Genomic DNA, 57,404 nt, shown 5'->3' with positions numbered 1-57,404 from the left:
TAGCGTGATGCGCGTGGTGGCGAACAGCTCACTGAGCTTTCGCTCGGACGGCAACTGCCCGCCCGGCTGCAGCAAGCCATGGCGGATCTGCTCCTGTAGCGAGCTGCAGATCGCCGTCACCGTCCGCGGGACTTCATCGCGCATCGTCTTTTCTCACTGGACTATACCAAGGACCAAAGCGGGGCACGGGCTGCCGTCTTTTCCCGGTTGATGGCGGGTAACGCTAGAGCGTAACGATGACTGTCGCATGACAATGCAGCGGCAAAAACAGCCCGCGGACCGTATAGATAACGCGGTGCACTACGGACAAAAAACTGTGCAGGCCTTTTCAGGCAGGGTTTTGCGCGTGCGCTAGGCTTGTTACGGCACTCCTGTCGCAGTGTCGCCCGTTCCGGCGATGGCGGAGGCAACGACATCAAACTGTCACTTGCACCCCATAGTTTGGTTGCATCGAACTGATCTAGACCAACCGACCTGCGAAAGGAGCTTCGAATGAAACGACTGCTGCTGGCTTCACTACTGGGATCAGCGATCGCCCTGGCGACATCGGCGAACGCTGCACAAACGGATCTGAAAGCGCTCGAAGAGGCGGCTCGCGCGGAAGGTGAGGTCAATAGCGTCGGCATGCCGGACAGCTGGGCCAACTGGAAGGATACCTGGCAGGACCTTGAGCAAAAGTACGGTCTCAAGCATATGGACACCGACATGAGTTCGGCCCAGGAGATCGCCAAGTTCGCAGCCGAAAAAGACAACGCCACGGCCGACATCGGTGACGTCGGCGCGGCCTTCGGGCCGATCGCCGTTCAGCAAGGTGTTACCCAGCCATATAAGCCCACTACATGGGACCAGATTCCCGAGTGGGCCAAGGACAAGGACGGGCACTGGATGCTGGCCTATACCGGCTCCATCGCCTTTATCGTCAATAAACAGCTGGTCAAGGATGTGCCGACCTCCTGGGCCGAGCTGAAGGATGGTCAGTACAAAGTCGCCATCGGCGATGTCAGCGCTGCTGCACAAGCGGTTAATGGCGTACTGGCCGCGGCCATCGCCAATGGTGGGGACGAGACGAATATCCAGCCGGGCCTGGATTATTTCGCCGACATCGCCAAGCAGGGCCGCTTGTCGCTGTCGAACCCGACGATCCAGACACTGGAGCGCGGCGAAGTGGAAGTGGGTGTCGTCTGGGACTTCAATGGCCTGTCGTACCGCGACCAGATCGACCCCAGCCGCTTCGAGGTCGTGATTCCGTCAGATGGCTCGGTGATTTCCGGCTACACGACGATCATCAACAAGTGGGCCAAACACCCCAACGCCGCCAAGCTCGCCCGCGAATACATCCTCTCCGATGCCGGGCAGATCAACCTGGCCAAGGGCAACGCCCGGCCGATCCGCGCCGAGCACCTGACACTGCCCGCCGAGGTCCAGGCCAAGCTGCTGCCGAACGAGCAGTACGTCAAGGTCAAGCCGATCGAGAACGCCGAGGCCTGGGAAGCAACTTCCAAGGCTCTGCCGCAGCAGTGGCAGGAAAACGTGATCATCGAAATGGAGTGATCGGCTGCCAACCGACAGGGTCGTAAGGTGGTGAGCGGCGCCCCACTTCAGCCTGCCAGCACGCAGGCGGTGGGCTGAAGCCCACCCTACGACGCGCACCAGGTGTGCCGGAAGACGGGTTGGGTCGGGTTTTTGTAGGGTGGGCTTTAGCCCACCAGAGAAAGTCCCGCAGAAGAAACGGTGGGCTGAAGTGGAGCGCCGGCCGGCCCACCCTACGGCCCACTGCTGATAAGGAAAAGTCCCATGGGCAAAGCCATCCTCGTTGTGCTCGACGGCCTCAGCTATCAGGTCGCGGAGCACGCGCTCGGTCATCTGCAGGCCTATTGCGTGGCCGGCCGGGGAGCGCTGTACCGCTTGGAATGTGAATTACCCGCGCTGTCTCGCCCCCTTTATGAATGCATCCTGACCGGCGTGACACCAATCGACAGTGGCGTAGTGCATAACGACGTGGTGCGGCTATCCACCGAGCGCAGCATCTTCCATTACGCCCGCGACGCTGGTTTGAGTACAGCGGCTGCGGCCTATCACTGGGTCAGCGAGCTCTACAACCGCGCGCCCTTCGTGGCAGCACGTGATCGTCATAGCGAAACGCCCGAATTGCCGATCCAGCATGGTCACTTCTATTACGAGGATCACTACCCGGACTCGCATCTGTTTGCTGACGCGGAAAGCCTGCGGCTGCGGCTCAGTCCCGACTTCCTGCTGGTGCATCCGATGAACATCGACGACGCCGGCCACAAGCACGGTCTGGACTCGTCCCAGTACCGCAACGCCGCGCGCCGCGCCGATATCCTCCTCGCCGACCACCTGCAGCGCTGGCTGGACGATGGTTACCAAGTGTTGGTGACGGCCGATCACGGCATGAATAACGACCGCTCCCACAACGGCCTATTGTCCGAAGAGCGCGAGGTGCCACTGTTCGTTCTGGGTTCAGCATTCAGCCTCGACCCAGGCGCACGGCCGAACCAGACCGAGTTGTGCGGCACACTATGCGAGTTGCTCGGCGTGGCCCATGACAAACCACTGTGCCAGGACCTGCTGAAATGAGCGCGCCGCTTGAAGACAATCTCAAGACCGCCGCCATTCGAGACGGTGCTGTGCCTAGAGTCGCAAACCGCCGCGCGCCGCGCGGCAAATGGCTGGCGCTGCTCTGCCTGCTGCCGTTTGCCGTATTCTTTTTCGCCTTTCAAATTGCTCCGCTGCTGTGGGTCACGCTCAACAGCCTGAACACGGCGGACGGCTGGAGCCTGGCCAATTTCGAGAAAGTCTTCGGCTCCAAGTTCTATCTACAGGCTATTAAGCACAGCCTGCAGATCGCCTTCTGGTCCAGCCTGTTTGGCATCGTCATCGCCATCCTTGGCAGCTACTCGCTGCGCCAGGTCGATTCGAAGTTGCGCGACTTCGTCATGGCCTTTTCCAACATGACCAGCAACTTCGCCGGGGTACCGCTCGCGTTCGCCTTCGTCATTCTGCTCGGCTTCAACGGGGCGCTGACGATCCTGCTCAAGCAGGCCGGCATCATCGAGGACTTCAATCTCTACTCCAAGACCGGCCTGATCGTGCTCTATACCTATTTTCAGATCCCGCTGGGCGTGCTGCTGCTCTACCCCGCCTTCGATGCACTGCGCGAGGATTGGCGCGAGTCAGCCTCGTTGCTGGGTGCGGGCACTTGGAGCTACTGGCGTTATATCGGCCTACCAGTACTGACGCCGGCGCTGCTGGGCACCTTCGTCATCCTGCTGGCCAATGCGCTGGGAGCCTATGCCACGGTTTACTACCTCACCACCGGCAACTTCAACGTGTTGCCAATCCGCATCGCGGCGATGATTTCCGGCGACATTTCCCTCGATCCGAACATGGCCAGCGCATTGGCGATGGTGTTGGTTGGGTTGATGGGCGTCATCACCGTGGCGCATCAGCTGCTGCTCAGGAGGAGCTACCATGCGGGCCGCTGAAGCCAAACGCGGTGCGCTGTACCACCGCATGGTGGTCTGGCTGCTTTTTCTCATCCTGCTGCTTCCCCTAGCAGCGACCTTTCTCTACTCGATCTCCAGCAGCTGGTCGGCGACCATCCTGCCGGACGGACTGACGATTGACTGGTATCTGCAGCTCTGGAGTGAAGAGCGCTTCCTACGCGCATTCGCCCAGTCCTTGCTGGTCTGCCTCGGGGCATTGGCCCTGGCGGTGGTGCTGATCCTGCCGCTGCTGTTCGTGGTGCATTACCACTTTCCCAAGCTCGACGGGCTGATGAACATCCTGATCCTGCTGCCGTTTGCCGTGCCGCCGGTGGTGTCTTCGGTCGGCCTGCTGCAACTCTACGGCTCGGGGCCGCTGGCGATGGTCGGCACGCCCTGGATCCTCATTGGCGCCTACTTCACCATTGCGCTGCCGTTCATGTATCGCGCAATCAGCAATAACCTCCAGGCGATCAACCTGCGCGATCTGATGGATGCGGCCCACCTGCTCGGCGCCAGCACCTGGAAAGCGGCGTTTCTGGTGGTGCTGCCGAACCTGCGCAAGGGGCTGATGGTGTCGCTGTTCCTGTCGTTTTCGTTTCTGTTCGGCGAGTTCGTCTTTGCCAACCTGCTGGTCGGCACCCGCTACGAAACCTTGCAGGTCTATCTGAACAACATGAAAAACAGCAGCGGCCATTTCAACAGTGCGCTGGTGATCTCCTACTTCTTCTTCGTACTGGTATTCACCTGGGCGGCGACCCGGTTGAATCGGGAAAAGCCCTGAGGGGAAGTGTTTGCAAGAGGGCCTGGCTAGTTTGCTCGGTGGGCTGAAGCCCACCCTAGTGACTCACCGGGCGTACCGGAAGGCGTGCTCAGCGGGTTTTGTAGGGTGGGCTTTAGCCCACCAGAGAGAGCCCCGCCGAAGGACCGGCGGGCTGAAGCCCATCTTACGGAATAGCAGCGTGGCGCTGAAACGGAGCACCGCCTGGCCAACCCTTTTTTACGACAGGCCCCGGCCACCGCTGCGGCTATTCGAGACAGGAACACTCCATGAGCTACCTTTGCGTTCGCAACCTGCACAAAACCTTTGGCGACACCCAGGTCTTCAGCGATATCGATTGCGAGATCGCCAAGGGTGAGCTGATTACATTGCTCGGCCCCTCAGGGTGTGGCAAGTCCACGCTGCTACGCTGCATCGCCGGTCTGACCGAGGTCGACGGTGGTCAGATCCTGCTGGATGGCGAGGATCTAGTGCCAATCTCACCGCAAAAGCGCCAGATCGGCATGGTCTTTCAGAGTTACGCACTGTTTCCCAACATGACGGTGGAACAGAACGTCTCCTTCGGCCTGCGTATGCAGAAGATTGACAGAGATGAAAGCGCCAGTCGGGTGGCCGAGGTGCTGGAAATGGTCGAGCTAGGCGACTTCGCCCGCCGCTACCCGAGCCAGCTCTCCGGCGGGCAATGCCAGCGGGTGGCTCTGGCGCGTTCACTGGTCACCCGCCCTCGCCTGCTGCTGCTGGACGAACCCCTGTCGGCCCTGGATGCGCGCATCCGCAAGCACTTGCGTGAACAGATCCGTGCGATTCAGCAGGAATTGGGGCTGACCACCATCTTCGTCACCCATGATCAGGAAGAAGCACTGACGCTGTCTGATCGCATCCTGCTGATGAACGCCGGACGGATCGTCCAGAGCGCCGATGCCGAGACCCTGTACACCGCGCCCGTGAGTGCCTTCGCCGCTGGCTTTATCGGCAACTACAACCTGCTCGCCGCCGATGTCGCCTCACGACTGTTGCAACGTCCTGTCCATTCGAAAGTGGCGATCCGACCGGAAGCTATTGCCCTGGTCAATTCATCAGGAAGCAACGAGGGGATCGCGGCGGTCATCAAGAGCCATAGCCTGCTGGGCAATGTGATCCGCTACCGCGTCGAAGCGCGCGACGTCGACCTGATGGTGGACGTGCTCAACCGCTCTGCCGCCGATCTCTATCCCCACGGCCGCCAGGTAAGCCTTACCATCGACGCTTCGGCAATTCACGAGGTGGCTTGATGGCACTGGCAATTTTTGACCTGGACGAAACCTTGATCGATGGTGATTGCGCCAGCCTATGGGCGCACGAGATGGCCAAGATCGGCTGGGTGGACGGGGAATCCTTTCTACGCAGGGACGCCGAGCTGATGGCCGAGTACGCCTTCGGCACGCTGGCGATGGAAGACTACATGGCCTTCAGCCTCACGCCGCTGGTGGGCCGTACGGCTGAAGAAGTGGCTCATGTTGTCGAGCCCTTCGTTGAAGATGTGATCGAGCCGCTGATCTACAGCGACGCCATGCGCCAGGTCGCTCAGCACCGCAAGGCAGGTGACCGCATCCTGGTGATCTCCGCTTCGGCAGCCTTTCTGGTCGAAGCAGTGGCCAGCCGACTCGGCATCGGGGATGTGCTGGCGATTCAGTTGGAAGAACAGCACGGTTTCTACAGTGGCAACACCCGTGGGGTACTCACCTACCGAGAAGGCAAAGTCAGCCGGTTGCGCGAGTGGGCTGAGGCTGAGGGTGAATCGCTGGAAGGGGCGTATTTCTACTCCGACTCGATCAACGATCTGCCGCTGCTCGAGCAAGTGGCGCACCCACACGTGGTGAATCCTGATCCACTGTTGCGCGAGCAAGCGGAGGCCAAGGGCTGGCCGCAACTGAGCTGGGCCTGAGTTTCGCCCGGGGCTGCCTCAGGCTCCGGCGTTCAGCGGCAGCAGGACACGGAACAGCGCACCCTTTCCCTCTTCGCTCTCGACCTGAATGAGACCGCTGTGCGCCTTGATGATCTGCTCGGCGATGAACAACCCGAGCCCAAGTCCGGCGCTACTCTCGCTACCTTCAGCTCGCTCGAACTGACAGAAGATTCGCTCCAGACTCTTCTGGCTGATACCGATGCCGTGATCGCGCACCTCGATGCAGGCGCCCGCTGCGGTAGTACTGACATTCACCTGCACCGGTTGGCCGGCGCCGTAACGCATGGCATTGGTCAACAGGTTCGCCAACACCTGCTCGATACGAAACTCGTCCCAAAGGCCGATCACCGGCTCCGGACGCTGGAACAGCAGTGTGCAACCACTCGCTTCCATCTGCGGGGCGAAGTTCTCCACCACGCTGGCTACGAGCTTTCCCAGATCCACCTGCGTCGGCCGAATCGACAGTTTGCCGGTACGGATCCGCGAGACATCGAGCATGTCATCGATCAGCCGGATCAGGCTCTGGATCTGCCGTTCATCCTTGTCGACCATCTGTTGCAGCTTGTCCTCGCTGAACGCAGCAAAGTTCTTGCGGCCCAGCTGCAGCTTGCGCAACTGCACTTCGAGGATGAGGGTGTTGAGCGGCGTCTTCAGCTCATGGGAAACGATGGACATGAAGTCATCGCGCATACGCACCGCATTCTCTAGCTCGACCTTGGTGCTGCGCAGCTCGTCGAGCAACACTTCCTGCTCGCGGCGACTGCGCTCCAGCTCTTCAAGCTGACGCGCCAGACGCTTGCGATTGCGATACAGGTCGACGAACACGCTGACCTTGCTGCGCACTGCATGGGTATCCAGCGGCTTCTGCATGAAGTCGACGGCGCCGCTCTCGTAGCCCTTGAATGCGTAGTTGAGCTCGCGTCCGGCAGCGCTGACGAAGACGATCGGAATCTGCTTGGTGCGCTCGGTGCTGCGCATCAGTTCGGCCAACTGAAAGCCGTCCATGCCAGGCATCTGTACGTCGAGTATGGCCAGCGCGAACTCATGGCGTAGCAGCAACTCGAGCGCCTGCTCAGCCGACTCAGCCTGATGCACGTGGATGCCTGGGCCTTTCAGCAGCGCATCCAACGCCAGCAGGTTCTCAGGTAGATCATCGACTATCAGCAGTTTCGCTTCATCGGTGTGTTCGAGCATGGGTCACTCCAGTTCACGCAACAGTCGATGGATATCGCGCAAGGGCAAAATGTAATCCGGCGCGAAGCGCTGGAGTGCTGCACGTGGCATGGTCGGGACCTCGGCTTCGCCAGGGTCCTGAACAATAGTGAGGCCGCCGGCCTGCTTGATCGCCTCGAGACCGGCGGCGCCGTCCTCGTTGGCACCTGTCAGAAGAATCCCGGCGACACGCTCGCCCCAGGCATCAGCCGCCGACTCGAAGAGCACGTCGATTGAGGGCCTGGAGAAATGCATCGCATCATCCTGGCTAAGCGACAGGCTCATGTCCGCCTCGACCAACAGGTGATAACCCGGCGCTGCGAAGTAGAGCGTGCCGCCGCAAATGGGCTCCTTGTCGCCCGCTTCCTTTACCGCCAGATCGGTTTTGCGTTGGAAGATTTCTACCAGCTGCGTCGGCCCGGTTGCCGGCACGTGCTGAACCATCAGCAGCGGCAAGCGATAGGTTCGAGGCAACCCGGTCACCAACGCGCTGAGCGCAGCCAACCCGCCGGCGGACGCACCGATCACCACGGCATCCACGGGTCGGTCGAGCGGTTGAGAAAAGGCTTCGGCGGCAGTGAGCGTCATAGTTTGCGGAACACCCTTTCCGGCTTGTCGAACGCCTCGAACTGCTCGGCATAGCCGGAAAACTCAACGGTTTCCTTGCTGCCAAGACCGAGAAATCCCCGGTGGCAGAGCGAGTCGTAGAACAGGCCGAAGGCACGGTTCTGCAGCGGCTTGTTGAAGTAGATCAGCACGTTGCGGCAGGAAATCAACTGGGTCTCGGCGAAAACGCTATCGGTCGCCAAACTGTGATCGGCGAACGTTATGTTTTCTTTCAAGGACTTATCCATGATTGCCGAGTCATAGGCCGCCGTATAGTAATCGCTCAGGCTGTGCTTGCCACCGGCACCTTGATAGTTACTGGTGTACTGGCGCATGTTGTCGATGTTGAAGATGCCCTGGCGAGCACGTTCGAGTGACCTTGGATTGATGTCGGTCGCATACAAGATGGTGCGATCAAGCAATCCTTCTTCTTTGAGCAAGATGGCCATCGAGTAGACCTCTTCGCCCGTGCTGCAGCCGGCAATCCAGATCTTCAATGACGGATAGGTGCGCAACACCGGTATCACTTGCTCGCGCAACGCCAGGTAATAGCTGGGGTCGCGGAACATCTCGCTCACCGGAATGGTGAGAAACTGCAGCAGCTCCATGAACGCCTGCGGATCGTAGAGAATCCGGCGCTGGAGCTGCGAGATGTTCTCGCAGTGCATCTGCTTGAGCGCCAGCAGCACGCGGCGCTTGAGCGAAGCACTGGAGTAGTCGCGAAAATCGTAGCTGTAGCGCAGGTAGATCGCTTCGATCAGCAGCTTCAGCTCGATAGCCTGGTTGCGGTCCGGCATGTCACAGCAGCTCCACTTTCGGCAGCCAGACACGGATCAGCGAGAACAGGCGATCCAGATCGATGGGCTTGGCCAGGTAATCGTTGGCACCCGACCGCAGGCAGCGATCCTGATCGTCTTTCATCGCCTTGGCGGTCACCGCGATGATCGGCAGTTTGGCGAAGCGCGGATCCTTGCGTATCTCCTGCATGGCGGTGAATCCGTCCATCTCCGGCATCATGATGTCCATCAGCACCAGATCGATGTCGCCGACATTCTGCAACTGAGCGATGGCTTCGTGACCGTTGCGGGCGATCTCGATCAGCGCGCCCTTCTGCTCCAGTGCGCTGGTCAAGGCGAAAACGTTACGCACGTCATCGTCGACCACTAGGATCTTGCGGCCCTCGAAAGCTTTTTCTCGGCTGCGCACGCTTTTGAGCATCTTCTGCCGCTCCGGCGGCATATCGGATTCGACCTTGTGCAGGAACAACGTGACTTCGTCGAGCAGGCGCTCCGGCGACCGTGCGCCCTTGATGATGATCGAGCGCGAGTATTTCAGCAGCGCACCCTCTTCATCGCGGGTCAGGTTGCGTCCGGTATAAACGATGACCGGTGGGAAGGAGCAGATGTCTTCACGCGCCATGCGTTCGAGCAGCTCGTGGCCGTCCATGTCCGGTAGCTTGAGGTCGATGATCATGCAGTCGAACACAGTGGAACGCAGCAGCTCCAGGGCCTGCTCGCCGAACTCCACGGCGGTGATCTCGATGTCGACGTCCTCGATCAGCCGCGACACGCTTTCACGCTGACGCGCGTCATCTTCGACCAGCAGGATACGTTTGACCTTCTGCTCCAGCTTGGCTTCGAAGAGGCCGAACACGGCCTTGAGATCCTCACGGGTTGTCGGCTTGGTGGCGTAGCCGATGGCTCCCATCTGCAACGCAGCTTCCTTGCGGTCTTCCACCGACACGATATGCACTGGAATGTGCCGTGTGATGGGGTTTTCCTTGAGCCGTTCGAGCACCGTAAGACCGGAATGGTCCGGCAGCCGCATGTCCAGCAGGATCGCATCGGGACGGTACTGCACAGCCGTGTCGAAACCGCGATCAGCGTTCTGTGCGATCAGACAGCTGTACTTCAGTTCGTGGGCCAGATCGCGAAGGATGCCGGCAAATTGCGGCTCGTCTTCGATCACCAGCACCGAACGCTCGAACGGGAAGCGCTCGCGGTCGTCCGTAAGCGTCGCCACGCCCTGCTCCTGCACCGGTCTCGGCGCCGCGGCAATCGGCGTCGCAACCGGTGCCGGCGCGTCCGGGATATTGAACGACTTCGGCTCAGGCAAAGGCTCGGGTTCCTGCTCGGCCACCGGGGCGCTGTAGTTCTCCGGAACGATCAATGTGAACACACTGCCGGCCCCCGGTTCGCTGCTGACTTCAATGGTGCCACCGAGCAACTGGGCCAGCTCGCGGGAGATGGACAGACCCAGCCCGGTGCCGCCATAACGCCGGTTAGTGGTGCCATCGGCCTGACGGAAGGCTTCGAAGATGACTTCCTGCTGGTCGGCGGGGATACCGATTCCGGAATCACGCACGGCAAAGGCTATCTGTTGGTCGTCACGGCGCGTCACCCGAAGTTCTACCGAGCCCTTCTCGGTGAACTTGAAGGCATTGGACAACAGGTTCTTGAGAATCTGCTCCAGCCGCTGGCGGTCGGTATAGAGGCTCGGCGGCAAGTCCTCGGCCAGCTCGACATTGAACTGCAGCGACTTTTCCAGCGCCTGGGCGAGAAACAGGCTCTTTAGGCCATCGACCAGTCGGGTGAGAATCAACAGCTCGGGATGGACATCCAGCTTACCGGCTTCGACCTTCGAGATATCCAGAATGTCGTTGATCAGATTGAGCAGATCGTTGCCCGCCGAATAGATCGAGCGCGCGAACTGCACCTGGTCTTCCTGCAAATTGCCGTGCGGATTGTCGGCCAGCAATTTAGACAGAATCAGCGAGCTGTTCAGCGGCGTGCGCAGCTCGTGGGACATGTTGGCGAGGAATTCCGATTTGTAACGACTGGCGCGCTGCAACTCATCGGCGCGCTCTTCGAGCATCAGCTGCACCTCATGCAGGCGATGGTTCTTCAGGTCCATTTCATCGCGCTGCTGCGCCAGCGCCTGGGTCTGTTCGGCGAGCTGCTCGTTGGTCTGCTCCAGCTCGGCCTGCTGCTCTTCCATGTGCGCCTGCGACTCGCGCAAGGCGTTGGATTGCTCCTCGAGCTCTTCGTTGGCCGCGCGCAGCTCTTCTTGCTGGACCTGTAACTCCTCGTTGAGCTGCTGGGTTTCAGCAAGCATGCGCTGCAGCCGCTGGCGATAGCGCGCGGCCTCGATGGCTGAGCCGATATTTTCGCTGACTCGCCGCAGCAACTCATTGTCCTCGTCACGCAGGGGTCGCAAGAAGCCGACTTCCAGCACGGCGTTGAGCATGCCGCTGTCCTCCACCGGGAAGAGCAGTACGGACGAGGCGGCGGCGCTGCCCAGCGCCGAACTCACGTTCAGATAACCCTGCGGCACATTGTCGAGCTGCATTACGCGACGCTCCAACGCCACCTGGCCCACCAATCCCTCGCCCAGCTCAAGAGTGCGGCCGGCATGCAACCGATCCCGATCCCAGCCGAATTCCGCGACCCGCTGCAGTTTGCCTTCCTGGGTGACATACAGCGCCCCGACCGCAACGCCGAGATAGCGCGCCAGGAAACCAAGCACGTTCTGGCCCAGCGTCGGCAAGGCCTGCTCGCCGATCATCGACTCGCTGAGCTGGGTCTGACCGTTTCGATACCAGGCCTGCTTTTCCAGTGCCGCGGCATGCGCCTGTTGCTGTTGGAGCGACTCCGAATAGCTGTCCGACAAACTGATCAGGTCGCGCCGCCCGAAATAGACCAGCAGGCCGCTGAAAATCAGACTGAACAGCAGAAACCCGCCGATCAACGCGGTGGTGATCGTTTCAGACGTATCGGTACGTTCGGCTCGGATTTGTCGTTCGTAGGCAATGAACTCGTTGAGCAGCCGACGCTGTTCTTCCTTCAGCTTCAACCCTTCCTGACTGCGCACATACTCAACAACGGATTCGTTCCGAGTCCTGCGGGCGATCGCCTCCTCGGAAAACGCGATCCATTGCTCATGCAGCCGACCAAGGCGCTCGACACGATTCAGCTGTACCGGATCATCGGCGGCGTAATCGGCAATCAGGTCGAACTGGCTTTCGAATACGGGCAGTTCGTTTCGGTAGGGTTCGAGAAAAGCATCGTCCCCGGCAATCAGATAGCCTCGCATCGAGGCTTCCAGGTCACCCATCACTTTCAGCATGTCGTGAGCGTAAGCAACGCCCACCACGGAGCGCTCGACCCAGTGACTGACGTTGAGCAGGAAGTAGACGATGGCGCTGAAGAAAAACGCGCTGAGGAAACCGAAACCGAGGGGCACCGCCACGTTGCGGTTGAGGATTCGCTTGAAGTGATTCTGATCGATGAAAGAGTCGCCCATCTGGTTCCTTCCTGGGTACTGTGCGAGCAACAGTGACCCACGGCCACGCGGGCGGCTGCGTCGCCACCAGCGAACGCCTCCGATCCCGACAAGTTCTTGGTGATTCGCGCGAGATGCCACAACGCGCGCAGTCGACCGCGGACTCTACACCGCCTCGCTTGCAAGCACAAAAAAGCCCGGCCGAATGGCCGGGCGCTGTTGCTCGCTGATCAACCCTCAGCGACGGGCGATGATCCAGACTGCGTGGATGATGCCGGGAATGTAGCCCAACAGCGTCAGCAGAATATTCAGCCAGAAGGCGCCACCCAGGCCAACTTGCAGGAACACCCCTAGCGGCGGCAGCAATATAGCGATGATGATGCGAATCAGGTCCATTGTGGTTCCCCCTCAGTCTGGTTTTGGCCAATTGGCTTACTGTGAATCGACCGAATCGCCGGAGAGGGGTTCCTTTCCGGCGGGAATCAGGGGGCTGGCAGGGCCACAGGACCTGGGAGTTCGACGGAACAACCACAACCGAGACGGCAGTGATTTCAAGCATCCGGTAGCGACCGTTTGAGTCGCCAGGGGCACCCAACGGGGTGCACGAGAGAGAGAACGCGGCTGGCCGTGGAATTGGGTCAGCTGAATGCGCAGATGCCGCCTGCCTTGTGAGCCGCGCGCAACGCCGAGCAGTATCGCTTCAGCCAGCGGACTATCGCAGATACATCAAGCCCGTCGCCATACGCGAAAGGTCGAACATGACAACCGGATTCCCGAGCCAGTGCCGCTAACGGTGCCTTGGTGGTTCGGGCCTGTTGCGCTTGCGCCGGATGTTGATCCACGACAGCACGGCCAGCGCCAGCATCAGCCCGGTCATGTTGAAGTTGCCGATCACTGCGTAGCCCAACGCCGCCAGCGAACAGGCTACCAAACCGACCCACCTCACGTAGCCCATCATGGTGCGCACCGCGCCGCCGACGCGATCATCCTCTGGCTGCCCCATCAAACCGACCTCGCCCGCATGCGTTCAAGCTCCTTGGCATCATGACTGCAGAACAGCGTCACCTCGTCCTTGTGCTCCAGCGACAGGGTCCAGAGCCGATGCTGGTTTGCCAGGCGCGCCGTGCGATCGGTCTCCATCATGCGCTGATAAAAGCGCAGCCCCGGTGTGCAGTGACGTTCGGTCTGGCCGACTTCATCGCGGTAGAAATAGGCGTCACCGGCGTGCAGCAGCCAACCGTGGCCGGTATCCAGCGCGACACCGGCGTGGCCATGGGTGTGCCCGGTGAGCGGGATCAGCAGGATCTCCGGCGGAAGGCCACGTAGTTCCCGTACCGCCTGAAAACCGAACCAGGTGTCCCCGCCCGGCTCGTAGAACTGCCAGTGGCGCACCTCATCCCATTGCTGGTGGCGATAGCGGCGGTGGCCGAGGAAGCTGTGAGTCGAGCGTGCCGCGTCCATCTCGCGCTGAAGCACGTGCACCTGGGCATTGGGAAAGTCCGCGAGCCCACCGGCATGGTCGAAATCCAGATGCGTGAGCACGATGTGCTGCACGTCATCCGGGCTGAAACCCAACTGCCGAACCTGCTCCAGCGCCGTGAAGCGACGCTCGAACTTGATGTTGTTGAAGGCAATGAAGAACGAACTGAGTCGCTTGCGTGGCTCCAGCACATCGCAGCTGCCAAAGCCGGTATCGACCAGCACCAGCCCATGCCCATCGGTCTCGATCAACAGGCAATGACAGACCAGGCTGGCAGTGAGCCCACTGCTGAAGCCGTCGAACAGCTTGCCGCCGACCGGGCACATACAGCCGCAATTGAGATGATGAACGCGCATGGAAATCTCCTCAGGAGCGGAGCATCACGCAACGGAGCGCTGCGCCGTCGAGCCCCTTTGTTCAGCCTTGTTAGGTTGTGAGGCTCACCTACCGCGCAGAGTTCATGTGCCAGCACGATTGACCGATGACCTGAGCAAGACCCCGCACGATGGAGAGGAACCTGCGGCCGGCTGGACTATCCTCCGAGGACTGCCTCGATCAATCACCGGTTTGCCGTCGACCTGGGAGTCACAGCTAATGCATCGTCGCTTCACTCATCGATTCGCCTGGCTGCTTGGCGTGCTGCTGGCCTTCGCCAGCGCTGCACATGCGGCCGACCCGGTCATGGTGCTGCGAGTAGACGGGATTATCGGCCCGGCCAGCGCCGACTACGTCATCCGCGGCATCCAAAGGGCGCAGGAGGCTGATGCGCAACTGCTGGTGCTGGAGCTGGACACGCCCGGCGGGCTGGATAGCTCGATGCGCGCCATGATCAAGAAGATCCTCGCCAGCCCGGTGCCTATAGCCACCTATGTCACGCCCAGCGGCTCGCGGGCGGCCAGCGCCGGCACCTACCTGCTCTACGCCAGCCACATCGCCGCCATGACCCCCGGCACCAACCTGGGCGCCGCGACTCCGGTGCAGATCGGAGGCGGTGGGGGCCAACCGGTGCCTTCGCCGGATGCCGAGAAGGGAAATGAAAACAGCGGCGACGCCATGAGCCGCAAACAGGTCAACGACGCAGCAGCGTACATTCGTGGTCTGGCGCAACTGCGCGAGCGCAATGCCGAATGGGCCGAGCGGGCGGTACGAGAGGCCGTCAGCCTCTCGGCAGCCGAGGCGCTGGAGCAGAACGTGGTCGACTACCTGGCCAGCGATCTCGATGACCTGCTGACCCAGCTGAATGGCAAGACGGTCGAGACCCGCGCAGGCACGCGCACGCTGCAGACTGCAGACGCCGCTCTCGAGCGCCATGACCCGGACTGGCGGGTGCGCCTGCTGGCCGTGATCACCAATCCCAGCGTGGCACTGATCCTGATGATGATCGGCATCTATGGACTGGTCTTCGAATTTTCCAACCCGGGCACCGGTGGTGGCGGCGTCATCGGCGGAATCTGCCTGCTGCTGGCGATGTTTTCGCTGCAGATGCTGCCGGTCAACTACGCGGGCGTCGCGCTGATCCTGCTGGGCCTGGCGTTCATGGTCGCCGAGGCCTTCGTTCCCAGCTTCGGCGTGCTCGGCCTCGGCGGCGTGGCCGCCTTCGTCACCGGCGCGGTGATTCTGATCGACACCGAAGTGCCGGGCTTCGGCATCCCGCTAGCGCTGATCGGCACGCTTGCTGTCATCAGCGCGTTGCTGGTCTTTGGCATCGTCAGCATGGCGCTGAAAGCCCGGCGGCGACCGATAGTCAGCGGCGATGCCGACCTGATCGGCACCCTGACTCAGATTACCGGCATCAAGCCAGATGACCCGGGCACCGGTTGGGTGCAGCTGCACGGTGAACACTGGCAGGTGCATGGGACCGGGCCACTGCAGGTGGGCCAGCAGGTCCGCGTGGTGGCGCGGCATGGCTTGCAACTGGATGTGACTGCGGCCGACAGGCCGTCAACCGAGAAGAGGTGAAGCATGGGTCTTGAAATGAGTTTTATCGTCGTCGCGGTGCTGGTGATTGCACTGCTGGCTTCGACGTTCCGCATCTTGCGCGAATACGAGCGCGGCGTGGTGTTTCAGCTGGGCCGCTTCTGGAAGGTCAAGGGGCCGGGGCTGATCCTGATCATTCCCGGCATCCAGCAGATGGTCCGGGTCGACCTGCGCACCTTGGTCCTGGACGTTCCAACCCAGGACGTAATCTCGCGCGACAACGTCTCGGTGAAGGTCAATGCGGTGGTCTACTACCGCGTACTGGACGCTGAAAAGGCGATCATCCAGGTCGAGGACTACCACTCGGCCACCAGCCAGCTGGCGCAGACGACGCTGCGTGCGGTGCTCGGCAAGCACGATCTGGACGACATGCTGGCCGAACGCGAGCAGCTCAATAACGACATTCAGCAAGTGCTCGACGCGCAGACAGACGCCTGGGGCATCAAGGTCGCCAACGTCGAAATCAAGCATGTGGACCTCGACGAATCGATGATCCGCGCCATCGCCCGGCAGGCCGAGGCGGAACGCGAGCGTCGCGCCAAGGTCATTCATGCAGAAGGCGAGCTGCAGGCCTCGGAAAAACTCATGCAGGCCGCCGAAATGCTCGGGCGCCAACCCGGCGCCATGCAACTGCGCTACATGCAGACGCTGAGCAACATCGCTGGCGACAAGAATTCGACCATCGTCTTCCCGCTGCCTATGGAGCTGCTCCAAGGCCTGGGCAACCTCACCAAGAAAAATGAGTAGAGACCTTATATGCCCCTGCGCTCAGCCGTACCCGTTGTTCGCCTGCTGTCGGTCTGCCTGCTGGCACTGACGCTCACTGCCTGCGCGGCTTTCTTCGACCACGACCCGCTCAACGTACAGGTGGCCGGCATCCAACCGCTGCCCGGGGAAGGGCTGGAGCTGCGCATGGCGGTGAAACTACGGGTGCAGAATCCCAACGACCGCCCGCTGGATTACGACGGCGTAGCGCTGGAGCTGGAAATCAACGGACGCAACCTGGCCAGCGGCGTCAGCGACGCAAGCGGCACCATCCCACGCTTCGGCGAAACCGTATTGAGCGTGCCGATGACCATCTCGGCATTCTCTGCCGCGCGGCAAGCGCTGGGTCTGGCTGAGCACATCGGCATGGATGAAGTGCCCTATGTGCTGCGCGGGAAACTAGCGGGCGGGAGGACGTTCGGCACTCAGCGGTTCATCGAAAAAGGCACCCTGAATCTGGAAGGCGCGTTGCCAAGCCCGTATCGGCGATGAATCGCTAACTTTCGCAGCTGGCAGACGCACTCTGGCAAGCGGATAACTAAGCCAGCGGTATCTCCGAACGCCTCACGAGCAAGCTCGCTCCTACAAAAGGCATCTACCGCCTCGCCGAGTAGAGCGCGCGCTTGCTCGCAAATGGCAGGCCTGCCGGCCCGCCACAGTCGCAGCAGCTGTCCGGCCTGCTCACTCCACCCGGCAGCGGCCGGCTCGGCAACGGTGGGCTTCATGGGACGGGTCGGCCTGCATCAGTTTACGGGTCACGCCATTGGTCCAGCCGAAGCCATCCTGCAATGGATACTCACCGCCGCCGGCGTGCTCGGTGCAGGGCCGCAGCACGTACTTCTCCACCAGCTTGCTCTCGCTTTCAAACAGCAGCGAGACGATCTTCAGCCAGCGCTCTTCGATCTGCAGTGCCAGTGCATCGTGACCATAGTGTTGCAGCCCACGGATGCCCATCCATTGCAGCGGCGCCCAGCCGTTCGGGCGGTCCCACTGCTCACCACTGCCGCCGACCTCGGTGGTGGACAGTCCGCCGGGGGCGAGCAGCCGTTCGCGAACCACTTCAGCCACCCGGGCCGCCTGCTCGGCACTGGCAAGCTTGACGAACAGCGGCGTCAGGGTGGCAGCGGTAAGGTTGTCCCTAGGTTTTGCCAGGCACCAGTCGTAGTCGAAATAGGCGCCGTGCTGCTCGCTCCACAGGTAATGATCGATCGCAGCCAGACGCTTTTCGGCACGCAGACGGAACGCCTCGGCACAGTCATGCTGGCCCTTGGCGTGGCTGAGACGGGCGATCTGTCGCTCAAGGTTGTAGAGAAAGCTGTTCAGGTCCACCGGAATGATCTGCGTGGTGCGAATGCTCGACAGGCGCTGAGGGTCACCCAGCCAGCGCGAACTGAAATCCCAGCCGGACTCGGCACCGGCTCGCAGGTCACGATAGACCTCATGCGCGGGCCGGCTGGATGAACGCGCCGTTTCGACGTCTTCGAGATAGGACTCCTCGCGCGGCGTGTCTCGCTCATCCCAATAGCGATTGAGTACGCTGCCATCGGCCAGACAAACGCAGCGACGATGGGATTCTCCGGGCCGCAACTGATCGTCCCCATCGGTCCAGAACGCGTGCTCCTTGCGCAACTGCGGGAGGTAATCGTTGGCGCGATGCACGCCGGACTCCTCGAACAGGTCGGTCATCAACGCGAAAACCGGCGGCTGCGAGCGGCTCAGGTAATAGGAGCGGTTGCCATTGGGCACATGCCCGTAGGTATCGATCAGGTAGGCGAAATTGTCCGCCATTGATCGCAGCAACTCGCAATGCCCACTCTCATCCAGGCCGAGCATGGTGAAGTAGGAGTCCCAGTAGTACAGCTCGGTAAAACGACCGCCCGGCACCACGTAGTCGTGGGGCAGCGGCAGCAGCGAGGAGAATTCCGGGTGCTGGCGCGGGTGGCGGGTCAGCACTGGCCAGAGCCGGTCGATGTGCTCAGCCAGGGTATCGTCGGGGTTGGCGACGAACTCGGTTGGCTGTCGCTGGTAGACCTCGAAGTGCTCCAGCACGAATCCACGTAGATCGAAGCCGGGCTGGCTATTCTGCGCCCGATAGGCTTCGAGAATGCGCTCCGGATGCTGTCGCGGGGCGCAGTCGACGAAGGTCTTGCTGTCAGCAAACACCCGCTGCATCTGCACCGCCACGAACAGTTCCTGGTACCGGTCCGCGGGGGTCAGGGTATCGGCGGCCGAAACCGCACGAGTGTCGTAATCGAAGTCGCTCGAAGGGATATCGGTCATTGCTCGCTGTAATTCCATAGCAGTCCACCATCTATCACCAGTGTAGTGCCGGTGACGTAGTCGGCGTCGTCCGAGGCGAGAAAGGCCACTGCACCCGCCACATCGTGCGGCTGCCCCAAACGCTTGGCCGGGATGTTCTCAAGCAGCCCGGCGAGTTTTTCCGGTTCGTTCATCAGCGTCTGATTGATTGGCGTCTCGATCGCGCCGGGCGCGACGTTGTTGACGGTGATCCCCAGCGGTGCCAGTTCGATCGCCAGGTTGCGCGTCAGCATCTTCAGACCGCCCTTGCTGGAGCAGTAGGCACTGAAATTGGGAAATGGCAGCTCCTCGTGAACCGAGCTGTTGTTGATGATCCGCCCGCCTCGCCCGGTGTCGCGCAGGTGGCGGGCAAACGCTTGGGACAGGAAGAACGGGCCGCGCAGATTGACGTTCAGCACCTGGTTGTAGTCCGCCTCGCTCACATCGAGAAAGGCGTCGTGTTTCTGCACCCCAGCGTTATTGACCAGAATGTCCAGGCGGCCCATCTGCTCGACGGCCTGCTCAACCAGCCGATAGCAATTGGCAGGTTCTGAAACATCCGCGGCGATAAAACAGACCCGATGCCCTTGGGCCCGCACCTGCTCGAGTGTTTCGCGCGCCTGGTCGTCGTCATGTCGTCCATTGATAACCAGGTCGGCGCCTTCCTTCGCCAGGCGTATGGCTATGCCGCGGCCGATGCCCTGGGTGCTGCCGGTAACCAGGGCGACCTTGTTCTGCAGTTTCATCGAACACCTCGTGTGGCTGTCGAGTCGCAGCGGCGACCCCGAGTCGTCCACTTTGAGACGGGCTGCAGGCGGGCGCGTTCAACCTCGGGTGTTTGCGAATGCTTCCGGAACGCACCCGGGACGGTCTGCGCAGCAGACAAATGCCTGCACCAGAGCGCAAAATGGCCGGCTCTCCGCCGCCCCGCTTTCAGGACAGCCATGGCCACCGCCGATCTGCGCAAGGGTTACCTACTGGGTCTGATGACCTTTTCCATCTGGGGCCTGTTCCCGCTCTACTTCAAGTCCATCGAGCAGTACGCCGCGCTGGAAATCGTCACTCAGCGGGCCATCTGGTCGGCGCTGTTCGGCACGCTGGTGCTGAGCCTCTGGCGCCACGCGGGCTGGTGGCAGGAGTTGCTTGCCCATCCGCGGCGGATCGGTGTGCTGATGATTTCCAGCGTGCTGATCGCCAGCAACTGGCTGATCTACGTCTGGGCGGTGAACCACGATCACATGCTCGAGGCAAGCCTGGGTTACTACATCAATCCGCTGGTCAATGTGCTGCTGGGGCTGATCGTGTTGCGCGAGCGCCTGCGCCCGCTGCAATGGTTGGCCGTGGCGATGGCGGCTGTCGGCGTGCTGCTGCAGTTGATCACCCTCGGCGACTTTCCCTGGGTGTCGATCGCGCTGGCGTTGAGCTTTGGCAGCTATGGCCTGTTGCGCAAGCAGGCGCCGGTCGCCGCCCTGCCGGGCTTGGTGGTGGAAACCTGGCTGCTGTTGCCGATCGCGCTGGGCTGGCTGTTTTTCTTCGGCACTGGCCCAAGCACTGAATGGTCGTTCTGGACCGAGCCGCAGGCGCTGTGGCTGGTGGCTGCCGGGCCGGTCACGCTGCTTCCGCTGCTGTGCTTCAACGCAGCGGCCAGGCATCTGCCCTACTCGACCCTGGGCTTCCTGCAGTACATCACGCCCACGTTGCTGCTGCTGCTCGCGGTATGGGTGTTCGATGAGCCCTTCCCGGCCGATCGCCAGCTGGCCTTTGTCTGCATATGGGCGGGACTCGCCGTGTACAGCTACGACGCCTGGCGCGTGATGCGTAAAGGCGCCATGCGCTAACGGCAAGTCAATCGGCAGGCTGCAGTTTCAACTCCACCATCAGGTCGTCGGCCAGCGTTTCCAGGTGCTCCTGCAGCTCGTCCAGAGACAGCTCGCTCGGCACTGCCAACCGTGCCTCGGCCCGGAACAACAGCTCGCTGGACATCGGTGCTGGCAGCACGTCGGTGTCCAGGCTTTCCAGATTGACGCCGTGGCGGGCAAGCAACTGGGTGATATCACGGACGATGCCCGCGCGGTCGTTGCCCACCAGTTGCAGCTGAATCATCTGCCAGCGCCGTTCTGGCTCCGCGCCGCTTTGCGCAACGAGTACCCGGATACCATGTTGCTCAAGCTGCTGCAGGGCCTCGCTGAGATCAGCGTGAGCCTGAGCCGGCACCGCGACCCGCAGAATTCCGGCGAACTGGCCCGCCATACGCGACATGCGGCTCTCCAGCCAGTTGCCCCCATGTTCGGCGATGCACTTGGCCAGGCATTCGACCAGCCCCGGCTGGTCCTCGGCAATCACGGTAAGAACGAGATGATCCATCTGTGGCTCCTTTAATAGAGAACTACGGCAAGCGGCGTTGGCCGTACGACTGCTGAGAGTAATGGACCGCTCCCGTGGCGTGCGACTCCATAGGTATAGAACAAACGTCGCCAACGCCGTATTAAAGAGGCCGGTACGCAGCGTGCCGACTGCCGGATGAGCGACATCCAGGGCCTTGAGCTTGCGCCGTGTGGCGGACTGATTTTCCGAACGGCTTCATGTAGTATCCGTCGACCCGGACTACAAGAAGAAACTGTCCGACGGATTTGAAGAAGAACCAAGTGAGGCGAGTAATGACTGAGCGCGTTCAAGTCGGTGGCCTGCAGGTCGCCAAAGTCCTGTACGACTTCGTGAACAACGAAGCGATTCCTGGTACCGGCGTTGATGCCGATGCCTTCTGGGCCGGCGCTTCCAGCGTCATCCATGACCTGGCGCCAAAGAATCGCGCGCTGCTAGCCAAGCGTGACGACCTGCAAGCCCAGATCGACGCCTGGCACCAGGCGCGTGCCGGTCAGGCCCACGATGCCGCGGCCTACAAAGCCTTCCTGCAGGAAATCGGCTACCTGCTGCCGGAAGCCGAAGACTTCCAGGCCACTACCCAGAACGTTGACGAAGAAATCGCCAGCATGGCCGGCCCGCAGCTGGTGGTGCCGATCATGAATGCGCGCTTCGCCCTTAACGCCGCCAATGCGCGCTGGGGCTCGCTGTATGACGCGCTCTACGGCACCGATGTGATCCCCGAAGAAGACGGCGCCAGCAAAGGCCCCGGCTACAACGAAGTCCGCGGCAACAAGGTCATCGCCTATGCCCGCGCCTTCCTCGACGAAGCCGCTCCGTTGGAAACGGGCTCGCATGCCGACTCCACTGGTTACCGCATCGATGCTGGCAAACTGGTCGTCTCGTTGAAGGATGGCAGCACCACCGGCCTGCAGAACCCAGCGCAACTGCGCGGCTTCCAGGGCGACGCCAACGCACCGATCGCCGTGCTGCTCAAGCACAACGGCATCCACTTCGAAATCCAGATCGATCCGTCCAGCCCCATCGGCCAGACCGATGCAGCCGGCGTGAAGGACGTTCTGATGGAGTCGGCACTGACGACCATCATGGACTGCGAAGACTCGATTGCTGCGGTCGATGCCGATGACAAGACCATCGTCTACCGCAACTGGCTCGGCCTGATGAAGGGCGATCTGGCCGAGGAACTGGACAAGGGCGGCAAGCGCATCACCCGCGCCATGAACCCGGACCGCGTCTACACCCAGGCCGACGGCAACGGTGAGCTGACCCTGCACGGCCGCTCGCTGCTGTTCATCCGCAACGTCGGTCACCTGATGACCAACGACGCCATCCTCGACAAGGACGGCAACGAAGTCCCCGAAGGCATCATGGACGGTCTGTTCACCAGCCTGGCCGCGATTCATAACCTCAAGGGCGACACCAGCCGCAAGAACACCCGCACCGGATCGATGTACATCGTCAAGCCGAAGATGCACGGCCCGGAAGAAGTGGCCTTCGCCACCGAACTGTTCGGCCGCGTCGAGGACGTCCTCGGTCTGCCGCGCAACACCCTGAAAGTCGGCATCATGGACGAGGAGCGTCGCACCACGATCAACCTCAAGGCTTGCATCAAGGAAGCGCGTGAGCGTGTGGTGTTCATCAACACCGGCTTCCTCGACCGCACCGGCGACGAGATCCACACCTCCATGGAAGCCGGCCCGGTAGTACGCAAGGCCGCCATGAAATCCGAGAAGTGGATCAGCGCCTACGAGAACAATAACGTCGACGTGGGCCTCGCCTGCGGCCTGCAGGGCAAGGCGCAGATCGGCAAGGGCATGTGGGCCATGCCTGACCTGATGGCCGCGATGCTCGAGCAGAAGATCGGTCACCCCATGGCTGGCGCCAACACCGCCTGGGTTCCGTCGCCGACCGCTGCCACCCTTCATGCCATGCACTACCACAAGGTCGACGTGCAGGCGCGTCAGGTCGAACTGGCCAAGCGCGAGAAGGCCTCCATCGACGACATCCTCACCATCCCGCTGGCGCAAGACACCAACTGGAGCGAGGAAGAGAAGCGCAACGAGCTGGACAACAACTCGCAGGGCATCCTCGGCTACATGGTTCGCTGGGTCGAACAGGGCGTCGGCTGCTCCAAGGTGCCGGACATCAACGACATCGCGCTGATGGAAGACCGCGCCACCCTGCGCATCTCCAGCCAGCACGTGGCCAACTGGATGCGCCACGGCGTGGTGACCAAAGATCAGGTGGTCGAAAGCCTCAAGCGCATGGCGCCGGTAGTCGACCGCCAGAACCAGGGCGACCCGCTGTACCGCCCAATGGCGCCGGACTTCGACAACAGCGTGGCCTTCCAGGCCGCCCTGGAGCTGGTCCTTGAAGGTACCAAGCAGCCGAACGGCTACACCGAGCCGGTGCTGCATCGCCGCCGCCGCGAGTTCAAGGCCAAAAACGGCCTGTAACCCGCACTGCAGCTGAGACTGAACCGCCCCACGGGGCGGTTTTTTTATGCCTTGTTTCAGCTGAGCGGCGCTCAAGTTCGGTTTGTTACAACCGATAACGTGACTAGAACGCCACTTCTAGTCACAATATTTCAGATAGATGGCACTCCGCTATTAGTCGCCTTCTCGTAGTATCCGCCACCCCGCCGTGGAGTCGTTGCATGTTCAAAAATTTCTCGCTAACCGCGAAGCTGTCGCTGGTTCCTGCCGTCGCCCTGCTCGGGCTGATCCTTTATGTCGGCTATACCTCGCTGCAGCTTTCTGCGACGGATTCACGCCTCGTCAGCATCGAAACTCAGAGCTATCCCACACTGGAAAAAACCGACGCGGTGATCTTCCAGTTTTCCCGTATACCCGGCCTGCTAAACAATGCCGTGGCAGCGGGCGAGCCGGGCATTCTCGACGAAGCACGCCAAGTACTCAGCGAAATCGATTCGCAGCAACAGGCGCTCGCCACGCTCCTGAACGCTCAACCGCAACGGCTACAGGCGCTCAACGAGTGGCGCAATGCAGTCAAGACTTACGCCGACAATGCGCTCGATGCTTCAGCGAAGCTGATCGATGGCAGCGCCTCGTTCGATGACCTACGGCCGAGCCTGGACCGTATGGCCAGCGATCTCGCTCAGGCACAGAAACTCGCATCTGACTTCCGCACCGGTGCCTATCAGGATTTCCAGCAAACCCTGGCCGAAACCCGTGAAGCCAACGAAGCCACCACACGCCTGGGCATCATCCTCAGCGTAGTGCTGATCGTGGTGGTCAGTCTCGGCGCCTGGCTGGTGATACGCAGCGTGATGGCCAACGTGCGCGGCGTGATTGCCTCGCTGCAATCCATTGCACGCGGCGATGGCGACCTGACGCAACGCGTGAACGTCGAATCGAACGACGAAATCGGCGCCATGATCGAGCTGTTCAATGGCTTTCTCGACAAGCTGCAGCGCACGATTCGCCAGATCATCGAGGCGGCCAGCCCGCTCGGCCAGGTATCGAAAGAACTCTACAACCTGACCCAGGGCTCGGAAGAAAACGCCAAATCGCAGCAGCACCACACCGACTCCATCACCCGCGACATCCTCACCATGACCGGCAGCATTCAGGAGGTCGCTCAGCGTTCGCAGCAGGCTTCCAACGAAGCCAACTCCGCTGCGCGCCAGGCCGCCACGGCACGTGAGCATGTCGGCAGCCTGTCCACCGGCATCAGCGATCTGGGTGACAGCGTGATGGGCGCGGTCAAGGCCATGGAACAGCTGGAGGAAGAAACCCAGGAAGTCGGCTCCGTACTCACGGTGATCCGCAGCATCGCCGAGCAGACCAACCTGCTCGCGCTGAACGCCGCCATCGAAGCCGCCCGCGCCGGTGAACAGGGTCGCGGCTTCGCCGTGGTGGCTGACGAGGTGCGTAACCTGGCGCAGAAAACCGCAGCTTCGACGGCAGAGATTCAGCAGATCATCCAGCGTCTGCAAAGCAGCGCCAACACGGTGCTCAACGTGATGAACAGCAATGGCGAGAAATCACGCGCCAGCATCGAGCGCTCGGTGGAAGCGACCCAACTGCTCGAGACCATCGCCCGCACCGTCAACCAGATCGACGAACTCAACGCCGGGATCGCCCAGTTCACTCAAGAGCAGATTGGCCTGTCGAGTTCCATCCAACAAGAAACCCAAGTGTTGCAGCAGGACGCAAAAGCAACCGCAAACGGCGCCGAAGCCACCGCCCGACTGGGCGAGCAACTGGTCAGCACGGGCGATCACCTGCGTGCGGCCACGGCCCAATTCCGCGTTTAAATTGATTTTAGGAGCACCCTGATGACCGCAGTACGTGTTATCGGCCTGGCAGCCGTCTGCCTGGCGACCACTCAAGCCTTCGCCCTCGAGCAAGGCGAGCACCGCTTCAATGGTTTCGGCACCGTCGGTATCACCCATCTGGGTGGTGAAGACGATGGCCGCAGCTATGGTGTGCAAGGCCAAACCAACGACTCCTGGCGCGGCGACCAACTGTCCAAGTTCGGCGCCCAGCTGAGCTACGGCATCACCGACACCGTCGGCGTGACCGTTCAGGCCACCGCCAAGCCGCAGCAGGATGAGTGGAAAGCCAACCTGGAGTGGGCTTACCTCTCGTGGCAGACCACCGATCAGCTGATGCTCCGCGCCGGCCGCCTGCGCAGCCCGGTTTACATGTACTCAGAAAGCCTCGACGTCGGCTACAGCTACCCTTGGCTGCGTCTGCCCGACGAGGTCTACAGCCAGGTCCAGGTGACCAATTACGAAGGCGTTGATGCGGTCTACACCGTGCCGCTTTCCTATGGCTCAGTGACCGTCCAGGTCGCGGGTGGTCAGGCCAAGAATCGTGACTACTACGCCTATGACGAGCAGTTCGATATTGACTACGGCAACCTTTTCGGCGCCAGCGTCAGCCTGGCCACCAATGATTTCGGTACGCTGCGCGTCGGCTATGTCGAAGCGGATATCAAGACGGATATCAACGGTACGGTCACTGTGGCGCCGGGCGTTAGTACTCCGCTGAGCCTGCTCACTCTGGACAAGGAAAAAGGCAAGTTCACCTCGATCGGCTACCAGTACGACAACGGCGTCTGGGTCAGCAGCAACGAATGGACCTCACGCATGATCGAGAACGACGACATGGAGTCGATCGATTCCTTCTACTTGATGGGTGGCCGTCGCTTCGGTGATTTCCTGCCGCACGTGACTTATGCACAGCTGGACGACAACGGCGGTCGTCAGTCCTCCTGGACGCTGGGGCTGAACTACCAGGCCGCCCCGACCGTCGTGGTCAAGGGCGAGTACAAGCGCGTCGACACCAAAAATGGTTATGACGGTGTGTTCACCCGCAACGCCCAGGAAGTCTTCAACAACGCAGTGTATGACCTCAGCGCTGGCACCCGTGGCACCCCTGCCCGCAACTACGACGGCGACATCGTTTCCGTCGGCGTTGATTTCGTATTCTGAGGAGCGTCCAGATGAAAACATCCCTTCGCATTCTCGGCAGCGCAGCCCTGCTCGGCATGGTTTCCATGGCTCAGGCCGAGGTCGCCGTGATCGTCAATCCCGGCGCGGCGAAAGCGCCGTCGCAGTCCGACGTAGCCAACATCTTCCTGGGCAAAGACAAGTCCATGAAAGGCGTCGACCAAGCCGGCTGGACTCCCGCCAAAGAGGCTTTCTATTCAGGCGTCACCAACAAGAACGAGTCGCAGCTCAAGTCGTACTGGTCCGGGCTGATCTTCACCGGCAAGGGCCAGCCACTGCCAAGCGTGGCCGACGACGCAGCGATGGTCGCCAAGGTTGCCGCCGAAGCCGACGCCATCGGTTATGTCGACAGCGCCGCAGTCAACGATTCGGTCAAGGTGCTGTTCACCCTGCCGTAATCGAACGCACCACCAAAACCGCCCTACGGGGCGGTTTTTTTATGCGCGCAAAATCCTGCTACAACCCCGCCCGCTCAGCTGACCCGTGTCAGCCCGATGCTGCCTGCCCGCGACTAGACTTACGTCCAATGTGCCCCACCGGACCCACAGCCCACCATTGGGCGCAAAAATGGAACCGAACCATGAGCAAAGCCGATGCTTTCGCCGAGGCAGGCAAAACCGCCGTACTGCAGAACATCCACGGAACCATGGAGTTTCTGCGCAAGTACCCGCCGTTCAATCAGATGGAACCCGGCCATCTGGCTTATCTGGTTGAGAACTGCCAGCTGCGCTTTTACAGCGAAGGCGATTGCATCATTTCGCCTGATGACGGTGTCGTCGAACACTTCTACATCATCAAGCAAGGCCGGGTTCATGGTCAGCGCCCACACACCAGCAAGCGCGGCACCGACACAACCTTCGAGGTGATCGTCGGCGAATGCTTTCCGATGGCCGCCTTGATGGGCGAGCGTGCCACCCGCACCGGGCACTTCGCCGCCGAAGACACCTTCTGTTTTCTGCTAAACAAGCCCGCCTTCGTCAAACTGGTCTCCAAATCCGCGGCATTTCGTGACTTCGCCATGCGCGGCGTCAGCAGCCTGCTCGACTTGGTCAATCAGCAGGCGCAGATGCGCGCGGTGGAGAGCTTGGGCGAGCAATACTCGCTGGAGACGCGCATCGGCGAGCTCGCTTTGCACCATCCGGTCTCTTGCCTGCCATCGATGCCACTGGCCGATGCGGTGGCCCTGATGCACGAAAACAACACCGGCAGCGTGGTAATTACCGACCTCGAATTTCACCCGCAAGGCATCTTCACCTTGCGCGATCTGCGCCGGGTGATCGGCACCGGTACGACCGACCTCTCTGCCCCGATTGCCGAATTCATGACGCAGGATCCATTCCACCTTCCGCCGGATGCAACCGCCTTCGATGCCGCCATCGCCATGACCGAGCGTCACATCGCTCACGTCTGCGTTGTCGATAAAGGCCTGCTGAGCGGGGTGATTTCCGAGCGCGATCTGTTCTCGCTGCAGCGCGTCGACCTGGTTCATCTGGCGCAGGCGATTTCGCACGCCGACAGCGTCGAGACGCTGGTGATCATCCGCAGCCGGATCTTGCAGTTGGTCGACAATATGCTGGCGCACGGCGCCTCCTCTACGCAGATCACACACATCATCACGCTGCTCAACGACCATACGGTTTGCCGCGTGATCGAACTGGCCATCGAATTGCTCGGCGACCCCGGCATTCCTTTCACCTGGCTGTGCTTCGGCAGTGAAGGGCGCCGCGAGCAGACCCTGCATACCGATCAGGACAACGGCATGCTCTTCGAAGCCGCTGACGCAGCCGAAGCCGCCTCTATCCGGGGCCGCCTGCTGCCGCTTGCAGAGCGCATCAACCACGATCTGGACACCTGTGGCTTCACCCTGTGCAAGGGCAACATCATGGCCAGCAACCCGCAGCTGTGCCTTTCACGACTCGAATGGCAGCGGCGCTTCAGCGCCTTCATTCGGGAATCGACACCGGAAAATCTGCTCAGCAGCACCATTTATTTCGACCTGCGCGCGATCTGGGGTCCCAGCGAGGGGTGCGAGCAGTTGCGTAGCAACATGCTTGAGGAGGTCGGCGACAGTCGGTTGTTCCAGCGCATGATGGCGGAAAATGCGCTACGTCATCGCCCGCCCGTAGGACGTTTTCGCGATTTCGTGGTGACCCGCAAAGGCGACGGCAAGGCGACCCTGGATCTCAAAGTGCAGGGCCTGACCCCCTTCGTAGACGGGGCGCGGCTGCTGGCGCTGGGCCACGGCATCACAGCGTGCAATACGTTGGATCGATTGCGCCAACTGGTCGAAAAAGATGTCATCGACGGAAAGGATGGTGCTGCCTATGAAGAGGCCTACCATTTCATCCAGCAGACCCGCATGCAACAGCACCAGCAGCAAGCACGCGAGGGAAGGCCTTACTCGAACCGGCTCGACCCGGACACCCTCAATCATCTGGATCGGCGTATCCTGCGCGAATCCTTTCGCCAAGCCCAGCGCCTACAGAGCAGTCTGGCGGTCCGCTACCAGTTATGAATATGCCCTGGTTCAAACGTCGCGGCCCTATCCTCGAACTCGAACAACTGCAACGGCGTGATCAGCTTGCGCCGCCTGCTGCCCTGGACCTTTGTCCGCTCGACGTGCAGCGTATGGTGGTGCTTGATCTCGAAACCAGCGGTCTCGACATGCGCCGCGATATCGTCCTTTCCATTGGCGCGGTGGTTATCGAGCGAGGCGGCATCCAACTGGGGGACCAGTACGAGTCGACGCTGTTGCGCCGGGCGCAAAAGGTCAGCGAAAGCGTGCTGATCCACGGGATTGCGCCAAGCGAGCTCGAAGCGGGCGAAGACCCAGCCGAAGCGCTTCTGGATTTGATGGAGTTCATTGGAGACAGCCCGATTCTGGCATTCCACGCCGGTTTCGATCAGCGCATGCTCACCCGCGCGTTAAAACAGACGCTAGGCTACAAGCTGCGCCATCCATTCATCGACATCGCCGAAGTCGCACCCATGCTTTGCCCCGACAACCGACCCAGACAAAACGGTCTGGATGACTGGTGCAGCCATTTCGGACTTCAAGTTCTGCAACGCCATCACGCCAGCGCAGATGCACTGGCCACTGCCGAGCTGGCGTTGATCCTGTTCAGCAAGGCGCGTCGACAGGGCGTGGACAGCCTTGAGGCGATGAGCCAACGATTGGCCAACTGGCGCAAACGGCAGCAGGCTCAATTCATGTAGTGGGGCTTGCCGGGTTCCTGATCGAACGGCGCAACATCCTCGTTGCACCGCTGCCGGCAACTTGCGATCATGTGCGAATAGTTCTCGTTATTGGCCGAGGTGTCGGCCTTGGAGCATTCGCTTGTCGGCTGGGTCGACCCATCAACAGTTCGTGGGCTCGCTGTATCGCGATCATCGCGATTGGCTGTTGAACTGGCTGCGCCGCCAACAAGCGTGTCCTCATCGTGCCGAGGACCTGAGCCAGGACACCTTCCTGCGGCTGCTCAAGCGTAACGATATAGGCGATCTACGTGAGCCACGCACTTTGCTGGCGACGATCGCTCGCGGCCTGTTGATCGATCATTTTCGTCGCAGCGCGCTGGAGCGCACCTATCTGGACGAGCTGGCACTGCAGCCGGAAGACACACAACCCAGCGCCGAGGATCAGCTGCAAGTGCTCCAGGCATTGCGCGAAGTGAACCTCATGCTCGGTGCGCTCTCGGCTAATGCACGTGCAGCCTTCTTCTATAACCGCCTGGACGGCCTGACCCACGCCGAAATTGCGTCGCGCCTCGGCGTCTCCGTTCCACGCGTAAGACAGTACCTCGCCCAGGCTCTGCGCCAGTGTTATATCGCCGTTTACGGTGAGCCTAGATGAGTGTGGACCGGCAGCCGGTATCGGCCCGTGTGCTCGATGAGGCTATCGCCTGGCAGCTGCGTCTTGGCGACGGTGGCGCGAGCCCTCAGGTCCGAGAGGCGCTACAACGCTGGTTGAGTGAAAGTGCCGAGCACGCCAAAGCCTGGGCACAACTGGGCGGCATCGATCAGCAACTCGGCACCATTAATTCCCCAACCGCGCGAAGGGCGTTGCAGATCAGTGCTCACCCCGGACGGCGGACAGCAGGTCGTGCGCTTCTGGGCCTGGCATTGCTGTGCACGCTGGGCATGGGAATCGCACTGCAATCGCAGCCGCTGCCGGTGTGGTTAGCTGACGAACGCACCGGCGCCGGGGAACAGCAGAGCGTTACGCTGGCTGACAATAGCCACATTCAGCTGAACAGCCGCAGCGCACTGGATATTCACTTCGATCAGCAAGAGCGCCGGCTGTTTCTGCACAGCGGTGAGGTGCTTGTTGAAACCGCACCGGGCAATGACCCAAGACCCTTTGTCGTCGAAACCGAACAAGGCGATCTGCGCGCGCTCGGCACGCGATTCATCGTTCGCCGAGAAGGTGATGCGACCCGCCTGGTCGTACTCCGATCCGCTGTGGCCGCGCTTCCCGGCGGCCTACAGGCGGGTCGCACTGTGCAGGCTGGCGAGCAGGTACTGATGCACCTCGATCATCTCGACGACAATCAGGCAGCACCGGTTGCTGCAGACGCCTGGAGCCGGGGCATGCTCGTGGTAGAAGATCTGCCGTTGAGCGAGCTGCTAGCCATACTCGGTGAGTATCGCCGTGGTTACCTCGGCCTCGATCCGAGCCTCGAATCCCTGCGCATCAGCGGCAGCTTCCCGCTGCACGACACCGACCGCGCGCTGGCGGCCCTACCACCCAGCCTACCGGTGCAGATCGAGCAGCACACTGATTGGTGGGTCAAGGTCGTTCCGGCGCAACCTGCCAGCGATTCGCACAAGTAACTGCAGCACCCATCGCAGCGGTCACCCCAGACCCTACAAAAATATTTTCAGCTGCCCCTATCACTTTTCATTTCTCCTCCGGCCTCATGAATAACTGAGACATATTCCTATTCGGGAGTTATTCACAAATGCCATCGCTTTCACTGTTCCGCCCCAGCCTTCTGGCCGTTGCTATTGCCGTCGCGCCGCTGCCACTACTGGCCCAGACGTCCAACGGCGAAACGGCTGCTGGCGAGGTCCGCGAATACTCCCTACCCGCCGCGCCTCTGGCTTCGACGCTGAATCGCATCGCCGCCGAAGCAGGGCTGGTGCTCAGTATTGATCCCGCTCTGACTCGCAACCGCATGGCGGAGCCGGTACAAGGCCGCTTCGATGGCCAGGGGGCGCTGCAGCGAGCCTTGCGCGACACCAGACTCGAACTTCGTCAGGACCCTTCGGGCAGCTTCAGTTTGCAGCAGGCAGCAACCGAGGCGATGGCACTGCCGGATGTCACCGTGACGGCAACCGAGGCGTTGGCTGAGGGCGGCGAAGAAAGCGGCTATCGCGCCAGCGCCGTGCGAAACGTCGGCGCGCTGGGCGGAATGGCACTCCAGGATGCTCCCTATTCGGTGACAGTGATTTCCTCGGAGCTGATGGATAACATCCAGGCCACCTCCAGCGACGACATATTCAAGCTCAGCCCGACCACGCAGTTCACCTCCCCGACCAGCGCGGGTTACGCCAGCGCGGTAGCCATTCGCGGCTTCAGCGGCGTCGGCAACCTTAGCATCGCCAATGACGGCCTGCGATTCAGTAATAGCTACGATGGCGGAAACTTCATCGAGGAAATGGAGCGGCTGGAGATCCTCAGCGGTCTGTCCGGCTTCCTCTATGGTCCGGCCAGCCCCGGCGGACTAGTCAACTACGTGCTCAAGCGCCCCACTACCGAGCGCTACAACAGCGTGACCTACGGCACCCCTGGCGGCGAGAACCAGTACCTGCACGGCGACTTCGGCGGGCCGATCGACAGCGAAGGCCGCTTCGCCTACCGCGTCAACCTGCTCGCCCAGGACGGTGAAACCGCCATTGACGGACAGGTCGAACGCCGTCACATGGCCAGCGTCGCACTGGACTGGAACGTCAGCGACGACTTGCTCATCCAGTTCGACGCCTCGCACAAGCAGAGCGAGACGCGGGGCCTCACCAGCTACTGGTACTTCGCCGATCAAGCATTCCGGCCTGATGCCGACGACTTGGAGAACGACGAGCTCTATAGCCAACGATGGGCCTACAACGACAGCCGCCACGACCGTGTCGGCAGCCGCTTCCAGTGGCGCCTGAGCGACGTGTTCAGTTTGCGCGGTGCGCTCGGCTACAGCCAGTACACGACCGAATACGCCTATACGGGGCCGACCGTGAACTCGGCCGGCGTGTACGTCCAGCCGCTCTACGCCTTCGCCCCGGTGAAAACCGAAGAGACCTCCGGTAACCTTTTCCTCGATGCGGTTTTCGACACCGTGGGCATCGGCCATGAGATGACCTTCGGTTACCAAGGAAACATTGCACGGGTTCGCTACAACACCGACTACATCCCGCTCCCGGGCCCACAATATGTATCGGTCACCCCCCAAGTGCCCTTCAGCGAGCGGCCGCAGGTGGCCAAGCCCGCCTACGATCTCGGCGATGGTGACTACCATCTGGCCAGCCGCAGCCAGTCCGACAGCGTGCTGATCGGCGACGTCATCACCTTCAACGAACAGTGGTCGACAATTCTTGGCGTGACGCACTCACGTATCAAGACCTTCAGCGACAACTTCGTCTGGGTCGAAGCGTTCGGCAGCCCGCCGGCGATCGAGGACTACAGCGAAACTAAAACCTCGCCCAACGTCTCGCTCGTCTACAAGCCAGTCGAGTGGCTGACTACGTACGTGACCTACATCGAAGGTCTGCAGACGGGTGGCGTGGCGCCGAGCGGCACGAACAACGCGGGCCAGGCACTGGCGCCGATCGTCAGCGACCAATACGAAATCGGTGCGAAAGCCGAGCTCGGCGGTGCCCTGTACACCGTCGCGCTGTTCGACATCGAGAAGCCCAACACCTACACCAATGCATCCAACTTCTTCGTTCAGGATGGCATGCAGAACAACAAGGGCCTGGAGTTCAGCGTAACGGGCAACGTTACCCCAGCACTGACGCTGGTGGGCGGCGTCACTTTGCTCGATCCGGTCGTAGAAGGCGCGGCGAACGCTGCCAACGACGGCAACCGCCCGGTCGACGTGGCGCGGCACCTGGCCAAGCTGTACGGCGAATACGCGATATTCGGCGTACCCGGGCTGACACTCACCGGTGGCGCCTTCTATACGGGCAAGCAATACACCGACGAGGCCAACGACCACACCATCCCCTCGTTCACCACTTTCGACCTGGGCGGTCGCTATCGCATGGCCTTGGCGGATGAACGTGCCCTGACCCTGCGCGCCAACCTGAGCAACCTGACCGACGAGGAATACTGGCTGAGCAGCCATTACCTTGGAGCACCACGCACGCTCAAGCTGTCGGCGCAGCTGGAGTTCTGATGCGGGCCACCACCATCCGCCGCTGGTCCTTCGTCCATACCTGGACCAGCCTGATCTGCACGCTGTTTCTACTCTTACTGGCGGTCACCGGATTGCCGTTGATCTTCCATCACGAACTGGAACATCTACTTGGCGAGGCGCCTGAGTTGCGTGAGATGGCACCCGATACGCCGCATCTCGATCTGCAGCAGTTGGTGACAGCCGCCGAGCGGCACCGCGAGGGTGAGGTGGTGCAGTATTTCGGTTGGGAAGCGGACGAGCCTAACGGTGTTGTGGCGATTACCGCTGCAACAGCCGGCACCGAACCCAACTCTTCCTACACCTTCATGCTCGATGCCCGTAGCGGCGAAGCGGTCGAAATGCCGGCGGCTAACGGCGGCCTGATGATGTTTTTCCTGCGCATGCATGTCGACATGTTTGCAGGGCTGCCCGGCAAGCTGTTCCTGGCCTTCATGGGCCTGCTGTTTATCGTGGCAATCATTTCAGGCGTCGTGCTTTATGCGCCCTTCATGCGCCGGCTCGAGTTTGCTCAGGTACGTCACGGTCGCTCCAACCGGACTCGCTGGCTAGATCTGCACAACCTGATCGGTGTGGTAACGCTCAGTTGGGCGCTGGTAGTGGGTATTACCGGAGTGGTCAGCGCCTGCGCTGATCTCGTGATCGAGGCTTGGCGCGCCGACTCGCTCGCGTCAATGCTCGCGCCCTACCGTGATGCGCCAGCACTGACGTCGCGCGCCCCGGCAAGCAACCTTCTGAATATAGCGGCCCAAGCAGCACCGGGTATGCAGCCGGACTTCATCGCCTTTCCGGGCACGCGCTTTTCCAGCGAGCATCACTACACCGTATTCATGAATGGCAGCAGCCATCTGACCTCACACCTGTTTACCCCTGTACTGATCGATGCGAAGACACTGGAGGTCACAGCCGTTGGCGGGCGGCCTTGGTACATGGATGCCTTGGGCCTGTCACAACCACTGCACTTCGGTGACTACGGCGGTCGGCCGATGCAGATTCTGTGGGCCGTGCTCGACGTGCTGACCATCATCGTACTGGGTAGCGGGCTTTATCTATGGTGGGTTCGGCGCCACGGCGGGCGAGTGGCCGCTCGAGATGTGTCGGAGTGAGCTGGCGCAAATCGACCTTCTTGCTGCCGGGATTGATAGCCGTGCTCGGCCTAGCCGGTCTTTTCGCTGCGTTGCTGGGGGATGGCTGGTGGGATGCACTTGCCTGGCTCGGCCTAGGCCTCCCGGCAGCGCTCGGCGCATGGCCGCTGCTGCGCTGTCGGATGGCAGCATCCGCCAGAACTGCGCAGCCTGTAATCAAGGATTGAGTTCCTGAAAGCCTCGGCCGGCCGCCCGGCCTAGACTGGCCAGACGTTGCCTCCAACGCAGCGCTGCGCCCCAGCAACGGGCTCAGCGGCGTGATGGATCCAATCTTCCGCCGAGGCTTAACGCGAATCGGCACCGCAGATGCGTTGAAACAGCGGCGAATCGGCGTCCAACTCGGTCAAGGTTTCGGCTTTGGCCTGACCCGCCTCGTTCAGCCTGAACATGGCCTTTTCCGCGCATATCAGCTGATAACGTCCACTGACTACGGTGGACATCAGGTGCTGTTTATCGAAGCGATACAGGACAAAGCGTGCAATGCGGCCCTGATTCGTATCCTGGATCTGCGCGTTTGCCTGATCGAGCACCGTGTAGCTCAAGGGCATCGGGTACATCATGGTCCAGGGGCGCCACAACATTTCCCCCTCTTCGCTCGAAACAACCACGGTCCCTTCCGGTAAGCGGGCCTGTTTGGTTTCGAACCAGGTGTATTCGTAATGGATGGTGTAACTCAGCATTCCCAGACCTGCACAGACAGGAATGATCCATTTCGGCACTCGCTTGCGCGTCAGTGAGCGCAGCAGCAGCCCGATGCCTGCACCCGCTACACCAGCGACGATTGCCGCGATTAGATGCCAGAACATATAAAACTCCCCTAAAAAAATCGGGCTTCCATATGGAAGCCCGACTTGTACCTCAACCTTGTGCCAGAACAGGTCTGACGTCCGGCTGCATTATCAGTTAGTGATCAAGCGCAACGCCAGCACCCTTAGGAGTACGAACGCTCTCGACCAGATCCTGAATCTCCTGCGGCGGAGCCTCGGTAGCCATCGACACAGCGTAGGCAACAGCGAAGTTCAGCATCGCACCTACCGCACCGAAGGCCTGCGGCGAGATGCCCATCCACCACTGATCAGGCGTGTTGGGGATGCTTGCAGTGCCAGGGATGAAGAACCAGCCCAGGTACAGGAAGATGTAAACGGCGGTGGAAATTACACCAACCAGCATTCCTGCTACAGCGCCCTTGCTGTTCACACGCTTGGAGAAGATGCCCATCATCAGCGCCGGGAACAGACTCGATGCCGCAAGACCGAACGCCAAGGCGACGACTTGAGCTGCAAAGCCCGGAGGATTCAGACCCAGCCAAGTCGCCAGCAGAATCGCTGCCGTCATGGCTAGACGGGCGGCCAGCATTTCGCTCTTCTCACTGATCTTTGGATTGATCAGTGTTTTGATCAGGTCATGACTGATGGCAGAGGAGATCGCCAGCAGCAGACCCGCAGCAGTTGAGAGCGCAGCAGCGATAGCACCGGCAGCGATCAGACCGATGACCCAGCCCGGCAGGTTGGCGATTTCCGGGTTGGCCAGAACAATGATGTCGTTGTTCACGGTCAGCTCGTTGCCATTCCAGCCACGCTCAGTAGCGGTCGGGGTGAAGGCGGCGTTGGTGTCGTTGTACATCTGCACACGACCGTCAGCGTTCTTGTCTTCCCAAGCGATCAGACCAGTCTTTTCCCAGGTCTGGATCCACTCTGGACGATCTTCGTAGCGGATCGCATCGGCCTGTGGGCCTTCCGGATAGATGGTCTGTACCAGGTTCAGGCGTGCCATGGACGCAACAGCCGGCGCGGTGAGGTACAACAGAGCGATGAAGATCAGCGTCCAGCCAGCGGACCAACGGGCGTCAGCCACCTTCGGTACGGTGAAGAAGCGGATGATCACGTGTGGCAGACCAGCGGTACCGATCATCAGCGACAGGGTGAACAGGAACATGTTCAGCTTGTTGTCGACGTCCGCGGTGTAAGCGGCGAAGCCGAGGTCAGTGACCACCTGGTTCAGTTTGTCGAGCAGCGGCATACCGGATTCGGTATGGGTGCTGAACATGCCGAACATCGGGATCGGGTTGCCCGTCAGCTGCATGGCAATGAACACGGCCGGAATAGTGTAGGCAATGATCAGAACCACGTACTGCGCCACCTGGGTGTAGGTGATCCCCTTCATGCCGCCGAATACCGCGTAGGCGAACACGATCACGGCTGCGATCCAGATACCGGTGGAGTTGCTCACTTCGAGGAAGCGAGAGAACGCCACACCCGCACCAGCCATCTGGCCGATTACGTAAGTTACGGAGATCAGGATAAGGCAGACGACTGCAGTCAGGCGCGCACCACGGCTGTAGAAACGGTCACCGATGAAGTCCGGAACCGTGAACTTGCCGAACTTGCGCAGGTAGGGCGCCAGCAGCATCGCCAGCAGCACGTAGCCACCGGTCCAGCCCATCAGGTACGCCGAAGTGGCATAACCGCCGGAGGCGATCAGACCTGCCATGGAAATGAAGGAAGCTGCAGACATCCAGTCTGCCGCCGTTGCCATGCCGTTGGTTACCGGGTGAACGCCACCACCAGCGACATAGAATTCTTTGGTCGAACCGGCGCGGGCCCAGATCGCGATCCCGATATAAAGCAGGAAGGACGCGCCCACGAACGACATGTTGATCCAATATTGGCTCATTCTAGTTACTCCTCAACCCCGAATTCCTTGTCCAGTTTGTTCAGCCGCCACGCGTAGTGGAAGATGATCAAAATGAACGTAATGATGGAACCCTGTTGAGCGAACCAGAACCCCAGGTCAGTTCCCCCGACCGGGATACCCGCCAGCAAAGGGCGCAGAAGAATGGCGAAACCATATGAGACAAGAGCCCAAACTACCAAGCTCCATGTTATGAGGCGAACATTCGCCTTCCAGTACGCATCAGCATTTTTTTTGTCGTCGTCGTCGGCCATGACGTTCTCCGTCTTATTTTTATTACGGGTGAAGGGAACCACATCGTGAATTTAGCAAGGATGTGTCGTGAAAAGATAGCCCCGACTTTAGTCTGACGGGCTCTAGAACAAGCGCTAAAACGACACCCCCAACCGTCGCCTGACCGTCCCATATCCTCCCCGCAGGCCATATGCCAGCGCACTAGTAGTGCCTGAAGACACGCGACCCTCAAGCCATACACTGAGCGCTTCTGCCAACACCTCAGCGAAATGGAACCCAATCTTTCGAGCCGCTTGCCGCGCGCAGAGGATCATTATTACCTGACCCAGCGGTCACGAAACAAAACAAGCGTTGAACTAGGGTTTCTAATCCTCGAATACTAGCTACTAAACAGATACCGGAAATAATAAAAGCGTAAGACGACTTATATTTATCTTTCGCATAGGGCCTAAAGATCAGAGCAGTAATAATATGCGCGAATTAAATAACACCCGAAGATTATGATTAGATTACAAGCCGAGTCAGGCTCGCTGACGATAATAGTCGTTAATACGCATCGCTAAGTGCCCTTCTGATTGCGACAAACCATAGGGGTCAAATGGGTGCGTCGGGCGCGGGAGGCTATTACCATCCGCGCCCGCTTGGCTCGCAGGAAGCGAGCCGAACTAGCAGGTGGGACGCCCAGCCGTATATTTCTGGGCAGGGTCAATTGCCGCTTCCAGGTCGCGAATCGCCGTCGCACCTATCAATAGCGGATAACGGAAGTGGCTACGGTCGGTCAGGTTGACCTCGGTTTCGCGTAGCTGGTCACCGATGCATAACTGCATCTCGACAACCGGCCGCTCGGCTACATCCGGCCCACGCTCCACATCGGTGTCGTCGTCCGGGTCGACCGCCTCTTCTTTGCGGGTCTTGATTTCGGCGATACGCGCCAGCCGATGCTCATATAGCGTGTCGTCAGCGCCTTCGACTGCCAGGCGGAATCTCACCCAGTCTTCACCATCTCGTTCGAAGCGTTCGATATCGCGTGCCGACAGCGAAGCCGTCATGGCACCGGTGTCCATCTTCGCCTTGAGGGTCTTGCCGAGGTCTTCGATCTTGATCTGCTCATAGCGGCCGAACAGCGTTGGCTCAGCGGCAACGGCGGGAAGGGTTAAAGCGCTCAATAGCAACAACAAACGGGACAAAACGGCCTCCTGACTCTGTATTGACTTCAGTGGGACCGGCTGTCGCCGCGATCCGTTCCGCCCGTGGTGCCGGGCCATCGGCAGCACGCGTGGATGCGGGCCGCCTGTTAGACTGCGCCTCACTTTTTCTAGCAGATCAATACCGTGCCCAGTTCAGCCTTCGCCACCCTGCCCCTCAGCCCTGCAACGCTGGCCAACCTCGACGCGCTCGGCTATGCCGAAATGACGCCGATTCAGGCGCAAAGCCTGCCGGTCATGCTTAAAGGTATGGACCTTATCGCGCAGGCGAAGACCGGCAGCGGCAAGACCGCCGCCTTCGGTATTGCCCTGCTGGAACCAATCAACCCGCGCTATTTTGGCTGTCAGGCGCTGGTGCTTTGCCCGACCCGCGAGCTGGCCGATCAGGTCGCCAAGGAACTGCGCCGGCTGGCGCGCTCGGCAGATAACATCAAGATCCTGACGCTTTGCGGCGGCGTGTCCATCGGCCCGCAGATCGGTTCGCTGGAACACGGCGCCCATATCATCGTCGGCACGCCTGGGCGCGTTCAGGAACACTTGAAGAAGGGCTCACTGAAACTCGACGGCCTGAACAAGCTGATCCTCGACGAAGCCGACCGCATGCTCGATATGGGTTTCTACGATGCGATTGCCGAAATCATCGGGCAGACCCCGACCAAGCGGCAAACCCTGCTGTTCTCGGCGACCTACCCCAGCGGCATCAAGCAACTCGCATCGACCTTCATGCGCGATCCGCAGCAGGTCAAGGTCGAAGCCCTGCATGACGACACCCAAATCGAGCAGCGCTTCTACGAGATCGATCCCGAGGCGCGCATGCAGGCGGTTATTCGTGTCCTCGCCAGCTTCCGACCCGAGACCTGCGTGGCCTTCTGCTTTACCAAGCAGCAGTGCCAGGAATTGGTCGACGCCCTCACCGAAAAGGGTATCTCTGCCATGGCGCTGAACGGCGATCTGGAGCAGCGTGACCGCGACCAGGTGCTGGCGATGTTCAGCAACCGCAGCCTGTCGGTGCTGGTCGCGACCGATGTGGCGGCCCGCGGTCTGGATATCGACGCGCTGGACATGGTGATTAACGTCGAGCTGGCGCGTGATTCCGAAATCCACATCCACCGGGTTGGGCGTACCGGTCGCGCCGGCAAGAAAGGCATCGCCATCAGCCTCGTCGCCCCGGCCGAAGGCCACCGCGCCCAGGCCATCGAGGACCGGCAGAAAGCGCCGCTCAATTGGCAGCCCCTGGGTGATCTGAAAGTGCAGCCAGGCGAACCGCTGCAGCCGCCAATGGTGACGCTGTGCATCGGCGCAGGCCGCAAGGACAAGCTGCGGCCCGGCGACATCCTTGGTGCACTGACAGGCGATGCGGGGATTCCGGGCAAGCAGGTGGGCAAGATCGCGATCTTCGACTTTCAGGCGTTTGTTGCCGTCGAGCGCGACGTGGCCAAGCAAGCAATGAATCGCCTGAACTCCGGCAAGATCAAGGGGCGTTCATTGAAGGTCAGGCAGCTTTAAGCTGAATGTAGGGTGGATCACGCTTCTCCGATCCACCGGCGACGGCGGACGTAAGAAGCGACGTCCACCCTACAAACTAAACAAGTCCGATCAGCTCCTTCTGATCGGGCTCATCAGAACTGGACTTACAGCGAACCGCGAGCCCAGGGACCCCAGATGGCAAAGGTGATGCCGGGGGTCTGGATGTTGACGAACAGGAAGTGTCCGGTCGGATCGAAGCAGGCGCCGCAGAACTCACGGTTGCGGTAGTCGCCGCCCGAAGCGTTCTTCCCGGCCGCAGCGGCCTGGACGTCATCGAACACCACGTTGTTCTTGGCGAAGATGTACGCCTCCCCCGCGGTGGTCAGGCCCAGCAGGCGTTCGCCAAAGCCGAAAGCGTCCTGCACACCACCACCGTCTTCGCACAGAAGCACACCGCCGCGCGGGCTGACCGTAATGTTGTCCGGGTTGTTGGCGATTTCGGCGTCGGTGGACGCGAAGATGCAGGTCAAGCGGTCATTCGCCAGATCGTGCACCCACACCGCCCCACGGCCGTAACCGGGGCGGCCCTGACTGTCGGTACCGGCACTGGTGTCGACAATGTAGAGCTTGCCCTCGCTGTACCAGATCCCTTCGCCGCGGCTCATGCTCAGGCCGCCAGCCTGACGCGCCTGAACATATGGGCCGCTGCCTTCGGGCTGAGGCTCGAGGTCCGGATTCGATACTTCCACCCATTCCAGTTGGTAGCTGTCGCCCTGCTTCGGCGCATGCAGGTCGATCAACGCACGATTACGCACCCGAGCGGCTTGCAGTATTCCACCCGAGGCAAGTGAACCTGGCTGCTGGCTCGCGTCAGTGGGGATATAGCGATAATAGCCGGATTGGTTGCGGGCGTCTTCCGTCAAATAGACATAGCTGTTACGCGGGTCCACTGCGACCGCTTCGTGGCGGAAGCGACCCATCTGCACGATCGGCTCGCCAGTGGTCAGCGCCGGGTCGGCCGTCACCTCAAACACATAGCCGTGGGCGAGACCACCCACGCTGCGGTAGTCAGAGGTGTTCTCTTCACAGGTTAACCAGGTGCCCCACGGCGTGACACCGCCGGCGCAGTTGGTACGGGTTCCGCCGAGGCTCGGCAGGGTGCGTACCGGCTGCATGATGTCGCGGGAGACATAAAGGTTGGTGGTGCCGCCGGCCGGACGCTGGCCGTTGGACAGGGTCACGTCATCGTAGATGCCGGTGGCGTCGATCAGCGGGCCGGTGCTGGCTTCATGGTTACGCACCAGCACGATTTCCGGGCCATGCTGGCCGCGACGTACCTCGATAACGCCCATGCCGTCATGCGACGTGGGTACAGGCTGACCGTTTTCCATCAGGTCGCCAGTCCATGAAAAGCTCTTGTACTGGAATCCATCGGGAAGCTGGAGCAATTCCAGACCGGTGCTCAGGTCCTTGGTCGGACGCAACGGGCCGTAGCTGCTGCGAACCAGGCCGGCGCCGCGACCTTGTGCGTTACGTGCAGCGAAGGCTTCGAGCGTGCCGAGAAACGGCGTGCTGGCGACGACGGCGGCGGTGATAGCACCACCTTTTAGCAGGCTGCGGCGGCTGGCATCGTGTTCACGGTTCATGCGGTGTCCTCTTTTATAGGAATGGGAGGGGGCGGCATGAATGAAGCCTGACGAATGCGGCTAAACGATGACCGTGCGGTTTCGTTCCGATGATGCGAGACGGATGGACGGTATAAGCTTTGCTTCGATTGCCGTGACGTCAGCCCACGGCCGACGTCCTACCTTCTTCTCCCAGCCAGGTCCGACTCGTTCTATGCGCTCACCCTCGCTCAGCCATTCCCTGCGCCAGCTCTGGGCACTGGACAAGTTCGGCTACAGCCTTCGCGTACTGATCGCACTGGCCGGCAGCATGGGATTGAGCTGGTACCTCTCCCAGCCATCGATGGCGATACCCTTGTTTCTCGGCGTCATTGCGAGCGCCCTGGCGGAAACCGACGACAGCTGGCTAGGGCGGTTATCGGCACTGCTGGTCACACTGCTGTGCTTCAGCATTGCCGCGGCTTCGGTGCAGCTGCTGTTCCCCTTCCCTCTGCTGTTCGCGCTCGGCATGGCGGCATCAGCGTTCGGCCTGGTGATGCTCGGTGCACTGAGCGAACGCTACGCAACCATCGCCCAGGCAACCTTGATTCTCTCGATCTACAGCATGATCGCAGCCGACCAGCGTGGCGGCGAGGCGCTGCATCCCTGGCGCGACCCGCTGCTGTTATTGGCGGGCGCGACCTGGTACGGCCTGCTTTCCGTCGTTTGGAATGCGCTTTTTGCGCACCAGCCCGTACAGCAAAGTCTGGCTCGCCTGTACCGGGAGCTGGGGCAGTACTACAAACTCAAGGCCGCCCTGTTCGAGCCGGTGCGCCAGTTGGATGTGGAAGAACGTCGCCTGCAACTGGCGCAGCAGAACGGCCAGGTGGTAAGCGCGCTGAATGCCACCAAGGAAACCCTGCTGCATCGCCTGGGCAACGGTCGGCCCGGAGCGAAGATCAGCCACTACCTCAAGCTCTACTTCCTTGCACAGGACCTGCACGAGCGCGTCAGCTCCTCGCACTATCCTTACCAGGAGCTGGCCGAGGCGTTCTTTCACAGCGACGTACTGTTTCGTTGCGGCAGGCTGCTACGCTTGCAGGGCTTGGCTTGCGTGGACCTGGCGAATGCCGTCCAGCTGCGTCAGCCGTTTCGCTACAGCGAGGCCAATGCACAGGCACTGGCGGATCTGGAGTCGTCGCTCGAACACCTGCGGCTGCAGAGCAACCCGGCGTGGCGCGGGCTGTTGCGCTCACTGCGGGCATTGTCCGGCAACCTAGCAACCATGCAGCGCCAGCTGTCCACGGCGACCAACCCCGATGCCCTGGAAGGGGAACAGGACAGCAGCCTGCTGGATCGGCAGCCACAATCGTTGCGGGATGCGTTCAACCGTATCCGCTTGCAGCTGACACCCACCTCGCTGCTGTTCCGCCATGCCTTGCGCATGAGTTTGGCGCTGCTTTGTGGCTATGCCGTGCTCCACACGATCCACCCCGAACAGGGTTATTGGGTATTGCTGACGACGGTGTTCGTCTGCCAGCCCAACTACGGCGCCACGCGGATCAAGCTGGTCCAGCGCGTGACGGGCACGGCACTCGGCCTGGCTGTTGGCTGGGCGCTGTTCGATCTGTTTCCCAGCCAGCAGATACAGGCGCTGTTCGCCGTGATCGCGGGCGTCGTGTTCTTCGCTACTCGCAGCAGCCGCTACACCTTGGCGACCGCGGCGATCACGCTGCTGGTGCTGTTCTGTTTCAACCAGGTGGGCGACGGTTATGGGCTGTTCTGGCCACGGCTGGTCGACACCATCCTGGGCAGCCTGATCGCGGCGGCCGCCGTGTTCCTCGTACTGCCGGACTGGCAGGGCCGGCGCCTCAATCAGGTCGTCGCCAATACGCTCGCGCGTAGCGCCGACTATCTACGGCAAATCATGACTCAGTACGAAAGCGGCAAGCGTGATGATCTGGCGTATCGACTGGCGCGGCGCAACGCACACAACGCCGACGCGGCGCTCTCCACCACCTTGTCGAACATGCTCTTGGAACCTGGGCATTTCCGTAAGGACGCGGAAACCGGCTTCCGCTTCTTGATCCTCTCGCACACGCTGCTCAACTACCTGTCGGGCTTGGGCGCCCACCGCGAGAGTCTGCCCGACGATGCGCGTGACGAAATGCTGGAAAGCGCGGCACAGCAATTGGCGAGCAGCCTCGACGAGCTGGCCAACGGGCTGCAACACAACCAACCGGTTGCCGTTTACAGCGAAGCAGAGGAAGCGCTGGCGCAACAGCTGGAGCAGACCTCGGAAGACCTCGACGATAGCCATCGTCTGCTGCAGACCCAGTTGGGACTGATCTGCCGGCAGCTAGCACCACTACGCAGCATGGCCGCGCACCTGCTGCGGCAACCTCCGCAGGCTCAAGGCTGAGGCAGCGAATTCGGCGAAGGGAGACCATGACGCGCGAAGATGGCCGCGTAGGTGCCATCCTCGACCATCGCCTCGATCTCGCGGTTGAAGGCCGCAATGATTGCAGGCTGCTGCGGATGATCATCACGCACCACCAGCGACAGGTCGCGAATGCTGAATTCACCCGGTACGAAACTCAGCCCATCACTCACATCCTTGAGCGAGCCGTTGAAGTGAAACAGCACAGTACGCTCGTCCTCAAGGGCCAGATCAGCGCGATCGGCCAGCAGCATTCGAGCCGCCTGCACGAAGTTATTGGCGTAGCCTTTGTTGAGTGTTGAATCGTCTGCCAGCTCATCGCTATAGGCATAACCATTGGTCAGCACGATGTCATAAGTGCGCAGACTTTCACGTCCCTCATAGCGGATGCCCGCACCCTGCCGCTGTACCCAACGCACCCGGTTGCTCAGGAAGGGACGGCTGTACGTTGCGTAGTCTGCATGCCGGGTCGTGAACCAGTCGTTGATGATGTCGTACTTGCCTTGCTGTAACCCCAGCACCACCCGCTCCCAAGGCACCTCGGTGTAGGTGACGTCATAACCCGCTCGACCAAGCGCCGTGCGGATAAGCTCGACCGACAACCCGTCGCCGGGCAAGGTTTGGTCCGTGTACGGCGGCCAGGCATCACCTGCCAGTCTCAGCACTTCGGCAGAAACCGACGCACTGGTCGACAGCAGCATTCCAACCATAATTTTTTTTATTCTTGTCATAACGCTCTCCCGCACACTCATGGCGAAGCGCCACCAGCGCTAGCTAATCACAACCAGCGCCGTTTGGGATGCCCGGCTCGTCGGATGCGGGAACACCGAGCTGCAGCCAGCGAGCGGCAGGAGTACCATCGCGCATTTTCCGGGCGAGGTAGCTGGCAGTGCAGACGGACGTGGTAGTAATCGGCGCAGGGGCTGCCGGGCTGATGTGCGCCTTCACAGCAGCCGCCCGGGGCAGACGGGTCCTGCTCATCGACCACGCCAACAAAGCCGGCAAAAAGATCCTCATGTCAGGCGGTGGCCGCTGCAACTTCACCAACCTCTACACCGAGCCGGCCAACTTCCTTTCCGGCAACCCGCATTTCTGCAAATCCGCGCTCGCCCGCTATACCCAGTGGGACTTCATCGAGCTGGTCAGCCGTCACGGCGTGCCCTACCACGAGAAGAAGCTGGGCCAGCTGTTCTGCGATAACAAGGCGAGCGACATCCTGGGTATGCTGCTGGACGAGTGCGAGCAGGCCGGCGTCGACTTGCGGCTCGAGACGGCCGTACAAACCATAGACAACGCGGATGATGGCTACCAGCTGCTGACCGATGCAGGACCGGTAACCTGCCAGTCGCTGGTGATCGCCACAGGCGGCTTGTCGATTCCGACCCTCGGCGCGAGCGGATTCGGTTATCAAGTGGCGCGGCAGTTCGGCCACACCGTGCTGCCGACCCGTGCAGGCTTGGTGCCCTTCACCATCACCGAGCCACAATTGAAGTCGATGTGCGAGGCGCTGTCGGGGACCTCAGTAGAGGATTGCCTGGTCAGCTGCAACGGCCAGAGCTTCCGCGAAAACATCCTGTTCACCCATCGCGGGCTGTCCGGTCCGGCGATTCTGCAGGTCTCCTCCTACTGGGAGCCGGGCGACGCCATCGAGATCAACCTGTTGCCGCACCTGAACCTGAGCGAGTGGCTGGACGAGCAACGTCGCGAGCGCCCCAATACCGAGCTGAAAACCCTGCTCGGCGAACTGTTTACCCGCAAGATGGCCGGACTCCTGGCAGAACACTGGTTCGTCTCTAAACCGTTAAAGCAGTATTCGGCCAACGAGTTGATCGAAATTGGCGAGCAACTGGGCTGCTGGCGCCTGGTGCCGGCAGGCACCGAGGGCTATCGGACGGCCGAGGTAACCCTCGGCGGCGTGGATACGAAGGAAGTGTCATCCAAGACAATGGAATCGCAGAAATCACCGGGGCTGTATTTCGTTGGTGAGGTTCTGGATGTCACCGGCCACCTTGGTGGCTTCAACTTCCAGTGGGCCTGGGCCTCGGGCTACGCCGCCGCGCAATACGCCTAGCCCGACTACTGATTGGTCATGTTGGAAGGCGGCGAGATTTCACGCGGGCCGGCCGGGTCGGTAGCCGTGTTCTGGTACTCCTGCTGGTTCCGTTCGACATTGCGCAGCGCCGACGGCTCGTCGTCTGGCGAGCAGCCGACCAGTGTCAATGCGAGCGGAAGTGCTGCAGTGATGGCAATCAGTCTGGATTTCATATCATTTCTCCTGCCGTGCAGTGCGCCAGCCTCATGTTGGGCGGCTTCGGCACATGCATTCAGATCATTCGGAAGTTTACTGAACAGCGCCTGATGCGCCGCGTGTGGTGTTGGGAGCGGTACCCGCGCCGGACGCTGTGCCCAGGCCGCTGCCGTTATCCGCTGGCGCTGTGTCCATGTTGCCCTCTGCACCGGTCGCCAGTGGTGCACCAGCTTCAGGACCGGCGCCCTCTCCATCATTGGAGGGTGGCGCACCCGTGAAGGGCGGCTCAGGCTTTTCGATCGCAGGTTCGGGCGTCGCCACCTCCCGATCAAGGTCATCCTGTCCACAACCCACCAGGACCAGGCCAAGAACAGGGGCACACAGATAGGCCAATCGCATCAATACCTCCAAGCATCTATCCCGCGAGTAGCCTGCGGGCATGAGTCAATCCTTATCAAAATTGACCCTGTAGACATCCCGGAGTGCCCCGCCCCAGTGTCCAGGCCGCCCGACGGTTCTGAGTGGCGGCCTGCAGCTGCCGATAGGCAGGCGGCCTAGGCCGACACGGCCAACTGCCAAAGCCCGTCGACGCAATGGTCATCACGGAAGCGTTGTCGCAGCGCGTCGGCCAACAGGGGTCGGCTGAATAGATAACCCTGGGCGTACTCGCAGCATTCGGCCTCGAGGAAGGCTAGATGGCTCGCTTCTTCGACGCCCTCGGCGACTACCGTCAGACCGAGGCTCTGACCCAACCCGATGATGGCCCGGCTGATCACGGCGGCATCCGCATCTTCCGCCACCCCGGCAATGAAACTGCGGTCGACCTTGAGAATGTGCAGGGGAAACTGTTTCAGATAGCCGAGCGAGCAATAGCCAGTTCCGAAATCATCCAGCGCCAGCCGCACACCGAGGTCGGCGATTTCCTGCAGGGTCATCAGCACCGCGTCGCTGTGCTGCATCAGCAGGGTCTCGGTGATCTCCAGTACCAGGCTCGAAGCGGGCAGCTGCGTCTCGCCAAGAATGGCGATGAGACGGTGGATGAAGTCGGCCTGCTGCAGCTGCCGAATCGACAAGTTCACCGAGCAGTATAGCTGCGCCTGACCGGCCTGCTGCCAGCGTCGCACCTGCGTACAGGCCTCTCGCAACACCCACTCGCCGACCCGGACGATTTCCCGCGACTCCTCGAGTATCGGGATGAACTCCTGAGGCCCGACCGAGCGCCCGTCATGCTGCCAGCGCAACAGCGCCTCAACCCCAGCCAGATGGGCTTGCCCATCAACCAGACGGCATATCGGTTGGTAACAGAGCGTGAACTCGTTGCGTTCCAGGGCTTGCGCCAAATTGCTTTCCAGCTCCAGTTGACGCTGCGCCGTGCTTTGCAGCCCTTCGCAGTACAAGGCGAACTGGTTCTTGCCGGCGTTCTTGGCGCGGTACAACGCCAGATCGGCGGCTTGCAATGCATCTAGCGGTTTGCCGTCACGCTGTAACGGAGCGATACCGATGCTGGCACTAAGCGAAAGTGTTCGCTCAGCCAGCTGCAAGGGCGCCCGCAGCGCGTTGAGCATGCGCTGCGCCACGCGCTCGGCGTCGCTGGCGCACGCAAGGTCGCCCAGCAACGCCACGAACTCATCGCCCCCGAAACGAGCAAGGTGATCACCGGGGCGCAGGCAACCGGAGAGACGTCGAGCAACCTCCACCAGCACCTGATCGCCGACACGGTGACCAAGGCTGTCATTGATCAGCTTGAAACGATCGACATCGACGAATAACAGCGCCGAGTCCCGTACCCCGCCCCGCTGCTGCGCGGCCTTGAGGAGCTCATCCATATGCAGACGATTCGCTAGCCCGGTGAGCGGATCGTGACGGGCCGCGTGGTGCAGACAACTTTCGGCGATCTTGCGCGCGCTGATGTTGGTTTGCGAGCCGGCCATGCGCCGCCCGCTGCGTTCGCAATGTTCGACCACGCCGCGCACCTGCACCCAGAGGTATTCGCCGTAGTGGGTTTGAATGCGGTACTCATGGTTCAACGATGCCGTGCGACCACCCAGATGCGCGGAAATGGCTTCGCGCAGCCCCGCCAGATCATCCGGATGGACCCGATTGAACCAGCTGTCGCTGGTGTATCCGGGCTCAGCGGAAAGGCCCAGCATGGCCATCCAGCGTTCGGAGAGATAGAGCTGATCGGCATCGATGTGCCAGTCCCAGATGCCATCCTCGGTGCCCCTCATGGCACGGGCCAACCGCGCTTCACTGTCTTCCAGGGCCTGACGCTGCGCCACCGTGTAGGTGTCGATCGCGAGAATCATGTCGAAGAACACTGCCTTGAGCAGGCTGTCGAACACGCCATAGCCCGGCGCATCACCCACTAGCTCCGCCAGCATGTCGCCGAGGTAAAGGCGATAGGCGCCCAGATACCACTCCAGGTCGACGCCCACACGCTGATGCACCAGCCCGACCAACAGACGGTCGGTTACATAGCTACGGTCGTATGGGCCATTCCACAGCCGTTCGTAATAACTTCGCTGGCTATGCTTGAGTCGCACCAGCCGCTGGGGATCGGTAAGCAGCGCCGTCGGAACCTCGAAGGCGGCCATGTGGGTATAGAGGCGCTCAATGAACTTGGCATGCGCATCGTCCACATCGGCGGCGGCACTGTTCAACCGTGCGCCATCGCTTGACTGCCACTCCAGAAAGCGCATGCGCGTACGGATCGCCTCAGGCCCGAGACCAATCCGCTTCAGCAATTCCTTTAGCTCGTCTTCCATCCGTCACCTACTCTGAAGCCGCCAAGCGTGGCTCCTTTCGTTTGACCCGCTACGAGCAGGCAATACCGCCACCAAGTAGCACTAGGCCACCAAGCCTGACAGTAGCGTTGAGCAGGGATGTTGATTCAGATCAGCGAGGCGCCGAGCGAAGCCTAGTGCTTTCGTAGGCCTAAATAGACCGGGGCATTGCGCCCCGGCATCGTTAAATCAAGCTGCCTGTTTGGCAGCAAATTCTTTCTTCAGGCGGGTCTTGAGCGCTTCCATCTGCTGCCCCATCTCGTTCAGTTTGTCTTCGCTAAACAGTTCACGCGCAGAAGGAAACATCTCGGACTCTTCTTCCTCGATGTGATGCTCGAGCAGTTCCTTGCACACTTTCACGCGCCCGGAGAATTCGAGCGTCGACGGGTCAGTTGCCTTGAGGTCAGGCAATACCAGCGAATCGACCGCACGGTGCTCTTCCTTGGCCTCGTGATACATGGTCTTTTCCTCTTTTCCGCCTGCTTCCTTGAAGGCTGGATAGAGAATCTGTTCTTCCAGCTGGGTATGGATCGACACCTCCATCTCCAGCTTTTGCAGCAACTCGGTACGGGTCTTGACCGCACGCTCCGTGGTATCGGTGAGGCGCGTCAGGATGTCTTTGACTTTCTCGTGATCGTCAATCAACAGGTCGATGGCATTCATGGACATTTCCTCGATCAGGTTTGTGCTGCATTCAGACTCTTCGGTCCGATCGTCAGCATGGGGGAGGCATGTTTGAGAACGGCAGGCCTATGGCAGTGCAGGCCTGCCGTAGGTCTCAGGCGTACTCGTAGGTAGGTAACCCGGTGCGGCTCTGGCTCTGCAAGCGGGCAATGGCCGGCGACATTCCCGCTTCCAATGCGAGATCACGGCGGACCGAGCTGATGACCCATTCCAGCTGAATGTCGGTCTGGGTTTGTCCTTTGGACAGGGCCCGCTTGATGACGTCCCTATCATCATTACGAAGCGTTAGCAGAAGCCCACCATCCGGACGAGGTGCGGTGATGACTTCGAATTCAGGAAACGCGGCAGAGAGAACTTTTTCAGCGGCAATCATTATTGTGTACTCCGGTTATGTTCCAGCGTACCTAGCTAGAGCATCGATCATGCCAACCGGCCGACCACAAAAATCCGCATCATTTCAGTGACTTGCGTCACATAATAGCGTTTTGTACACATGCAAAACGCATGACGGTTACGCTAACGGCATGCATTCTGCGTTGCTGAAGAACAAACATCGAAGTTCGCTGTCCTGCGCTCAAGCCTTGCGCCAGACGCTTGCAAGCCACGGCTGTTGCTCGCGCGGCAACCCTGGCGGGCGATAGTAATGCTCCAATTCAATGAACCCGACGGACTGCAGTAAGCGCTGCCAAGTCGGCCAGTCGTACCAGGTGCCGTAGCGAGCGCCACTCCAGCCTTCCTGATTGTCGCCACGTGGATTTGAGCAAAACAGCACGCCTGACGGACGCAGCGCCTCGCGCAGCTTCGCCAAGACTTGAGTGATTTCGCTGCTGGGCAGATGAAACAGCACGGCATTAGCAAAGATGCCGTCAAAGGTTCCGCTCGGCAGATCCAGCTCCAGAAAGTTCTGGTGCAGCACCTCGCAGCCGGTGTCGGCACGTGCCATCCGGACAAAGGGCTCGGCTCCATCGACGCCAACGGCAATATGCCCCCGCTCGGTGAATGCCTTGAGGTCCCGCCCGGGCCCGCAGCCAAGATCGAGAATGCGCAGCGGCGGCTCACCCTGGATATGCCGCAGCAAGGCGTCGATGTTCTGGCTGACGTCGTGGTCTCGGGTGCCCTCGCGAAACGCTTCGGCGTTGGTACGGTAATCGTCCAACGTCAGTTCTGAAATGGCACGATGATTTTCGTCAGGCATGAGCGAGCTCCGGTGATGAAGAGGCGAGCCTAACGGCACGATTGTCGATTGCCAACGCATGTGAAACCGCGGAAACCGCGTAAATGCACAGCAAAGCAGTTGACGGATGGCTGCACATCGCTGAACTTGCTGTACGGCGCTGGCTCCAACGCTGATTCGCGTGAATTAATACCCCTACGCCGCACTATGTTCATGAAACACATCGAGAATTGCTCCGATGAGCCAAGCACCCAATAAAGTCGTTCTACTCGTCGAGGACGAACCTCACATTCTTGCCCTGCTGTCTGATTACCTCGCAGGCGAAGGCTATAAGGTATTGGAGGCGGCAGGCGCGCCGCAGGCCTTCGAGATCCTGGCGACAAAGCCGCAACTTGATTTGCTGGTGACTGACTTCCGTCTTCCTGGCGGCGTGTCCGGGGTGATGATCGCTGAACCTGCACTGAAGCTGCGCCCTGACCTCAAGGTCATCTTCATCAGCGGCTACCCAATCGAAATCTACGAATCGGGCAGCGACATCGCGCGCTCCGCACCGATCCTGGCCAAGCCTTTCTCGCTAGACACCTTGCGCAGCCAGATCCAGCAGCTATTGGCCGAACCGCGCCCCTCTGATTTAGCCCCCTCATAACGCAACGAGCCCGCACTAGGCGGGCTCGTCATCAACGCTTCGACTCAGTTGACCTTGGGGTCGAGTTCGCCGCGCGCATAACGCTCGAACATGGCGTCCAGGGAGATAGGCTTGATCTTCGATGCATTGCCGGCGGTACCGAAGGCTTCGTAACGGGCGATGCAGATGTCGCGCATCGCAGTTACGGTCTTCGCCAGGTATTTGCGTGGGTCGAATTCGCTGGGGTTCTTCGCCATGAATTCGCGGATCGCACCGGTGGACGCCAGACGCAGATCGGTGTCGATGTTGACCTTGCGTACACCGTACTTGATGCCTTCGACGATTTCCTCGACGGGCACGCCGTAGGTTTCCTTGATGTCACCACCGTACTCATTGATGATTTTCAGCCACTCCTGCGGAACGGAGGAGGAGCCGTGCATGACTAGATGGGTATCGGGAATGCGCTTGTGGATTTCCTTGATGCGCTGGATCGACAAGGTGTCACCGGTTGGCGGCTTGGTGAACTTGTAGGCGCCGTGGCTGGTGCCGATGGCGATGGCCAGGGCATCGACCTTGGTCTTGGCAACAAAGTCAGCGGCTTCTTCCGGATCGGTCAGTAGCTGGCTGTGATCCAGGGTGCCTTCGGCACCGACGCCGTCTTCCTCACCAGCCATGCCGGTTTCCAGCGAGCCCAGGCATCCCAGCTCACCTTCCACCGACACGCCACAGGCGTGGGCGAAGGCGACGGTCTGCTGAGTGACGCGGACGTTGTATTCGTAATCGGACGGCGTCTTGCCGTCTTCACGCAGCGAGCCGTCCATCATGACTGAGCTGAAGCCCAGCTGGATGGAGCGCTGGCAGATGTCAGGGCTGGTGCCGTGATCCTGGTGCATGACCACCGGGATATGTGGGAATTCTTCTACCGCCGCGAGGATCAGGTGACGCAGAAACGGCGCGCCTGCGTACTTACGAGCACCGGCCGAAGCCTGGACGATCACCGGGGAGTCGGTCTTGTCGGCCGCTTCCATGATGGCTCGCATCTGCTCGAGGTTGTTTACGTTGAAGGCCGGCACGCCGTAGCCAAATTCGGCGGCGTGGTCGAGCATCTGGCGCATGCTGATGAGTGCCATGTTTTCCTTTCTCCCGGTTAGGGTCGTTTAATCATGTAAAGCCTGCCGCAGGGGCCGGCGCTGTTCAAGCACCGCGCGGTATGGCGCGGCATTGTAGTGGTGGACGGCTCAAAAGCCATCAGGCCCGGCGAAAACGCCGCAAAACAGGGAAATCGCCCGCCTTTTCGATCAGATGTTGATCAACGACGCACTGCAACCATGGGCGAGCAGCTTGTCATCAGCCAGGCGATAGACCAGCGCGCCTGTCCCCTTGTCGTGGAAGGCCACAACGCCATCGCTATAGAAAGCACCACGGGTCACGGGTTCCTTGCGCAACCTATGGACTTGCTGACTGTCGCCGATTTTCAGCTCCACCATCTGGCGGCTTTCATCAGCATAGCGCCAGGCAATATTCTGCGTGCTCTGGCACTTCCAGCCTACGAAGGGTGCGTCCGGGCCGGATTGCCAATGGCCGCACCCGGCAAGGAGCAATGCAGCAATCGAAATGAGCAGGCCTTTCATCGGTTCTCCTAGCGGGCTCAGGAACAGTCCTGGACGTCGGCAGCGGTAACTGCCGTCGGATCGCCAGTGCTCTGCATCTCAATGCGCTGATCGTTCTGCGCAGTCGGGCTTTGTACCGGTGGCGGGTCGATCACTTCACAGAGCGAGTCTGGTGAACCTCCGGCACAACCGGCCAGGCCAAGACAGCAAACAGCTATTGCGGCGTAACGCATGGTGAGTCTCCATTCCTCGTCTGGACAGAACAGAGACAGCAACCAGTCGCAGGGGTTGCCTTTGCCGTTACGCTTGTAACGACAAAAGGCCATCAGCCGTTTTACTTTGCTCGCTGCTCCAGCACTTCCACAGCAGGCAGAACCTTACCTTCAACGAACTCGAGGAAAGCACCGCCGCCGGTAGAAATGTAGGAAATCTTTTCGCTCACGCCATACTTATCGATAGCCGCCAGCGTGTCGCCGCCGCCAGCGATAGAGAATGCCGGGCTTTGCGCGATGGCCTGAGCCAGCACCTTGGTGCCGTTGCCAAACTGATCGAACTCGAACACGCCGACCGGGCCATTCCAGAGGATGGTCTTCGACGACTTCAGCAGTTCGGCGAAGTTGGCTGCGGTCTGCGGGCCGATGTCCAAAATCATGTCGTCTTCGGCGACGTCCGCGACCGCCTTGACGGTCGCTTCAGCATCTTCAGCGAAAGCCTTGGCCACGACCACGTCGACCGGCAGCGGCACGCTGACCTTGGCGGCGATGGCCTTGGCGGTGTCGACCAGATCGGCTTCGTACAACGACTTGCCCACCGGGAAGCCGGCCGCAGCGAGGAAGGTGTTAGCGATACCACCGCCGACGATCAGCTGGTTGCAGACCTGGCTCAGGCTGTTGAGCACGTCCAGCTTGGTGGAGACTTTGGAGCCGGCGACGATGGCTGCCATCGGCTGAGCGGGGCTCTTCAGCGCTTTGCCCAGGGCATCCAGCTCGGCTGCGAGCAGCGGGCCGGCACAGGCCACCTTGGCGAATTTGGCCACGCCGTGGGTCGAACCCTGGGCGCGGTGCGCAGTGCCGAAGGCGTCCATAACGAACACATCGCACAGCGCCGCGTACTGCTGCGCCAGCTCGTCGGTGTTCTTCTTTTCACCCTTGTTGAAACGCACGTTCTCCAGCAGCACCAGCTCACCCGCCTGCACCTGGACGCCGTTCAGGTAATCCTTGACCAGCGGGACCTCGCGATCGAGCGCCTTGCTCAGGTAATCAGCGACCGGCTTGAGGCTGTCTTCCTCGCTGTAGACGCCCTCTTCCGGACGGCCCAGGTGTGAGCAGACCATCACCGCTGCGCCCTTTTCCAGTGCCAGCTTGATGGTTGGCAGCGAAGCGAGGATGCGCGCATCGCTTTTAACCGCGCCATCCTTCACCGGCACGTTGAGATCCTCACGGATCAGCACGCGCTTACCCTGGAGGTCGAGGTCGGTCATCTTCAAAACGGTCATGTGATCTTCCTTAAGTTCAAGAACGGCGATTTTTGTAAGCTGCGGCCGGCCAGGTAAAGCCCGCCAGACAGTGACGGTTAGGCGCGGTGGGCGACGCGCAAATAATGATCGGCCACGTCCAGCATGCGGTTGGCGAAACCCCACTCGTTGTCGAACCAGGCCAGCAGGTTCACCAGCCGCGGCCCGGAGGCGCGGGTCAGGCTGCCATCGACGATCGCAGAATGCGGGTCGTGGTTGAAATCACAGCTGGCGTGGGGCAGCTCGGTATATGCGAGCAGGCCTTTCAACGGGCCGGATAGCGCGGCTTCCCGCAGAATCCGATTGATCGTCGGCGCATCCGTATCGCGGGAGGTCTGCACGGTGATATCCAGACAGGACACGTTCACCGTCGGCACCCGCACGGCTTTGGCCTGAATCCGCCCCGAGAGTTCCGGCAGCAGGCGTTCGATGCCTTTTGCCAGACCGGTCGACACAGGGATCACCGACTGGAAGGCCGACCGCGTGCGGCGCAGATCATCGTGGTGATAGGCGTCGATGACCGGCTGATCGTTCATCGCCGAGTGAATCGTGGTGATCGAGACGTAATCGAGCCCGATGGCATCGTTGAGCAGCTTGAGCAGCGGTACGCCGCAGTTGGTAGTGCAGGACGCGTTGGAGACCAGTCGTTCGGCTCCCGTCAGCTGCTCATGGTTGATGCCCATGACCACCGTCGCGTCGACGTCAGCGGCCCCGCTCATGGGTTGCGAAAACAATACTCGTGGAACACCAGCCGCGAGAAAGCGCTCCCCGCCGGCACGCGTGTTGTAGGCACCGGAACACTCGAGCACCAGGTCCACGCCCAGATCGCGCCAATCGACCGCTTCGGGCGTCGACTCGCGCAAGACCTTTACGCAGTGGCCGTTCAGATGCAGACAATCACCTTCCACCGCCACGTCGCCGGGAAAGCGGCCATGGGTAGAGTCGAAACGGGTGAGGTACTCAAGGCTGGCCATGTCGGCGAGGTCGTTGAGGGCGACGATCTCGAAATCGAAGGCCGCGTTGCGCTCATAGAAGGCTCGCAACACGCAGCGACCAATGCGACCGTAGCCGTTGAGGGCAATGCGGTAGGGGACATTTCGGGGCATTCGCGGCTCGCCTTATGCGAGCTGGAAGCTGGAAGCCAGACACTCGAAGTGGCTCGTGCCGCCGCCACTCCGATGTTGAGCCGCCACTTCTCAGCTGCTGTGATCTCGCAAACCTGAGCTGGAAGCCCCTTACTCAGGCTCCAGCTCCCAGCTTATCTATCAGTCTTCCAGCAGCTCTTCAGCCACCGCAAGGATGTTGTCGACCGTAAAGCCGAACTCCTCGAACAGCTGACCAGCCGGGGCCGACTCGCCGTAGGTGGTCATGCCGATGATGCGGCCGTCGAGGCCGACGTACTTGTACCAATAGTCGGCATGCGCCGCCTCGATGGCGATGCGCGCGCCAACTTCCACCGGCAGCACGTGCTGCTTCCAGGACGCATCCTGGGCATCGAAGACGCTGGTGCACGGCATCGAGACGACACGCACGTTGCGGCCCTGCTCAGTCAGCTTGTCGTAGGCCTGAACGGCTAGGCCAACTTCCGAACCGGTGGAAATGAGGATCAGCTCCGGCTCGCCGACGCAGTTCTTGAGGATGTAACCACCCTTGGCAATGGACGCTTCGGTTTCGTTGTCGCGGATGTGATACGGCAGGTTCTGGCGCGAGAAGATCAGCGCGCTCGGGCCGTCCTTGCGTTCGACCGCATGCTTCCAGGCGACAGCGGACTCGACTGTGTCGGCCGGACGCCAGGTATCCAGGTTCGGCGTGGTGCGCAGGCTGGTGAGCTGCTCGATCGGCTGGTGAGTCGGGCCGTCTTCG

Annotated in this window: 54 protein-coding genes and 1 pseudogene (2 of these 55 cut by a window edge); 26 read left to right on the top strand and 29 right to left on the bottom strand. The window is 60.9% G+C overall.

Going from position 1 to position 57,404, the window contains the following annotated elements; all coding sequences use genetic code 11:
- On the bottom strand, positions 1-144 hold the 5' end (the start) of the coding sequence (locus RT21_RS03850) for a UTRA domain-containing protein (RefSeq protein ID WP_046161683.1). 573 nt of this gene lie to the left of the window's left edge; 144 of the gene's 717 nt are visible here — the first part of the coding sequence; it begins with the start codon at positions 142-144; its stop codon lies beyond the left edge, outside the window.
- Between the two features lie 348 nt (positions 145-492).
- Between RT21_RS03850 and RT21_RS03845 the strand changes: the two genes are divergently transcribed.
- The 6 genes from RT21_RS03845 to RT21_RS03820 all read left to right on the top strand — a co-directional run bounded on the left by RT21_RS03845 (position 493) and on the right by RT21_RS03820 (position 6,211).
- On the top strand, positions 493-1,551 hold the full coding sequence (locus tag RT21_RS03845; RefSeq protein WP_045423870.1) for an ABC transporter substrate-binding protein: 1,059 nt from the start codon (positions 493-495) through the stop codon (positions 1,549-1,551).
- A 243-nt stretch (positions 1,552-1,794) separates the two neighbouring features.
- Positions 1,795-2,598 (top strand): alkaline phosphatase family protein, encoded by an 804-nt coding sequence (locus RT21_RS03840; RefSeq protein ID WP_046161682.1) that lies wholly within the window; start codon positions 1,795-1,797, stop codon positions 2,596-2,598.
- Positions 2,595-3,506, top strand: coding sequence for an ABC transporter permease (locus tag RT21_RS03835; protein ID WP_234463444.1), 912 nt, complete (start codon positions 2,595-2,597; stop codon positions 3,504-3,506). Before RT21_RS03840 ends, RT21_RS03835 begins: the two co-directional genes overlap by 4 nt.
- Positions 3,493-4,290, top strand: a complete 798-nt coding sequence (locus tag RT21_RS03830) for an ABC transporter permease (RefSeq protein WP_046161681.1) — start codon at positions 3,493-3,495, stop codon at positions 4,288-4,290. The genes RT21_RS03835 and RT21_RS03830 overlap by 14 nt, the downstream gene beginning before the upstream one ends.
- A gap of 266 nt (positions 4,291-4,556) precedes the next feature.
- Positions 4,557-5,558, top strand: coding sequence for an ABC transporter ATP-binding protein (locus tag RT21_RS03825; protein ID WP_046161680.1), 1,002 nt, complete (start codon positions 4,557-4,559; stop codon positions 5,556-5,558).
- Entirely contained in the window at positions 5,558-6,211 is a 654-nt protein-coding gene (locus RT21_RS03820) for an HAD family hydrolase (protein WP_046161679.1), read from the top strand. Before RT21_RS03825 ends, RT21_RS03820 begins: the two co-directional genes overlap by 1 nt.
- An 18-nt stretch (positions 6,212-6,229) precedes the next feature.
- On the opposite strand, the gene RT21_RS03815 is transcribed toward RT21_RS03820, so the two are convergent.
- The 7 genes from RT21_RS03815 to RT21_RS03785 form a co-directional block, all read right to left on the bottom strand.
- Positions 6,230-7,426, bottom strand: a complete 1,197-nt coding sequence (locus RT21_RS03815; RefSeq protein ID WP_046161678.1) for a hybrid sensor histidine kinase/response regulator — start codon at positions 7,424-7,426, stop codon at positions 6,230-6,232.
- A gap of 3 nt (positions 7,427-7,429) precedes the next feature.
- The gene (locus RT21_RS03810; protein WP_046161677.1) at positions 7,430-8,032 is read right to left on the bottom strand and encodes a chemotaxis protein CheB; all 603 of its coding nucleotides are present in this window, start codon (positions 8,030-8,032) and stop codon (positions 7,430-7,432) included.
- On the bottom strand, positions 8,029-8,847 hold the full coding sequence (locus RT21_RS03805) for a CheR family methyltransferase (RefSeq protein WP_046161676.1): 819 nt from the start codon (positions 8,845-8,847) through the stop codon (positions 8,029-8,031). The genes RT21_RS03810 and RT21_RS03805 overlap by 4 nt, the downstream gene beginning before the upstream one ends.
- A gap of 1 nt (position 8,848) precedes the next feature.
- Positions 8,849-12,352, bottom strand: coding sequence for a response regulator (locus RT21_RS03800; protein ID WP_046161675.1), 3,504 nt, complete (start codon positions 12,350-12,352; stop codon positions 8,849-8,851).
- 216 nt (positions 12,353-12,568) lie between these two features.
- On the bottom strand, positions 12,569-12,727 hold the full coding sequence (locus tag RT21_RS23165) for a YqaE/Pmp3 family membrane protein (RefSeq protein ID WP_045423855.1): 159 nt from the start codon (positions 12,725-12,727) through the stop codon (positions 12,569-12,571).
- Positions 12,728-13,118: 391 nt separating this feature from the next.
- A complete protein-coding gene (locus RT21_RS03790; protein ID WP_046161674.1) occupies positions 13,119-13,334 on the bottom strand; it encodes a hypothetical protein in 216 nt (71 codons plus the stop codon).
- On the bottom strand, positions 13,334-14,167 hold the full coding sequence (locus RT21_RS03785) for an MBL fold metallo-hydrolase (protein ID WP_046161673.1): 834 nt from the start codon (positions 14,165-14,167) through the stop codon (positions 13,334-13,336). The genes RT21_RS03790 and RT21_RS03785 overlap by 1 nt, the downstream gene beginning before the upstream one ends.
- Before the next feature lie 238 nt (positions 14,168-14,405).
- On the opposite strand from RT21_RS03785, the gene RT21_RS03780 reads away from it, so the two are divergent.
- The 3 genes from RT21_RS03780 to RT21_RS03770 are packed head-to-tail and all read left to right on the top strand — an operon-like array spanning position 14,406 to position 17,045.
- On the top strand, positions 14,406-15,770 hold the full coding sequence (locus RT21_RS03780; RefSeq protein WP_046161672.1) for an NfeD family protein: 1,365 nt from the start codon (positions 14,406-14,408) through the stop codon (positions 15,768-15,770).
- 3 nt (positions 15,771-15,773) lie between these two features.
- Complete coding sequence (locus RT21_RS03775) at positions 15,774-16,535, top strand: slipin family protein (RefSeq protein WP_046161671.1); 762 nt, start codon at positions 15,774-15,776, stop codon at positions 16,533-16,535.
- Positions 16,536-16,544: 9 nt separating this feature from the next.
- Positions 16,545-17,045, top strand: coding sequence for an LEA/WHy family protein (locus RT21_RS03770; protein ID WP_046161670.1), 501 nt, complete (start codon positions 16,545-16,547; stop codon positions 17,043-17,045).
- A gap of 189 nt (positions 17,046-17,234) precedes the next feature.
- On the opposite strand, the gene treF is transcribed toward RT21_RS03770, so the two are convergent.
- Together treF and RT21_RS03760 are read right to left on the bottom strand one after the other, a co-directional pair.
- Positions 17,235-18,833, bottom strand: a complete 1,599-nt coding sequence (gene treF / locus RT21_RS03765; protein WP_046161669.1) for an alpha,alpha-trehalase TreF — start codon at positions 18,831-18,833, stop codon at positions 17,235-17,237.
- On the bottom strand, positions 18,830-19,597 hold the full coding sequence (locus RT21_RS03760) for an SDR family oxidoreductase (RefSeq protein ID WP_046161668.1): 768 nt from the start codon (positions 19,595-19,597) through the stop codon (positions 18,830-18,832). Before RT21_RS03760 ends, treF begins: the two co-directional genes overlap by 4 nt.
- A 198-nt stretch (positions 19,598-19,795) precedes the next feature.
- Here RT21_RS03760 and rarD point away from each other — a divergent pair, with 198 nt between their 5' ends.
- Positions 19,796-20,689: an EamA family transporter RarD gene (rarD, locus tag RT21_RS03755; protein WP_045423842.1), complete on the top strand. Its 894-nt coding sequence runs from the start codon at positions 19,796-19,798 to the stop codon at positions 20,687-20,689.
- Positions 20,690-20,696: 7 nt separating this feature from the next.
- On the opposite strand, the gene RT21_RS03750 is transcribed toward rarD, so the two are convergent.
- Positions 20,697-21,215, bottom strand: a complete 519-nt coding sequence (locus RT21_RS03750; RefSeq protein WP_046161667.1) for a glycine cleavage system transcriptional repressor — start codon at positions 21,213-21,215, stop codon at positions 20,697-20,699.
- A 293-nt stretch (positions 21,216-21,508) separates the two neighbouring features.
- On the opposite strand from RT21_RS03750, the gene RT21_RS03745 reads away from it, so the two are divergent.
- From RT21_RS03745 to RT21_RS24035, 12 genes and pseudogenes are all read left to right on the top strand, one after another.
- Positions 21,509-23,689, top strand: a complete 2,181-nt coding sequence (locus tag RT21_RS03745) for a malate synthase G (protein WP_046161666.1) — start codon at positions 21,509-21,511, stop codon at positions 23,687-23,689.
- 200 nt (positions 23,690-23,889) lie between these two features.
- Positions 23,890-24,654, top strand: a pseudogene (locus RT21_RS24345) (HAMP domain-containing protein); the annotation flags it as partial.
- Positions 24,628-25,512 (top strand): methyl-accepting chemotaxis protein, encoded by an 885-nt coding sequence (locus RT21_RS24340; protein ID WP_371263598.1) that lies wholly within the window; start codon positions 24,628-24,630, stop codon positions 25,510-25,512. The pseudogene RT21_RS24345 and the gene RT21_RS24340, both read left to right, overlap by 27 nt.
- 21 nt (positions 25,513-25,533) lie before the next feature.
- Positions 25,534-26,694: a hypothetical protein gene (locus tag RT21_RS03735; protein WP_046161664.1), complete on the top strand. Its 1,161-nt coding sequence runs from the start codon at positions 25,534-25,536 to the stop codon at positions 26,692-26,694.
- Between the two features lie 11 nt (positions 26,695-26,705).
- On the top strand, positions 26,706-27,110 hold the full coding sequence (locus RT21_RS03730) for a type 2 periplasmic-binding domain-containing protein (protein ID WP_046161663.1): 405 nt from the start codon (positions 26,706-26,708) through the stop codon (positions 27,108-27,110).
- A 182-nt stretch (positions 27,111-27,292) separates the two neighbouring features.
- A complete protein-coding gene (locus RT21_RS03725) occupies positions 27,293-29,227 on the top strand; it encodes a putative nucleotidyltransferase substrate binding domain-containing protein (RefSeq protein ID WP_046161662.1) in 1,935 nt (644 codons plus the stop codon).
- Positions 29,224-29,928, top strand: coding sequence for a 3'-5' exonuclease (locus tag RT21_RS03720; RefSeq protein WP_046161661.1), 705 nt, complete (start codon positions 29,224-29,226; stop codon positions 29,926-29,928). The genes RT21_RS03725 and RT21_RS03720 overlap by 4 nt, the downstream gene beginning before the upstream one ends.
- A 121-nt stretch (positions 29,929-30,049) precedes the next feature.
- Positions 30,050-30,565: an RNA polymerase sigma factor gene (locus RT21_RS03715; RefSeq protein ID WP_046161660.1), complete on the top strand. Its 516-nt coding sequence runs from the start codon at positions 30,050-30,052 to the stop codon at positions 30,563-30,565.
- On the top strand, positions 30,562-31,545 hold the full coding sequence (locus RT21_RS03710) for a FecR domain-containing protein (RefSeq protein WP_046161659.1): 984 nt from the start codon (positions 30,562-30,564) through the stop codon (positions 31,543-31,545). Before RT21_RS03715 ends, RT21_RS03710 begins: the two co-directional genes overlap by 4 nt.
- A gap of 128 nt (positions 31,546-31,673) precedes the next feature.
- Positions 31,674-34,100 (top strand): TonB-dependent receptor, encoded by a 2,427-nt coding sequence (locus tag RT21_RS03705; RefSeq protein ID WP_046161658.1) that lies wholly within the window; start codon positions 31,674-31,676, stop codon positions 34,098-34,100.
- Complete coding sequence (locus tag RT21_RS03700; protein WP_046161657.1) at positions 34,100-35,224, top strand: PepSY-associated TM helix domain-containing protein; 1,125 nt, start codon at positions 34,100-34,102, stop codon at positions 35,222-35,224. The genes RT21_RS03705 and RT21_RS03700 overlap by 1 nt, the downstream gene beginning before the upstream one ends.
- On the top strand, positions 35,221-35,430 hold the full coding sequence (locus RT21_RS24035) for a hypothetical protein (protein WP_064480781.1): 210 nt from the start codon (positions 35,221-35,223) through the stop codon (positions 35,428-35,430). The genes RT21_RS03700 and RT21_RS24035 overlap by 4 nt, the downstream gene beginning before the upstream one ends.
- Positions 35,431-35,547: 117 nt before the next feature.
- Here RT21_RS24035 and RT21_RS03690 read toward each other — a convergent pair whose 3' ends face one another.
- The 4 genes from RT21_RS03690 to RT21_RS03675 form a co-directional block, all read right to left on the bottom strand.
- Entirely contained in the window at positions 35,548-36,069 is a 522-nt protein-coding gene (locus RT21_RS03690; protein WP_046161655.1) for a hypothetical protein, read from the bottom strand.
- Between the two features lie 97 nt (positions 36,070-36,166).
- Complete coding sequence (locus RT21_RS03685; protein ID WP_046161654.1) at positions 36,167-37,936, bottom strand: sodium:solute symporter family protein; 1,770 nt, start codon at positions 37,934-37,936, stop codon at positions 36,167-36,169.
- A gap of 5 nt (positions 37,937-37,941) precedes the next feature.
- Positions 37,942-38,208 carry a DUF4212 domain-containing protein gene (locus RT21_RS03680; protein ID WP_045423810.1) on the bottom strand — a complete coding sequence of 89 codons (267 nt, stop codon included), beginning with the start codon at positions 38,206-38,208 and terminating at the stop codon, positions 37,942-37,944.
- A gap of 645 nt (positions 38,209-38,853) precedes the next feature.
- On the bottom strand, positions 38,854-39,375 hold the full coding sequence (locus RT21_RS03675; protein WP_045423808.1) for a retropepsin-like aspartic peptidase RloA2: 522 nt from the start codon (positions 39,373-39,375) through the stop codon (positions 38,854-38,856).
- A gap of 144 nt (positions 39,376-39,519) precedes the next feature.
- On the opposite strand from RT21_RS03675, the gene dbpA reads away from it, so the two are divergent.
- Positions 39,520-40,899, top strand: a complete 1,380-nt coding sequence (gene dbpA, locus RT21_RS03670; RefSeq protein ID WP_046161653.1) for an ATP-dependent RNA helicase DbpA — start codon at positions 39,520-39,522, stop codon at positions 40,897-40,899.
- 125 nt (positions 40,900-41,024) lie between these two features.
- Here the strand turns inward: dbpA and RT21_RS03665 are convergent, their stop codons facing one another.
- A complete protein-coding gene (locus RT21_RS03665) occupies positions 41,025-42,506 on the bottom strand; it encodes a PhoX family protein (protein WP_046161652.1) in 1,482 nt (493 codons plus the stop codon).
- A 193-nt stretch (positions 42,507-42,699) separates the two neighbouring features.
- On the opposite strand from RT21_RS03665, the gene yccS reads away from it, so the two are divergent.
- Positions 42,700-44,886, top strand: a complete 2,187-nt coding sequence (gene yccS / locus RT21_RS03660; RefSeq protein WP_046161651.1) for a YccS family putative transporter — start codon at positions 42,700-42,702, stop codon at positions 44,884-44,886.
- Here the strand turns inward: yccS and RT21_RS03655 are convergent.
- Positions 44,877-45,635 (bottom strand): substrate-binding periplasmic protein, encoded by a 759-nt coding sequence (locus RT21_RS03655; protein ID WP_046161650.1) that lies wholly within the window; start codon positions 45,633-45,635, stop codon positions 44,877-44,879. The genes yccS and RT21_RS03655 overlap by 10 nt on opposite strands.
- A 158-nt stretch (positions 45,636-45,793) precedes the next feature.
- On the opposite strand from RT21_RS03655, the gene RT21_RS03650 reads away from it, so the two are divergent.
- A complete protein-coding gene (locus RT21_RS03650; protein ID WP_082082103.1) occupies positions 45,794-46,975 on the top strand; it encodes a BaiN/RdsA family NAD(P)/FAD-dependent oxidoreductase in 1,182 nt (393 codons plus the stop codon).
- 5 nt (positions 46,976-46,980) lie between these two features.
- Here the strand turns inward: RT21_RS03650 and RT21_RS03645 are convergent, their stop codons facing one another.
- The 6 genes from RT21_RS03645 to RT21_RS03620 form a co-directional block, all read right to left on the bottom strand.
- Positions 46,981-47,169, bottom strand: coding sequence for a hypothetical protein (locus tag RT21_RS03645; RefSeq protein WP_046161648.1), 189 nt, complete (start codon positions 47,167-47,169; stop codon positions 46,981-46,983).
- 76 nt (positions 47,170-47,245) lie between these two features.
- Entirely contained in the window at positions 47,246-47,551 is a 306-nt protein-coding gene (locus RT21_RS03640) for a hypothetical protein (protein WP_046161647.1), read from the bottom strand.
- 155 nt (positions 47,552-47,706) lie between these two features.
- Complete coding sequence (locus tag RT21_RS03635) at positions 47,707-49,917, bottom strand: putative bifunctional diguanylate cyclase/phosphodiesterase (RefSeq protein ID WP_046161646.1); 2,211 nt, start codon at positions 49,915-49,917, stop codon at positions 47,707-47,709.
- 207 nt (positions 49,918-50,124) lie between these two features.
- Positions 50,125-50,598, bottom strand: a complete 474-nt coding sequence (locus tag RT21_RS03630) for a hemerythrin domain-containing protein (RefSeq protein ID WP_045423793.1) — start codon at positions 50,596-50,598, stop codon at positions 50,125-50,127.
- Between the two features lie 115 nt (positions 50,599-50,713).
- A complete protein-coding gene (locus RT21_RS03625) occupies positions 50,714-50,992 on the bottom strand; it encodes a DUF3509 domain-containing protein (RefSeq protein WP_045423791.1) in 279 nt (92 codons plus the stop codon).
- 201 nt (positions 50,993-51,193) lie between these two features.
- Positions 51,194-51,814 (bottom strand): class I SAM-dependent methyltransferase, encoded by a 621-nt coding sequence (locus tag RT21_RS03620; RefSeq protein ID WP_101152855.1) that lies wholly within the window; start codon positions 51,812-51,814, stop codon positions 51,194-51,196.
- A 217-nt stretch (positions 51,815-52,031) separates the two neighbouring features.
- Between RT21_RS03620 and RT21_RS03615 the strand changes: the two genes are divergently transcribed.
- Complete coding sequence (locus RT21_RS03615) at positions 52,032-52,439, top strand: response regulator (RefSeq protein ID WP_045423787.1); 408 nt, start codon at positions 52,032-52,034, stop codon at positions 52,437-52,439.
- Between the two features lie 44 nt (positions 52,440-52,483).
- Here RT21_RS03615 and fba read toward each other — a convergent pair whose 3' ends face one another.
- The 6 genes from fba to tkt all read right to left on the bottom strand — a co-directional run.
- Complete coding sequence (gene fba, locus RT21_RS03610; RefSeq protein ID WP_046161644.1) at positions 52,484-53,548, bottom strand: class II fructose-bisphosphate aldolase; 1,065 nt, start codon at positions 53,546-53,548, stop codon at positions 52,484-52,486.
- Positions 53,549-53,716: 168 nt separating this feature from the next.
- Entirely contained in the window at positions 53,717-54,049 is a 333-nt protein-coding gene (locus tag RT21_RS03605) for an MliC family protein (RefSeq protein WP_045423784.1), read from the bottom strand.
- A gap of 17 nt (positions 54,050-54,066) precedes the next feature.
- Positions 54,067-54,261, bottom strand: coding sequence for a hypothetical protein (locus RT21_RS03600; RefSeq protein WP_046161837.1), 195 nt, complete (start codon positions 54,259-54,261; stop codon positions 54,067-54,069).
- 101 nt (positions 54,262-54,362) lie between these two features.
- Complete coding sequence (locus tag RT21_RS03595; RefSeq protein WP_046161643.1) at positions 54,363-55,523, bottom strand: phosphoglycerate kinase; 1,161 nt, start codon at positions 55,521-55,523, stop codon at positions 54,363-54,365.
- Positions 55,524-55,600: 77 nt separating this feature from the next.
- A complete protein-coding gene (epd, locus tag RT21_RS03590) occupies positions 55,601-56,647 on the bottom strand; it encodes an erythrose-4-phosphate dehydrogenase (protein WP_045423780.1) in 1,047 nt (348 codons plus the stop codon).
- Between the two features lie 159 nt (positions 56,648-56,806).
- Positions 56,807-57,404: the 3' end of a transketolase gene (gene tkt, locus RT21_RS03585; protein ID WP_046161642.1), read on the bottom strand. The gene runs 1,400 nt beyond the window's last position; the window shows 598 of its 1,998 coding nt (coding positions 1,401-1,998); its start codon lies beyond the right edge, outside the window; its stop codon occupies positions 56,807-56,809.

This window comes from Pseudomonas sp. 10B238, from assembly GCF_000970615.1.
In the GTDB taxonomy this organism is placed as follows: Bacteria; Pseudomonadota; Gammaproteobacteria; order Pseudomonadales; family Pseudomonadaceae; genus Stutzerimonas.
This window is presented reverse-complemented; position numbering and strand designations above follow the sequence as displayed.

Bases quoted from the DNA above. Each gene is read 5' to 3' on its own strand.
- fba (WP_046161644.1), bottom strand. From the start codon at position 53,548: ATGGCACTCATCAGCATGCGCCAGATGCTCGACCACGCCGCCGAATTT.
- RT21_RS03805 (WP_046161676.1), bottom strand. From the start codon at position 8,847: ATGCCGGACCGCAACCAGGCTATCGAGCTGAAGCTGCTGATCGAAGCG.
- epd (WP_045423780.1), bottom strand. From the start codon at position 56,647: ATGCCCCGAAATGTCCCCTACCGCATTGCCCTCAACGGCTACGGTCGC.
- RT21_RS03800 (WP_046161675.1), bottom strand. From the start codon at position 12,352: ATGGGCGACTCTTTCATCGATCAGAATCACTTCAAGCGAATCCTCAAC.
- RT21_RS03640 (WP_046161647.1), bottom strand. From the start codon at position 47,551: ATGCGATTGGCCTATCTGTGTGCCCCTGTTCTTGGCCTGGTCCTGGTG.
- RT21_RS03815 (WP_046161678.1), bottom strand. From the start codon at position 7,426: ATGCTCGAACACACCGATGAAGCGAAACTGCTGATAGTCGATGATCTA.
- RT21_RS03655 (WP_046161650.1), bottom strand. From the start codon at position 45,635: ATGACAAGAATAAAAAAAATTATGGTTGGAATGCTGCTGTCGACCAGT.
- RT21_RS03820 (WP_046161679.1), top strand. From the start codon at position 5,558: ATGGCACTGGCAATTTTTGACCTGGACGAAACCTTGATCGATGGTGAT.
- RT21_RS03630 (WP_045423793.1), bottom strand. From the start codon at position 50,598: ATGAATGCCATCGACCTGTTGATTGACGATCACGAGAAAGTCAAAGAC.
- RT21_RS24340 (WP_371263598.1), top strand. From the start codon at position 24,628: ATGATCGAGCTGTTCAATGGCTTTCTCGACAAGCTGCAGCGCACGATT.
- RT21_RS03615 (WP_045423787.1), top strand. From the start codon at position 52,032: ATGAGCCAAGCACCCAATAAAGTCGTTCTACTCGTCGAGGACGAACCT.
- RT21_RS03790 (WP_046161674.1), bottom strand. From the start codon at position 13,334: ATGGGGCAGCCAGAGGATGATCGCGTCGGCGGCGCGGTGCGCACCATG.
- RT21_RS03710 (WP_046161659.1), top strand. From the start codon at position 30,562: ATGAGTGTGGACCGGCAGCCGGTATCGGCCCGTGTGCTCGATGAGGCT.
- RT21_RS03780 (WP_046161672.1), top strand. From the start codon at position 14,406: ATGCATCGTCGCTTCACTCATCGATTCGCCTGGCTGCTTGGCGTGCTG.
- RT21_RS03835 (WP_234463444.1), top strand. From the start codon at position 2,595: ATGAGCGCGCCGCTTGAAGACAATCTCAAGACCGCCGCCATTCGAGAC.
- RT21_RS03840 (WP_046161682.1), top strand. From the start codon at position 1,795: ATGGGCAAAGCCATCCTCGTTGTGCTCGACGGCCTCAGCTATCAGGTC.
- yccS (WP_046161651.1), top strand. From the start codon at position 42,700: ATGCGCTCACCCTCGCTCAGCCATTCCCTGCGCCAGCTCTGGGCACTG.
- RT21_RS03605 (WP_045423784.1), bottom strand. From the start codon at position 54,049: ATGAAAGGCCTGCTCATTTCGATTGCTGCATTGCTCCTTGCCGGGTGC.
- RT21_RS03810 (WP_046161677.1), bottom strand. From the start codon at position 8,032: ATGACGCTCACTGCCGCCGAAGCCTTTTCTCAACCGCTCGACCGACCC.
- RT21_RS03745 (WP_046161666.1), top strand. From the start codon at position 21,509: ATGACTGAGCGCGTTCAAGTCGGTGGCCTGCAGGTCGCCAAAGTCCTG.
- RT21_RS03845 (WP_045423870.1), top strand. From the start codon at position 493: ATGAAACGACTGCTGCTGGCTTCACTACTGGGATCAGCGATCGCCCTG.
- treF (WP_046161669.1), bottom strand. From the start codon at position 18,833: ATGACCGATATCCCTTCGAGCGACTTCGATTACGACACTCGTGCGGTT.
- RT21_RS03690 (WP_046161655.1), bottom strand. From the start codon at position 36,069: ATGTTCTGGCATCTAATCGCGGCAATCGTCGCTGGTGTAGCGGGTGCA.
- RT21_RS03705 (WP_046161658.1), top strand. From the start codon at position 31,674: ATGCCATCGCTTTCACTGTTCCGCCCCAGCCTTCTGGCCGTTGCTATT.
- RT21_RS03760 (WP_046161668.1), bottom strand. From the start codon at position 19,597: ATGAAACTGCAGAACAAGGTCGCCCTGGTTACCGGCAGCACCCAGGGC.
- RT21_RS03825 (WP_046161680.1), top strand. From the start codon at position 4,557: ATGAGCTACCTTTGCGTTCGCAACCTGCACAAAACCTTTGGCGACACC.
- RT21_RS03770 (WP_046161670.1), top strand. From the start codon at position 16,545: ATGCCCCTGCGCTCAGCCGTACCCGTTGTTCGCCTGCTGTCGGTCTGC.
- RT21_RS03775 (WP_046161671.1), top strand. From the start codon at position 15,774: ATGGGTCTTGAAATGAGTTTTATCGTCGTCGCGGTGCTGGTGATTGCA.
- RT21_RS03785 (WP_046161673.1), bottom strand. From the start codon at position 14,167: ATGCGCGTTCATCATCTCAATTGCGGCTGTATGTGCCCGGTCGGCGGC.
- RT21_RS03750 (WP_046161667.1), bottom strand. From the start codon at position 21,215: ATGGATCATCTCGTTCTTACCGTGATTGCCGAGGACCAGCCGGGGCTG.
- RT21_RS03720 (WP_046161661.1), top strand. From the start codon at position 29,224: ATGAATATGCCCTGGTTCAAACGTCGCGGCCCTATCCTCGAACTCGAA.
- RT21_RS03665 (WP_046161652.1), bottom strand. From the start codon at position 42,506: ATGAACCGTGAACACGATGCCAGCCGCCGCAGCCTGCTAAAAGGTGGT.
- RT21_RS03595 (WP_046161643.1), bottom strand. From the start codon at position 55,523: ATGACCGTTTTGAAGATGACCGACCTCGACCTCCAGGGTAAGCGCGTG.
- RT21_RS03735 (WP_046161664.1), top strand. From the start codon at position 25,534: ATGACCGCAGTACGTGTTATCGGCCTGGCAGCCGTCTGCCTGGCGACC.
- RT21_RS03635 (WP_046161646.1), bottom strand. From the start codon at position 49,917: ATGGAAGACGAGCTAAAGGAATTGCTGAAGCGGATTGGTCTCGGGCCT.
- RT21_RS03725 (WP_046161662.1), top strand. From the start codon at position 27,293: ATGAGCAAAGCCGATGCTTTCGCCGAGGCAGGCAAAACCGCCGTACTG.
- RT21_RS03625 (WP_045423791.1), bottom strand. From the start codon at position 50,992: ATGATTGCCGCTGAAAAAGTTCTCTCTGCCGCGTTTCCTGAATTCGAA.
- RT21_RS23165 (WP_045423855.1), bottom strand. From the start codon at position 12,727: ATGGACCTGATTCGCATCATCATCGCTATATTGCTGCCGCCGCTAGGG.
- RT21_RS03600 (WP_046161837.1), bottom strand. From the start codon at position 54,261: ATGCGTTACGCCGCAATAGCTGTTTGCTGTCTTGGCCTGGCCGGTTGT.
- RT21_RS03620 (WP_101152855.1), bottom strand. From the start codon at position 51,814: ATGCCTGACGAAAATCATCGTGCCATTTCAGAACTGACGTTGGACGAT.
- RT21_RS03645 (WP_046161648.1), bottom strand. From the start codon at position 47,169: ATGAAATCCAGACTGATTGCCATCACTGCAGCACTTCCGCTCGCATTG.
- rarD (WP_045423842.1), top strand. From the start codon at position 19,796: ATGGCCACCGCCGATCTGCGCAAGGGTTACCTACTGGGTCTGATGACC.
- RT21_RS03730 (WP_046161663.1), top strand. From the start codon at position 26,706: ATGAAAACATCCCTTCGCATTCTCGGCAGCGCAGCCCTGCTCGGCATG.
- RT21_RS03680 (WP_045423810.1), bottom strand. From the start codon at position 38,208: ATGGCCGACGACGACGACAAAAAAAATGCTGATGCGTACTGGAAGGCG.
- RT21_RS03685 (WP_046161654.1), bottom strand. From the start codon at position 37,936: ATGAGCCAATATTGGATCAACATGTCGTTCGTGGGCGCGTCCTTCCTG.
- RT21_RS03700 (WP_046161657.1), top strand. From the start codon at position 34,100: ATGCGGGCCACCACCATCCGCCGCTGGTCCTTCGTCCATACCTGGACC.
- RT21_RS03830 (WP_046161681.1), top strand. From the start codon at position 3,493: ATGCGGGCCGCTGAAGCCAAACGCGGTGCGCTGTACCACCGCATGGTG.